This is a genomic window from Vibrio sp. AK197 (genome assembly GCF_053903115.1).
Map to the genome: position 1 here is coordinate 863672 of NZ_CP096430.1, position 57671 is coordinate 921342.

Sequence of the window (57671 nt, forward strand, 5' to 3'; positions counted from 1 at the left end):
GCCCGGCGGGGGTGTCCCAGTGCCAAGACATGCTAATCCCTCCAAACACCGCAAGAACCCCAATCAGAGAGGCAAACAGCGCCATAGTTTCTGGGCTGGATGCAAAGCGTCTAGCGGTTGCTGCAGGAATGATTAAAAGTGAAGTCATGATCAATGCGCCCACAAACTTCATTCCTATGGCGATAACCAACCCCATGAGTAGCATGAGAATCAGCCGCATCAGATCAATGTTGTGACCTTCTATTGCTGCCAACTCCTCGTTAACGGTTGTAGAAAGTAACGGGCGCCAAAAGGCAAACAGGATGGCGCCAACCACAGCCACGCCAAGATAGATAAAGCTTAAGTCATGGCTTGTCACGGCAAGGAGATCACCAAATAAGTAACTCATTAAATCGATACGGACATCATCTAAGAAGCTAACAGCCACTAATCCAAGAGATAATGCACTGTGGGCGAGTATGCCGAGCAAGGTATCCGTCGCGACGACTAATTGCTTTTGCAGGCCAACCAAAATGAGCGCTAAACCTAAGCAGCAAACAATTAACGCTAGGTAGAGATTCACATCAAGGAGAAAGCCGAGGGAAATGCCAAGTAGTGAGGCATGCGCTAATGTATCGCCAAAATAAGCCATTTTTCGCCACACAACAAAAGATCCAAGTGGCCCAGCAATCAACGCGATGCCGATGCCAGCAAAAATGGCAGGAAGTAAAAATTCAATCATGATGATGGCCGTGTAAATGATGAGAGCATTGTTGGGCGTCACCTTTCACTGGTTGACCCGCTAAGTCATGGTGATGGTGATCGTGCTGATGGTGATAAAACGCTAACGTCTCATGACGAGCTTGCCCAAATAGTGCGATGTATTGAGGGTGCTTAGTAATATCATCTGGTGCTCCAGAGCAGCAAATATGATGATGTAAACACACCACATGATCGGTTTTGGCCATAACAAGATGTAGGTCATGAGAGACCATAAAAACGCCACAATTAAAGCGATAACGAAGGGTGTTAATTAAATCATAGAGATCCATCTGCCCTTGAATATCCACACCTTGAGCAGGTTCATCAAGGACTAACAGATCAGGGCGACGAAGTAAGGCACGCGCGAGTAGCACCCGTTGGTTTTCGCCGCCTGACAGTGAATGCATATTGGCATTATGAAGATGTTCAGCCCCAACCAACTTTAACGCAGACGTCAGCTCCTGGTCGCTATATTTTCCAGCAAGGCGCAAAAAACGGCTGACGTTGAGCGGCAGAGTTTCGTTTAACTTTAGCTTCTGGGGCACATAACCAATGCGCAGACCTTTACTGCGGACGACTTGACCTTGAAAACGGGTTTGTAACCCAAGAAGAACTTTTACTAACGTTGATTTACCAGCCCCATTGGGGCCGATTAGCGTCGTGATCTTTCCGCGTTCAAGTTCTAGGCTGACATTATCTAAAACCGTTTTATCAGCGAAACGGACTTGAATATTCTTTAGCTCGACTAATGTCGACATGGTGATAACTCACTTGCTAATTGATGATGTTATAATATAACATTTAGACTTTGCTATCGCTATATTACCGTAATGAGATTTTTATGAGACGGATATTTTTATTGATCGTCACGAGCCTACTGGGCACACAGGTGGCTTATGCCCAACAGGTATTAACCAGTTTTAAACCGATTCAAATGATCACTCAGGAACTCACAAAGAATGTGACTGAACCCGATGTATTGCTGGCGGCGAATACCTCACCCCATGATTATGCATTACGTCCGTCGGATGTGAAAAGAATAAATCACGCGGATTTAGTGATTTGGTTTGGGCCAGCCCTTGAGCCATTCTTGAGTAAAACGCTAGAAAATCGAGGAAATACGTTTACCATCAGTGAGGTTCCTCATCTCGATTTGCTTGAATTCGAGCATCATGATGAACACGAACACGAACACGAACACGAACACGAACACGAACATGGAGATGGGCATGATCATGGTCGCTTTAACCCGCATTTTTGGTTAGGCCATGAACAAACGCTCACGATGGCTCGTGCATTAACGGCTAAACTTATCAGCATAGATTCAACGCATAGCGAGCAGTATCAGAAAAACTTGGCTGAGTTTGAAGACAACCTAAATCAGACATTTGCTGAGATTGACCTTAAGCTAGAGCCTGTGCGTGAAAAAGGGTATTACGTTTTCCATGATGCTTATGAATATTTTGAGAAAGATCATCAGTTAAATAATCTAGGTCACTTTACTGTTTCGCCTGAGCGTAAGCCCGGCGCAAAAACGCTCATTTCCATTCGTAATGCATTAAGCAGCAGTAATGCGCAGTGTGTCTTTGCAGAACCTCAGTTCACGCCTGCGATTGTTGAGTCTGTTGTGCGTGGCACTCAGGCGAGAATCGGCACGCTCGACCCGATAGGCACAGAGATAAACATTGCAGATGGCAGTTACTTTGTATTTCTTGATTCTCTTGCCAATCACTTTAATGACTGTTTAAGCCAGTAAGTTAGGAGGCTTAGTTGCGATAAAAAGCACTAAGCCTTTTCTATGTGACCAACGCTAAAAAAGCCAGTATTTAAGCTGACAACCTACCACGAATAAAGTACAAAAGAAGATAATTATCAGTGCAAAAAAATACCATTCGGTAATGAGTGCACGTTATTTTGTGGGTGAGGGCATCGAGCTTGTTGCGAGTTTTTGGTTTGCTGTGCGGATTTTTATTATGCTTCGCGAGTCAAGCAGCGCAGCATGTTTTTTATCCGTTGCCTTCTCAGCACCGAGGGAAAGTTGTGGTTGCCAACCAATTGTTCCTCGGCCCTTCTGGCGGTATTTGGTTACATGATGCCAAGTATCGTATCAAAGTTTTTGATGGCGTTGGCGTGCTTCCTGAGAATGGTTCTGTGTTCGATGTCGCTACCGCTCACCTCACTTATCAAAACCACGCTTTTTGGACCTTCGTCGGTAATGAGGTCTATCGTCTTCTTCCCGGACGAGAGCGTCAGCCAGAGTTCAATCTTACCCCAGGCAGTGAAATTACGCAGATCGGTGCCTCGCAAGGGTATTTGTGGCTGACCGATCAGTCACAGTTTTACGCTTACCACATCGAGACTCAAGTACTTGATGTCTATCCACTCTCGAGAATATATCAATACAATCAAGCGTTGAATGTTGTCATCAATGATGCCCAACATATCGATGGAGAATGGGTGTTAGCGACCAATGCTGGTGTATATATCTCACGGTCGAATGGGTTTCGTTATGTAAGCGCATCGAATAAGCGGCCGGTATCACAATTGTTTTTCTCTAAAACGCGTCGTGAGTTATTGGTTGGGAGTGATAACGGCGCTTTAGTGATTGATGTTGATTCGGGTAGTGATGAACCCGTAGAACGTATTGGTCATGGGCAAGTCACTGCCATGATCGAATCTGATGGCGCGTATTGGATAGGAAGCGATAAAGGGCTCTATCTTTATTCCGTGTTCACTGAGCAAACCGATTATTTAAAGGGGGACACGCACCAAGGGCACCAATTACGCGGTGAACATATCTATGCGTTACTCAATGATCATCAGGGTGGTATCTGGGTATCGACAGAATTTGGTGTGCAATACCACTCATTGTTTGGCGATCAATTCAAACGCTACTCTCAGCCAGTGTTTGATGAAGCTCAGCATCAGCTTACCCCTGAAATGATATCGCTAGCGCAGACCAAAGGTCACTACTGGTTTTTGTCGGATAGTGGTTTACATCAACTCAAACATAGCGGGCAACAGGCTAAAACGTTCTACTCTGGGAAAGTGTTCGATTATGCTGAAGATGAACAATGGTTATGGTTAGCGACATCACAAGGTGTCAAAGTCGTTGATGCCGACAGTGGCGTGTTGAACACACAGCGAAACCTACCGTCCCTGCTGAGAGATAAGCCGACTCACTTGATCGAAATAACGTCTACGGGCGATGTCCTTGGTGTGACAGAAAGTGTGTTATGGCGTTATCAGCTTGAGACAGGGGCACTTAAACAATGGCATCTTTCTCAGCTCAACCCTCAATCTTTACAGGCAGGGCGGTGGCAATTGTTTGCGGCGCAAGATGGCACGGTGGTGTTAAGTGGCGATAGCGCTATTTCTGTTATTCGTGGAGAGACGGTGCATACCATCAAGGGTTCTCAAAAAATTGGTCGTATTAGCCAGTGGGTCAATATTAGTGAGCATCAACTCTGGGCTGTTGGCCATTATGGTATTTATCAGCTGGATACACAGCAGCTTTCTTTGTCTGACGTGATGATGCCAGCAGAAGGGGTGATGCCCCAATGTGTCGTGCGTAACCAAGATGGTTTATGGCTGAGCTCTTCGTTTGGGCTTAGTCGTTATGATATGTCTGGGCAGCTGCTTGCCCATTACTCGGCACCTTTTGGTGTTATTCATAACGAGTTTTTACCGAGTGCTTGTGTGAATGCGGTCGATGACCAGCGTGATATTTTATTCGCTACTCAGACCGGTGTTATGCGAGTGAGTACTTATCCATTGGTCACGCAAAGCGTACCTCAGCCAAAGCTCATCATTAGCCAAATGACGATCAACCAAAACCAAGATTATTTTGGTGGATTAATTGATAGTCCTGTTCGTCTCCGGCTGGGGGATTCGGTCAGCCTACGAGTTGGTGGATTACCTCAGTTAAACAGCGCGAACTTGGAGTACCGTTTAACCGACCAACAAGCGTGGCAACCGCTCAATAGCAACTTGCTAACGCTTAGTCACTTAACGCCAGCTAATTATCAACTGAGTGTGCGCTATTTATTACCTAATGGCGTTGTATCTGATGAGGTTAGTGTCAGTTTGTTTGTGGTGGAGCCATGGTATTTCAAACGTGTTGTCATTATCGGCGCGGTTACTTTAGGGCTCGCACTACTCGCGGTTGGTTTCTACTGGCGTAGCCGAGTCGCCGCCGCTAACCATCGGCGGATGCAGGCCGAGGTGGCACGTAAAACTCAGCATTTAATGCACAAAGATAGAGAGCTGTTAGCGCAAAATCAGCAGTTAAAAAAGCAGCTTCAGGTGAGGAAGGTGCTGTTGTCAGAATTACTGGCGCGCATGAAGCTACGGTTGTCCAAACAAGTGTGGCGCGCGACCAGTAGTGACGATATTGAGCATATTATTAAACGCATGACGCTCGAGTTGGAATTGCTTGAAAATACGCGTAGTGACGTACAAGGCGAAAAAGCGGCGTTTGACTTAGTGACGATTGTTAAAACTGCCTTGAGTGTATGGCACGAAGAAATACAGCGCCATGCTATTGCCATTACCCTTGAGCATTCAGAGAATGAGCCAGTATGGATTATGCTCAAGGCCTTTACGTTAGACCAAGTTTTAAGTGGGCTCATCAATAATCTACTGCGTCGATGTTATCAAAAGCAATCTGTGACTGTAAAAATTGAGCAGGATATCGAGGCTCAGTGTGTGCGGTTAAGTTTCTATGACCAAGGCAGAGGCATTGATGAATTAGACTCGACTCCGACGGATTGGGAGGGACTACGTGACCAAGTTATGGTTAGTGGTGGAAGCCTGAAGATATACAGTTCCGATGAACGTAATATCATTGAGTTAAGCTGGGGGCTCGCGACTATTTTTGACGAAATTGACGTTGCTGATGACGTGAATTCCAATTTTGACGTTGCGACTGAGCAAGACTCCCCTTGGCTGGAACAAGTACAATATCTTATTGCCCAGCATTACTCCGATCCTGAGTTTACTACCGTGATGGCGGCGAAGCTGCTGTATGTTTCTGAGCGAAGCCTTCAGCGTCGATTCAAGCAACTGAGCGGCAGAACGTTCAAAGATGTGTTAAATGAAACTCGGCTTAACCACGCTTGTCAATTACTCCTCGATGGCGAACGGGTTTCTGAAGTTGCGTTCGCGTGCGGTTACAACGACCCTTCCTATTTCAGTCAGCGCTTTAAGGCACAGTTTGGTGTCTCTCCTTCCCAATTTGTCGAAAACCAAGAAGTGCTATAAACCTTTCTAGTACTTGCTGGATATCCCTTCACTCCAACACATCTTTCTTATGGCCATATGGATGACACGATGTTTTATCTATATCAAGGTCGGGCTCTATTTAGTAACAAGAGAGAATGGTGGTATCAGTTCGTAGTGCAATAAAGGCTTTCTGAAAGGGAAATAGGAAAGGGAAAAAATGTCGTGGTATAGCCGGGGGACTATACCACGGGTACCAAGGATACCTTCGCTTGCTGCCGGAGTGATGTGGATACATCACCTCTGGAATTAAATAGGAAACCACTTGGCCTCCACGAGAATGACTATAAGAAGTTGTAAGGAATGAACGTATAAATTTAACGCCAGCGTGACATAAGAAAAACGACATATTCATAATGCATTGTTTTTGTTTGTCTTTTTTGATGTTTGGTAATTTTGTTTTGTGATTTTGGTTTACCAACCAGTAACACAGGATAAGATTTGACGAATTTAACGTTAGTCATTTTGACGTAAATAACGGTCTAATTTTGCAAAGTTTGATTTTGGACAAGACCCTGCTGTTTAAATGGTCATATTCTTAATAAGAATCCTTCTCATTAGCTATTGGAAATCCGTTTATGAAGCTATCCCAACTGTCACCGGGCGAATCGGCCGTCATTTGTGGTTTTGCTCAGATGACAAGCGATGTGCGCAAAAAATTGATGATTATGGGCATGCTGCCCGATACCAACGTGACCGTTCTGCGTAAAGCGCCGTTTGGTGATCCGCTTCAGGTACAGGTTCGCGGTGTGTCATTAGCGCTACGCAATGCGATAGCGGAACAAATCGATGTTGAGGTGGTGTAATGGATTATCAATTACTGACCGTCGGTAACCCGAACTGTGGTAAAACCACGTTGTTTAATGGATTGACCGGAGCCAAACAGCAAGTTGGAAACTGGGCAGGGGTGACGGTCGAGAAAAAAACCGGGCGCTTTCATCAAGGCGGGGATGATTTTCAAATTACGGACTTGCCGGGGATTTACGCGTTGGATAGCGGTAATGATGCCAATAGTATCGATGAGTCCATCGCGTCTAGAGCGGTGTTAACTCATCCTGCTAACTTGATTGTGAACGTTGTTGACGCTACCTGTCTAGAGCGCAGTTTATATATGACATTGCAGCTACGCGAGTTGGGACGTCCCATGATTGTCGTGCTCAATAAAATGGACGCCTTAAAGCGCGAGCGCCAAGTACTGGATGTTTCCGGTCTTGAACAAGCATTAGGGTGTCCGGTGCTTTCCCTTTCAGCTAATGATCGCGCGCAGGTCCAACGCTTTAAGAGCAAGCTACATAAAATCATCGTTCAAGGTGTGACTCTCAGTGAGTTGGCGCTCGACTATCATGATGATTTTGAATACGCGGCGAATAACTTAAAGTCTCTGTTTGTTGGCCAGATCTCCAGTGCGCGTGCGCTTGCTATTCGTGCCCTTGAAAATGACAGCTTAGTTCTCAACGGGTTACTTCAACCACAGCGAGATATTGTCCAATCTCAGCGTAAGCAACTTCAATTGGATGTCGATCTCCATGTAGCGGATGTCAAATTTAGCTACATACATCAGGTGCTGAAAGTGGTTCGTCGAGAGCAAGGTAAAGCCAGCTATAACTTGACTGAGCGTGTTGATAGTGTGGTACTCAATAAGTGGGTTGGCGTGCCGTTCTTCTTTTTGGTTATGTACCTCATGTTTATGTTTGCTATTAATATCGGCAGCGCTTTTATCGACTTTTTCGACATTGGTGTCGGGGCTCTCCTAGTCGATGGTGGACATTATTTGCTCGATGAGCACCTTCCTGTATGGCTAGTGACGCTATTGGCCGACGGTATCGGTGGAGGGATCCAAACCGTAGCAACGTTTGTTCCGGTTATTGCTTGTTTGTATCTGTTCTTAGCCGTTATCGAAAGTTCAGGCTATATGTCTCGAGCAGCGTTTGTACTCGATAAAGTAATGCAAAAAATTGGTCTTCCCGGTAAAGCGTTTGTTCCACTGGTTTTGGGATTTGGTTGTAACGTCCCTGCGATTATGGCAACGCGGACTTTGGACCAAGAGCGCGAACGTAAATTGGCGGCATCAATGGCACCATTTATGTCTTGTGGTGCTCGCTTACCGGTGTATGCGCTTTTTGCCGCTGCGTTTTTCCCCAGCAGTGGTCAAAATGTTGTGTTTGCCTTGTATTTACTTGGTATTTTGGCTGCAGTATTTACCGGTCTTGTTCTCAAGAAAACACTGTACCCAGGCTCGAGTGACAGCTTGATAATGGAAATGCCAAATTATGAGTTTCCAACATTACAAAATGTATTAATCAAAACGTGGCAAAAGCTTAAACGCTTTATGCTGGGCGCGGGTAAGACCATCGTTATCGTGGTGACCATTCTGAGCTTCTTAAATTCACTGGGAGTTGATGGCAGTTTTGGTAATGAGGATACGAATAAATCCGTTTTGTCACGTGCCGCTCAAGTCGTCACGCCGGTACTTTCACCGATTGGTGTTGAGTCTGATAACTGGCCTGCAACTGTCGGTGTGATTACGGGAATATTTGCGAAAGAAGCCGTTGTTGGGACGCTAAACAACTTATACGCACCAGATGATGCTGCGGATGATGGCGAGTTCGATTTAGCGGCGAGCTTAAGCGAAGCGGTCATGTCTATACCGGATAATTTGGTTGCGTTGAGTTTTTCTGACCCTCTAGGGATTGAAGTGGGAGATTTGAGTAACACCGATTCAGTGGCAGAGGATCAGCAAGTTAACGCTTCTATTTTTGGTAACTTGCAGCACTATTTTAGCGGCGGACATGCAGCGTTTTCTTATTTAGTCTTTATTTTGCTCTACACGCCATGCGTTGCGGCAATGGGCGCATATGTGCGTGAATTTGGCGCTAAATTTGCGCGCTTTATTGCAGTGTGGACTATGGGGCTTGCCTATGCAGGGGCGACACTGTACTACCAGCTATCGCAGTTGACTACCCACCCGCTATCAAGTGGCCTTTGGGTGATTGGAATCGTTGCAGCGAGCGGTGCAATTTTCTGGTGGATGAAGCGCCAAGGGCTCCGTGCTGCTCAACACTTTGAGGCACAAACAGTATGATTCTGAGTGAGTTAAAGCAATATATCCTTGAGCATCACGGCGCAAGTAGCAAACAATTAGCGAAGCGGTTCGGTCTGTCAGAAGATGGCGTGGATGCCATGCTGAGTGTTTGGATTCGTAAAGGTCAAATATCTAAAATGGTGGATACTAACCGCGATCAGCGAGTGACTAACGTTCGATATGTGGTTAACCCAAGTCATGGGTTGTCATTAACGGTAACGATGTAAGTTTACTCAAAAAAAGCAGCATGTTAATGCTGCTTTTTTATCATCAAGGCACCGAGAATTGTCACGCTGTTTGGAAAGTTTCATTCTGAGCCAAAGCGCGCTGCATTGTTAACGTCAACTCGGTTTGCTTTTCATCGCTGCGAAATACACCTGAAGTATTTCCCCACACAGGACCAGGCCAAGCGATGTCTGTTTTGAAGCGTGCAATATGGTGGATGTGCAACTGAGGCACCATATTTCCAAGTGCGCCAAAGTTGAGCTTATCTGGCGAAAACTGCGTTTCTAGCGCTTCAAATACGGATTGTGACTCAAGCAGGAATTGCTGCTGATCGCAGATGGGCAGATGATGCAACTCTTTTAAATCACTGCGCTGAGGAACTAAAATGATCCAAGGCACAGATTGGTCTTTGTGCAGTAAAACCATACAAAGCGGAAAGTGACCAACAACAGTGGTGTCTTTGACCAATTGAGGATGAAGTTCAAAACTCATGGTTATTTCTCACAATGTCGAATAGAAAAAGGTTGGCGATGAGCCAACCTTTAACTGAGTGTTACATGCGCTCTAGCGTATTAATGCCAAGCAGCGATAGCCCTTTTTGGATGGTTTTGGCTGTCAAGGCTGCGAGCTTCATACGGCTTTGCTTTGTTTCTTCGTCATTGGCAGCTAGAATTGGGCAGGCTTCATAGAAGCTTGAGAACTGGCCAGCCAACTCAAATAGGTAAGCACACATGATGTGTGGTTGACCTTCACGAGCAACGGATTGAACCGCTTCTTCAAACTGCAGCAATTTGGCAACCAAGGCTTTTTCTTTGTCTTCACTGATGTGAATTGAGCCTTGTAAGTTATCCATTGCAACGCCCGCTTTGGCGAAGATAGATGAAACACGTGTAAATGCATACTGCATGTAAGGCGCAGTATTGCCTTCAAATGCCAACATGTTATCCCAATCAAACACGTAGTCCGTTGTACGGTTTTTCGATAGGTCGGCATATTTTACTGCAGCCATTGCCACTGTTTTGGCGATGTTCTCTTTCTCGTTCGCATCAAGATCAGAGTTTTTCGATTCGATTAGCTGAGCGGCGCGTTCTTCGGCTTCATCCAACAAATCAACCAAACGAACGGTACCACCTGCGCGTGTCTTGAAAGGGCGGCCATCTTTACCCAACATCATTCCAAACGCGTGGTGTTCCAATGCCACATCTTCTGGCACATAGCCCGCTTTACGGACGATGGTCCATGCTTGCATCAAGTGCTGATGTTGGCGAGAGTCAATAAAGTAAAGCACACGGTCAGCGCCAAGTGTTTCATAGCGATACTTGGCACAGGCAATATCGGTGGTGGTATAAAGGAAAGCGCCGTCGCGTTTTTGCACGATAACACCCATTGGGTCGCCATCTTTGTTTTTGTATTCATCAAGGAATACAACTTGTGCACCGTCATCTTCTACGGCTAAACCTTTCTGCTTCAGGTCTGCAACGATGCCAGGTAGCATGTCGTTATACATGCTCTCACCCATTACGTTATCACGAGTAAGAGAAACGTTGAGACGGTCGTAGTTACGCTGGTTTTGCATCATTGTGATGTCGACCAGTTTCTTCCACATTTGACCACAATATGCATCGCCGCCTTGCAGTTTAACTACATAGCTGCGAGCTTTTTCTGCGAATGCTTCATCTTCGTCATAAAGTTTTTTCGATTCACGATAGAAAGCTTCAAGATCAGACAGCTCCATAGAAACTTCATTGCCTGACTCTTGCTCGATTCGCTCTAAATTCGCAATCAACATACCGAACTGAGTGCCCCAGTCGCCAATGTGGTTGGCGCGAATCACATTATGTCCAAGGAATTCTAAAGTACGGACGACGGCATCACCAATGATGGTCGAGCGTAAATGTCCGACGTGCATTTCTTTGGCTACATTCGGTGCAGAGTAATCGGCAACGATCGTCTTAGGCGCGTCTAGTGCTACCCCAAGTCGTTCATCGTTTAATGCCGTTTCAGCTTGCTGAGCGAGGAACTCTGTGCTCAGGAAAATATTAATAAAGCCGGGCCCAGCAATTTCAGTTTTGCTTGCAATGCCGTCAAGATCTAAAACATCCAAGACTTTTTGCGCAAACTCTCGCGGATTGGTACCTAGTTTTTTCGCGACGCCCATGATGCCGTTAGCCTGGTAATCACCAAACTGAGGTTTTGCTGATTGGCGAACAGCAGCAGGACTGCCTTCTGGCGCGCCAGCGGCTACAAGAGCCTGAGATACTTTATCGTTAATAAGTGCTTGGATATTCACACGTGCATCCTTCAATTCTTGGGAATTGTTTCTATTATACATTGGACATTAATTTTATTCAGATCGCAGAATATTCATCTGTTTAATGTGCATGTATATTTTGTTTATGTTCGAAAAAATGGCGCTCATAATATCAATATTTTTGCGCGGTATACAGGGCGTAAAAACGGATTTTTTCTACTTTTCCTGATTAACTTGCTAGTATTGCGCCCAAATCAGTGGATTGGAAACACAATGATGACAATGACGCTTCACCAGCAACAGCTTACGCCTTCGCAGATGAACGCAAATCTAGCGCCATTTATAAGCAAAATTAACACGCTGTGCGACTTGCTTGGACTCGACTTAACCTGCTACCAAGCTGACCATATCGCGTTGAGAATTAATGATTCAAGTTTAGCCCGTCAGGCGCACGAAGCATGGGCGAGTCAAGGGCAAGTCATTTCCCAAGCGGTGATCAATGGCCGACCGATCATCGTGATGAAATTTGATAGCCCACTGTCCGCCGATTCTTGGTCGATTGAGTGTTTGGAATTGCCTTACCCTGCGACTGGAAAAATCTACCCCCAGCAAGGTTGGGAGCACATTGAGTTTGTGGTGCCTTCCAAGGCTCAGAGTGTTGACGACTATTTGCAGGAGATATTGACCCTTTTCCCTGTACTCGCTGAGCGTTGGGCTCAGCTTGAAGAGCTTAATGTGAAAGTCAAATTATCAAGTCCGCAAGGGGAAGGGGAACGATTGGCTAACCCAACGATAGCATTCAAACATCAAGGCGTATGCATCAAACTTCATCCATACGCCTTGAGTGAGATAGTCGCTTCTGAACAAAGCTAACCAAGTTCGGTATCTTTGGGACGCAGTTGGAACTCTTCAATCGAGCCGATTTCATGGCCCAAAGAGAGTTTTTCTGCGTCTTGATGGGCTTTTCCTTGGGTATGCATAATTAAGCGATTTGCTGTTCTAGGCTTTAATATATTGACGACAAAGCGAATCATATCACTGCGTGTTAAAGATTTTAGCTCCTCTAACACGCGCTCTCGTTGATCGAAATTGATATCTTTATTGCCAATGGCAACCCAAAAGCGCTGCGCTCGACCTCTGAGTGTGGTGTCCGGTGTAGCAATTTGATTCCATAGCCCCCGTTTACTGCTGTGCCATTGATACTCATTAAGTTCCAATAGAACCAAATAAAAGGCATTGAGATATTCGTCTATCGAGCGAATTAAGTCAGTCGGCGCGGCATTGGGGGACTGAACATAGAGCACCAAGCCTGGGTGACGGTTTAATGGCAAGTTACCCGTTCCAACCATGTAGCCTAGTTGCTGCTTGGTTCGAATCTCGTGAAAGAAGGTGGCCGACATCAAATGATTGGCCAGAGAATAGAGCGCAATATCCCTAGGTTCACTGGTTGGGCATTGATAATAGACCACGATGGCGGAATCTTCTTGAGCGCATTCCACTTCTTTTTGGAACGTGCCGCTGTCACCAAGCATGATCAGTGGTCGTAAAGATTCCTCATAAGTTTGGTTCTCTACTCGTAATGCATCTTTTAAGGTATCACCCAGTGCTTTCGCATCATTTTTGGTCCAATCGCCATACACAAACATCTCAACATGCAGTTCACTAAGAATATGCGAGACAAAGTCAGGAAGCTCCTCAACGTCTATGGCTTCCAGTGCGGTGACCAAATCGGCGTAAGGGGGATTATTAGGCTGTAAAATACCCGTCATGGCATTAAAAAGTTGTGAAATTGGGCGGTCTTGTGCTGAATTTCGCCAATTTCGCAAGAGTTGTGTTTTGATGCTGTCAAAGCGTTCTTGACTGAACTCGCGCCGTGCGAAGCGGGCAAGAATCATTTTCATCAACTCCGATTGTTTAGCACTAAACCCCGAGAGAGTAAGGGTCACTCCGCCTTGATGTGCATACATGTTGTAGCCCATCCCCGCAATTTCAGCTTGGTAAGTTTCCTTGGCTAATGAGTCTAAAAACATTTCCACACATAGCCGAGTTTTGACGATGTTCTTAACGTTCGCTACCGCGTGTGGACTATCAATGGCCACAAACACCACGCCTTTGGGGACGCGAAATTCATCATCTTGCATGTGCCAAAGGGTGAAGCCGGGAAGTTGTTCGACAATCTCTGGTGTCTGCTGCTCGCGTTCAACAGGATTGGGATCAAGTTGATAGCTGATAAATGGATTTTGTGGCGGCAGCTCAAAATCAAACGGGAGGTTTGGAGCCAGAAAACGTGACTTTTGTTCGTCACTAAAAGGTGTAATCGAGTAGGGGGTAAAGTACCAATCCGCTTGTTTGTCGTGTTCAAAGCCTTTTGCAACTAAGGTGGCACGCAAATTACTCGGAGTGAAATACCCTAGCAATTCTTTAAGTAATGCTTCTTGGTAGCCAGCCATCATATAATCGCCGTATATAATATCTTGTGGCGCGTAGTGCTGCATGTTGATCACGAGGTGGCTGACTAAATCGAGCGGGCGTGTCGGTTCTTGAAAGCGAAATGCTGATTCAAGTACCGCTTGTTTTTCGGTATATCGCCACTCATCGAAGCCTTGCTCTTCAATTAAATTCAGATACTGAAATACCGCTTGAATAATCTCTTCGACATGCTCAAGGCCTTGAGTTGTCAGCGTGCAGCTAATGGTAAATTCTCGATAGTTACTTCCGCTCACGCCACCGCCAGCGGATAATGACACTATCCAACCCTGCTTTTTGAGCTCAAGCATTAAACTGTGTTCACCTTCATAACCCAGTAAGTGAGCGAAATAAGACAGCGGTTTGGTTTGATAGTACTTATCCATACCGGGAAAAGTAAACGTTAAGATAAGCTTACGAATTTCTTTGCTCGGTTCGACATAAACGAACTCACCACATGCATCACCGCGTTTATAGTTGGTGATAACCTCTTTACCTGCGTGGTGTTGGTTTACGATTAAGCTAAACCTATCTTCGACCCAATGCTCAAGCTCATCTAACGATTGAGGCCCAATGACAGTGAGAGTCATGATATCGGCGGAGTAGTGGGTTTCATGGAAATCCACAATTTCATCGCGAATGCTTTGGCCATCGCGATCGCCTAGGGTATCTAAATTACCGACTGAAAACTTCGCAAACGGGTGCTCAGGATTCACGGTTTCTTTATGAACTTGATAGAGGCGTCTCGAGTCATCTTTGAGCTTGAGTTTGTATTCTGATTCTACGGCTTGCCGCTCTTTATCGAGCGCTTCTTCGTTAAACAAAGGCGCGATGAAAAACTGACTAAAGCGATCGAGGGCTTTTTCAAATGCTGATGGACTGACATCGAAGAAGAAGCAGGTGTGCTCGGTCCCGGTCCACGCATTGTTCGTCCCGCCATGTTGAGAAATAAAATTTTGGAAGTCGCCCACTTTTGGGTATTTCTCGGTGCCCAGAAACAGCATGTGTTCAAGATAGTGGGCTAAACCTTGGCGTTCTATAGGATCGTCAAAGTGACCGACATTGACGGCAAGCGCTGCCGCACTTTTTTGTGCGTCTTCGTTTTGAATGATTAATGCGCGTAACCCATTGGGTAGGGTTAAATAGCGATAATGATTGGAATCATTAGGACTTAGATGCACTGTGGCTCTCCGCTTGGATGTAATCTTCTAAGTATGAGCTTGGAACGTCATGACTGCAAAGACAGTTTGGTCGCAAAAGTGACTCGTTTGCGGTTTTGGCTTATTTCTTTTAGTTATCCGTAGAAAGGAATCGTTCTCAGAAGATTTCTTTTACTATCAGTAGATTGTTAAGAAAGTCGACGTCTTTAGCAAGGTTCTTGATATAATTATTGTTAGTTTCTGCTTTTTTTTTCGTATCAAACTGGCATGATGGCGCGCTGTCATAAGCTGTAGATAGACAAACTTAGGAAATGTTATGAAGATCTTTATTATGCGTCATGGAGAGGCGGTGCAATTTGCTCTGAGCGACGCAGAAAGAGCGTTGACTGAGCGGGGCCAAAGTGCATCCATCGCCGTGGCAAGAGCGAGTAATGAGCAAGGCGTTAAACAGTTTGATTTGGTGCTAGTGAGTCCTTACGTTCGCGCCCAACAAACATGGAATGCGATCGCTCAATATTTTGAGGCCGATAAGGTTGAAACCAGCGAAGACATTACGCCTTATGGTGACTCTGAGCAGGTGTTTGACTATCTGCAGGCTCGAATCGACGTTGATAGCCTTGAATCGGTATTAATCGTCTCTCATCTCCCTTTAGTCGGGTATCTTACTGCCGAATTCGTCACCGATATTACCCCTCCTATGTTTTCGACATCCGGGTTAACCTGCATCGATTACGATCACAGTACCCAACGCGGAGAGATCGTTTGGAGCCTGAACCCTTAAGATTGGCTGGGGAGTTAGGCTCCCCTTAGCCAGTTTTTTGACATTATTGCTGGACTAAAAATTGCATACGTACACTAAGTCTTTCATTACTCTGAAATAACCAGTAACACGTATGAAGTTCTCTTTGCCTTTTATCGACAAGCTTCCTCCGATCCCTCAGCGCGCGATGCCTGCGGTCGGTGCGCCAGTGATGGTGCTAGCCACGTTGGCGATGGTGGTTTTGCCCATCCCTGCTTTTTTGCTCGATTTATTCTTCACGTTCAACATTGCATTGGCAATGGTTGTGTTACTGGTGACAGTCTATACGCGCCGTCCCCTCGATTTTGCTGCGTTTCCTACCGTCCTGCTGATCGCCACTCTACTTCGACTTGCACTGAACGTTGCATCAACTCGTGTTGTGTTGCTGTACGGGCATGAAGGTGAAGGGGCTGCGGGTAACGTTATCGAAGCGTTCGGTAACGTGGTGATTGGCGGTAACTATGCGGTTGGTTTGGTCGTATTCTTGATTCTTATGATCATCAACTTCATGGTCGTGACTAAAGGTGCTGGACGGATTTCAGAGGTCAGTGCTCGCTTCACGCTTGACGCCTTGCCGGGTAAACAAATGGCAATCGATGCCGATTTAAACGCCGGACTTATCGATCAAGAGCAAGCGCGTACACGGCGACAAGAAGTCACCAAAGAAGCAGACTTCTATGGTTCTATGGACGGTGCGTCAAAATTTGTTAAAGGGGATGCCATTGCCGGTATCCTGATTTTGTTCATCAATATCATCGGCGGTTTGTCCATTGGTATGGGGCAATATGACCTTGGTTTTGGCGAAGCTATTGAAATCTATACTTTACTGACCATCGGTGATGGTTTGGTCGCACAAATCCCGTCACTCCTGCTTTCCATTGGCGCTGCGATTATGGTCACGCGTCAAAATACTGATGAGGACATGGGGCAGCAGGTGGTTTTCCAACTGTTTGACAACCCTAAAGCCTTGATGATCACCGCAAGCATTCTGACAGTTATGGGCTTGGTTCCGGGTATGCCTCATTTCGCGTTCTTACTGCTCGCGTTTCTTGCTGGTGGCGGCGCTTATCTTATGCGTCGTAAGCAGCAAAAAGCAGCAGAGGAGGCGAAACTACCATCGGCGCCAGAAGGCGAGGTGGCAGCACCCAAAGAACTCTCTTGGGATGATGTTCAGCCGGTGGACATTATTGGACTTGAAGTCGGGTATCGTTTGATTCCACTCGTGGATCGCGACCAAGGCGGCGAACTTCTGGAGCGAGTAAAAGGGGTACGTAAAAAGCTGTCACAAGATTTCGGTTTCTTGATTCCGGCAGTGCATATTCGCGATAACCTCGAGCTAACGCCAAATAGCTATCGAATTACTTTGATGGGAGTGGCCGTCGGTGAGGCCGAGATTCGACCAGACCAAGAATTGGCGATTAATCCCGGCCAAGTTTACGGCATGATTGAAGGTGAACAAACTATCGATCCAGCATTTGGTCTAGAAGCGATTTGGATTCGTGAAGATCAACGTGAACACGCCCAAGCGCTTGGCTATACCGTAGTTGACTCCGCAACGGTTCTCGCCACTCATCTTAGCCAATTATTGACGAATAACGCATCGCAACTCATTGGTCATGAAGAAGTGCAGAATCTGCTCGAAATGCTCAGTCGTTCAGCACCGAAATTGGTGGAAGGCTTTGTTCCTGATCAGTTGGCCCTCGGCGCGGTGGTGAAAGTATTACAAAACCTACTCAATGAAAGCGTACCGATCCGCGATATTCGAACCATCATCCAAACGTTGGCCGAGTACTCGAGTAAGAGTCAAGAACCTGACATCTTGACCGCTGCAGTTCGTATTTCGCTTAAGCGATTAATTGTTCAGGAAATCAATGGGATAGAGCCAGAGTTACCAGTGATTACTTTGATTCCTGAGCTGGAACAGATATTGCATCAAACCATGCAAGCGTCAGGCGGTGAATCTGCGGGGATTGAACCAGGTCTTGCTGAGCGACTTCAGATGTCTCTCAGCCAAGCCACTCAGGAACAAGAACTGAAAGGTGAGCCTGCGGTATTATTAACTTCTGGAGTGTTGCGGTCGACATTGGCGAAATTTGTGAAAAACACCATTCCGTCATTGCGAGTGCTTTCTTATCAAGAAATTCCAGACGAAAAGCAGATAAGAATAGTTCAAGCTGTGGGCAACTGATTCTGACCACTTTTTATTAACGGATACCGAATTTGAAGATTAAACGATTTTTTGCCAAAGACATGCGTGGAGCCTTACTTCAAGTTAAAGAAGAACTTGGAGCGGATGCGGTGATCATGTCTAATAAAAAAGTGGCGGGTGGCGTTGAAATCGTGGCGGCGGTTGATGGCGAACCAGCGCCTGCACGCAGTTCTAATCAAGGCTACAGTTCAAAGCCGCGTCATAATCCTGACTACCAAGCTGCGAACGCGTCTTCACCACGTCAGTTAGCTGAAGATCGCGTGAGTTTGCAGTCATCTTCAGGGGCGGGAGAAAGCAATGGCTCGATGACCAAACGCTTTGCGAACATGCTAAAGCAGTACAGCCAAACTGCTGCCGAGCCAGAAACCAGTGCGAGTGAAGAGCAGGACTCTTTGACGGCGTTTTTGCGCCGCCAGTCAGAAGCGCGAACCCAGCGTTCAAGCCAAATTCAACTGAAAGAAGATTCACCTCTCGCCAAACTTATTGCTGAAGATCGCCGAGTAGAAAAACAGCCACCGCGTCTTGACCCTAGTCGCTATGAGCGTCAGCGACATGAACAGCCAGAGTACAACCATCAAGATCTTGACGAAATGAAAGAAGAAATGACTTCAATTCGTCGCTTACTTGAACATCAAGTCTCTGGGTTAATGTGGCAAGAAGTTGAACGCCGCGAACCTCTGCGAGCAATGCTGATTAAGCGTTTGCAGCGCATGGGCGTTTCTGAAGACTTAGCAGACCAATTAGCGTGCTATATCCCTGAAGACACTGCGCCTGCGAAAGCGTGGAAAGCTCTGCTTGGTTTGGTGTCTGATCAAATTCCCATTACTCGCCAAGATATTCTAAAAAGAGGCGGCGTCGTGGCGTTACTCGGCCCGACGGGTGTAGGAAAAACGACGACGATCGCCAAACTCGCCGCGCGTGCGGCGATGGAGTTTGGCTCTGACAATGTTGCGTTGGTTACCACGGATACCTACCGTATCGGTGCCCATGAGCAATTGGCGATTTATGGAAAAATTATGGGGTGTCCAGTCCGAGTTGCTAAAGATTCCAATGAGTTAGCCGATGTAATATATCAATTACGTCATCGACGCTTGGTTTTAGTCGACACGGCGGGTATGGGGCAGCGTGATGTTAGGCTGTCTGAACAGCTCGATACCCTAATGCAAGAGAGTGGTGAAGTGATTCACAGCTATCTTGTACTTCCTGCAACGGCGCAGCGACAAGTGCTGCAGGAAACTATTGATCACTTTAAACGGATTCCACTTTCAGGCTGCATTATGACTAAGCTGGACGAGTCACTTAGCCTTGGTGAATTTTTGAGTGTTGTTGTCCAAAACGCACTGCCGGTAGCCTACATAGCAAACGGGCAACGAGTGCCTGAAGATATCGTGATTGCTCAGCCAAAATACATGGTAGCAAAAGCTAATGAACTGCTGGAGAAATCGACTGAAAACGAACCTCACTACTGGAGTAGTGAGTCGGAAGGGTTCTAGGCGGTAAACAATTATGACAGAGAATATGATACAAGACCAAGCAAGTGGCCTACGCCGCTTAACACAGCCTTCATTGACTAAAGTGATTGCAGTTACTGGTGGCAAAGGTGGTGTCGGTAAATCTAATGTTGCATTAGGTCTCGCCATTTGTATGGCCCGTCAGGGTAAAAAAGTCATGGTTTTGGATGCCGACTTAGGGCTTGCCAATGTTGACGTAATGCTGGGTATTCGTCCTAAGCGCAATTTAGGTCACGTTTTGGCTGGTGAGTGTGAACTCAAAGATGCCATTGTTGAAGGCCCTCATGGCATTCGCATTATTCCTGCGACATCAGGGACTCAATCAATGACTGAGCTCAGTCATGCTCAGCATGTGGGGTTGATTCGAGCGTTCGGCAGCCTGGAAGAAGAGATGGACGTACTGATCGTAGATACCGCTGCCGGTATCTCAGACATGGTCATCAGTTTCTCACGTGCAGCTCAAGATGTCATGGTTGTGGTCTGCGATGAGCCGACGTCAATTACCGATGCGTATGCATTAATTAAACTTTTGAGTAAAGAACATCAGGTACAAAGGTTTAAAATTGTTGCTAACATGGTAAGAAGCTACCGTGAAGGCCGAGAATTGTTTGCGAAGTTGACCTTAGTCACAGAACGCTTTTTGAATGTGAGCTTAGAGCTCGTCGCCTGTATACCTTTAGATGATAAAGTTAGGCAAGCCGTTAAAAAACAGAAAATCGTTGTCGATGCTTTTCCTCGCTCTCCTGCTGCTTTAGCATTGAGCTCGTTAGCAAATAAAGCACTCACTTGGCCAATTCCTAAGACACCGAGTGGACATTTAGAGTTTTTTGTTGAACGTTTATTAAATCGATCCGTGACTGTAGAGGAACCGTTTGGTGAATAAGGCACTGACCTACGACCAATATGCCAACCAGAATAGCCAGAGAGCTTTTCTCGAAAAGTACTCGACTCTGGTAAAACGAATTGCTCACCATTTACTTGGTCGGCTTCCGCCGAGTGTTCAGGTAGAAGACCTTATACAAGCGGGAATGATCGGCCTTTTAGAAGCGCAGAAGAACTATGATGGCAGTAAAGGCGCCAGCTTTGAAACTTATGCGGGCATTCGAATTCGTGGTGCCATGTTGGACGATATTCGTAAGGGGGACTGGGTCCCTCGTTCTGTTCATCGTCATAATCGAGAAATTAGCCAAGCGATCGCTAATTTAGAAAATGAGCTCAATCGTGACCCGACTGACGCCGAAGTGGCGAAGCATTTGGGTATGGATTTGAGCGAGTATCATACGGTGCTTTCGGACATTAACTGTTCACGTTTGGTCGGTATCGAAGATCTTGGTGTGTCTGATGATGTGATCTCCTCCCCAGATGATGAAGATGAAAATACGCCTTTTAGTGGTGTAGCCGATGAATATTTCCGCAAAGCTTTGATAAATTCGATAAAATCCTTGCCAGAACGTGAAGCTTTGGTACTTTCGCTCTATTATGATGAAGAGTTAAACTTAAAAGAAATCGGTGAAGTCATTGGTGTGAGCGAATCTCGCGTGAGCCAAATACTTAGCCAATCAATGCAGCGTCTACGCACAAAGTTAAGTGCATGGACAAATAATGACTAGTGCACTGATATCCCGTACTCAGTGGAGGCAATTTTGAATACAAATATGAAGATCCTTATTGTTGATGATTTTTCAACAATGCGTCGTATCGTTAAAAATCTACTGCGTGATTTAGGATTCAATAATACCCAAGAAGCAGACGATGGTCTTACCGCGTTGCCAATGCTTAAAAAAGGCGATTTTGACTTTGTTGTCACTGACTGGAACATGCCTGGCATGCAGGGTATTGACCTACTAAAACACATTCGTGCGGATGAAGAACTGAAACATCTTCCTGTTCTTATGATCACGGCAGAAGCCAAACGTGAGCAAATTATTGAAGCAGCTCAAGCTGGCGTGAACGGATATATTGTTAAGCCTTTTACAGCGGCTACGCTTAAAGAAAAACTAGACAAAATATTTGAACGTTTATAGTTCGTTAGTTTTACTTTAATTATTAGACGTTAAAGGGCTGAATCAGGATGATTTCATTAGAACAAGCAAGGCAACTTGTTGAGCTGCTCGAAAACGAAAAGCAGCAAGAGGCAAACATTCTCTTCAACACCATCCATGAGCAGACTTCTGAAATGATGCTCCAGGAAATCGGTGAGCTGACTCGCGATCTTCACGAGTCGATTAAACAATTCAGTCTCGATGACCGAATGAGTGTGATTGCCAATGACGAGATTCCTGATGCTAAGGACCGTCTTCAATACGTGATTGATAAGACCGAAGTCGCGGCAAGTAAGACCATGGACGCTGTTGATCGTTGTATGCCAATGGCGGATAACCTTCACGAGAGCTTGTTACAAGTTCGTCCCCAGTGGAACGAACTGATGCGTGGCAAGATAGAATTAGCTGAATTTAAAGCGCTCTGCCATCGAATTGACGACTTGCTTGGTCAGGTTGAAGGCAACAGCTCTGAGTTACGCGGTCAGCTTACTGAAATATTGATGGCACAGGATTTTCAAGACCTTACGGGGCAGATCATTCAACGAGTGATCACGCTGGTCAATGAGGTTGAAACAAGACTGGTCGAGATATTAACGGTATTTACAGCTGATAAGCGAGAAGGTGCAAATAATAACAAAGCATCCATCGACCCTGAGGGACCAATTCTAAACCCTCACGAAAGAGAAGATGCGGTTTCATCACAAGACGAAGTCGATGACTTACTTTCTAGTCTTGGGTTTTAGGGGTAACGTATGAGCTACGATTTAGACGAAGACATTCTACAGGATTTTTTAGTTGAAGCGGGGGAGATCCTCGATCTGCTATCAGAACAGTTGGTTGAACTTGAAAATAACCCAGAAGATAGAGATTTACTCAACGCAATTTTCCGAGGCTTCCACACCGTTAAGGGTGGTGCAGGCTTCTTGGCTCTAAGTGAACTGGTTGATACTTGCCACGGCGCAGAAAACGTTTTCGACACTTTACGTAATGGTCAGCGAGCGGTAACGGCCGATTTGATGGATACCATGCTAAGGGCCCTCGATACGGTCAATTCACAGTTCGCAGCGGTACAAGAACGTGATCCCATTGAAGCAGCTGATCCAGCATTGTTAGAAGAACTTCATCAGCTTAGCCGTCCTCAATCAGAGGATGAGAGTGCACCTGAAGCAGCTGCGCCGCCACCTCCTGAACCTGTTATTGAAGAGCCTGTCGTTGAGGTTCCTGAGCCAACAAAACCCGAAGCATCAACGAATATTTCCGCAGAGTCTGTCGACGATATCACAGAAGATGAATTCGAAAAGCTATTGGATGAATTACATGGTGCTGGTGGCGCACCTGGTAAAGTAGATGGTAAGCCAGAGCCAAGTCAACCAACGAGTAGCACTGCGTCCTCATCTGATGACATTACCGACGATGAATTTGAAAAGCTGCTTGATGAGTTACATGGCGCAGGAGGCGCACCAGGGAAGAACGTAGAACAACCCTCTGCGCCGGAAACGCCGCCAGCAAGCTCTGCGAAAACCAGTGATCAACCCGCGTCTGCTGGGGCGGGTGACAGCGATTTAATGACCGATGAGGAATTTGAAAAGCTACTTGATGAGTTACATGGCTCTGGTAAAGGTCCTTCTATAGAAGAGCTTGAAATGGCAACGCGTCCGGCAACAGCTCCGGCTGCGGCATCTTCAGCCGCGCCTGAAGTGAAGCCTCAACCTCAGATGACACCGCAAGTGGAGCCGGAAGAGCAAACGCCAGTACCAGCGAAAAAAGAAGCCGCGACACCAGCCGCTAAAAAGCCTCAAGCTGAAGCGACTGTCCGTGTCGATACCTCCACTTTAGATACCATTATGAATATGGTCGGTGAGTTGGTATTGGTCCGTAACCGCCTATTAAGCCTTGGGCTCAATAGCAATGACGAGGAAATGTCGAAAGCAGTCTCCAACCTCGATGTCGTCACGGCCGACTTGCAAGGCGCGGTGATGAAAACGCGTATGCAACCAATCAAAAAAGTGTTTGGACGTTTTCCTCGAGTTGTACGAGATTTGGCGCGCAGCCTCAAGAAAGATATTGCTTTAGAAATGCGCGGCGAAGACACAGACCTTGATAAAAATTTAGTCGAAGCACTGGCCGACCCATTGATTCACTTGGTTCGTAACTCGGTTGATCACGGCATAGAGATGCCCGATGACCGAGCGGCGGCGGGTAAACCACGTCAAGGTAAAGTGATTTTGTCTGCGGCGCAAGAAGGTGACCATATTCAGTTAGCTATCGTTGACGATGGTGGTGGTATGGATCCGGATAAGTTGCGTGGTATTGCGGTTAAACGTGGAATGATGGACGAAGACGCAGCCTCAAGGCTGACCGACAAAGAGTGCTTCAACCTGATCTTTATGCCTGGGTTCTCGAGTAAAGAGAAAATTTCAGATATCTCTGGCCGTGGTGTTGGTATGGACGTGGTAAAAACGGCCATTAATACACTCAATGGCTCGATTGATATTGACTCAGAGCTGGGTAAAGGAACCAAGATTACGATTAAAGTTCCATTAACGTTGGCTATTCTCCCAACCTTAATGGTTGGTGTGGCTAAGAACCCATTCGCCTTACCACTTGCAAGTGTTAATGAAATCTTTCACCTCGATTTGAGTAAGACCAATGTCGTTGATGGACAATTGACGATTATTGTTCGTAATAAGTCGATTCCGCTTTTCTATCTCCAAGATTGGTTAGCGCCTAAAGCGACGAAAGGTGAGAGACGCTCAGGACATGGTCATGTAGTGATTGTGCAGTTGGGCAGTCAACGCGTCGGTTTTGTTGTGGATACATTGATCGGTCAAGAAGAAGTTGTGATTAAGCCGCTTGATAACCTATTACAAGGTACGCCGGGCATGGCTGGTGCAACGATCACCAGTGACGGCCATATTGCTCTGATTCTTGATGTTCCAGACTTACTTAAACGTTATGCTGCGGCATCACGTATTTAACTCCCGTGGAGATAAACAAGGACACCTATGGCGATCAGAGTATTAGTTGTAGACGATTCTAGCTTTTTCCGTAGAAGGGTAAGTGAAATTATTAATTCGGAAACACGTCTAGAAGTCATTGATGTGGCGACGAATGGTAAAGAAGCGGTAGAGAAGGCTGCGACACTAAAGCCTGATGTCATTACGATGGATATCGAAATGCCGGTTATGGATGGGATTACAGCTGTGCGTGAAATCATGGCAAAAAATCCGATCCCTATTTTGATGTTTTCGTCACTGACTCACGATGGCGCGAAAGCGACCCTTGATGCACTTGATGCGGGGGCACTTGATTTCCTGCCGAAGAAGTTTGAAGACATTGCTCGTAACCGCGATGAGGCAGTGACTTTGCTTCAGCAGCGCGTGCTTCAAATTGCGGCGAAACGCGGCATGCTACGCCGTACAGTAGTGGCAAAAAATGAAGCGCCGGCGACATCAGCGCGTCGCTCGACGTCACCTATTGGCCGCGCCTCTCGCTCGGTGGCATCACCCGTTGCCGCTGCACGATTTAAATCCACAGGGAAAAAGTATCAATTAACCGCTATCGGCACTTCAACGGGAGGGCCGGTTGCGCTTCAAAAAATATTAACCAAACTTCCTGCGAATTACCCATTGCCTATCGTGCTGATTCAGCACATGCCTGCGACCTTTACTGCGGCTTTTGCAAGCCGATTAAACAGCTTATGCAAAATTGAAGTAAAGGAAGCTCAAGATGGCGATATTTTGCGACCAGGGGTCGCTTATCTAGCGCCAGGTGGTAAACAAATGATGATTGACGGTCGCCCCGGATCTGCAAAGCTACGGATTATCGATGGGGGAGAGCGCATGAATTATAAGCCATGTGTGGATGTGACTTTTGGCAGTGCCGCCAAAGTTTATGCAGATAAAGTATTGTCTATGGTACTGACCGGAATGGGAGCTGATGGGCGTGAAGGCGCTCGTATGCTTAAGAATGCCGGCGCGACCATTTGGGCCCAGGATGAAGAGAGTTGTGTTGTGTATGGCATGCCTCAAGCTGTCGCCAAAGCGGGCATTTCTAGTGAAGATTTACCTCTAGACCGAATCGCAGAGCGAATCTTAGTCGAAGTCGGTTTGGCGTAGAGGGGCGGCAATGATTGTTTGGAGTGTTGCGAATCAAAAAGGTGGTGTCGGTAAAACCACAACGACGATTACCTTGGCTGGACTGCTAAGCCAGCAAGGAAAGCGAGTGTTATTGGTGGACACCGACCCTCACGGCTCATTAACCACGTATCTTGGCTATGACTCTGATGGCGTACCATCCAGTTTGTTTGACCTTTTTCAGCTTAAAGAGTTTGATGCCACGACAGTGAGCCCTTTAGTCATGGAAACGGACGTTGAAGGTATTGATCTCATTCCTGCTCATATGTCGCTGGCGACTCTGGACCGCGTTATGGGGAATCGCAGTGGTATGGGCCTGATTTTAAAACGTGCCCTGCTGGCGATTCGCGAGCGCTATGATTATGTGCTGATTGACTGCCCGCCCATTCTAGGGGTGATGATGGTCAATGCTTTAGCGGCCAGTGATAGAATTCTGATTCCCGTTCAAACCGAATTTTTGGCGATGAAAGGTTTAGAACGTATGGTCCGAACCTTGTCCATTATGCAGAAATCTCGGAATAAATCGTTCAAAGTGACCATTGTTCCAACGATGTATGACAAGCGTACTCGGGCCTCGTTACAGACTTTGCAGCAGCTTAAAAAGGACTATCCAAATAAAGTGTGGACATCCGCAGTGCCTATTGACACCAAGTTCCGTGATGCCAGTTTGAAACACTTGCCAGTTTCACATTTTGCTCCGGGCAGTCGTGGGGTTTTTGCTTATAAACAATTACTTCTGTATCTCGAGAGGTTAGCGTTAGATGAGTCGTAGCCTGCTATCGAGCGAACAAGCTCTGGATGATTATTTTTCAGCATTGCTTGACGATGAATTTGAACTTGCAGAGGAGGCGACCGAACCTCAACTGCAGCCCAAGCCTTTGTTGCAGCCGATAGACAACAAAAGTTATTACTCTGTTGCTGAGCCTGAGAGTGATTTACCGAATCTCAATGACGTAGAACGTTTACTCAAGCAATTAGAAACGGTTAATCCGGTTGAAGAGTTACAACTGGAAGAGGTTTTGGAGAGTAATACAGATCAAATTGCGACGGAGCAAGCGACGGTTGAAAATCTTGACACTCATGAAGTGATTGATGAAATTCAAGATTGGGATATATCAGAGCTCGAACCAGAATCGATTCAAACTGATATTGAGCCAGCGGTAGCGATAGAAACCACCACTGAGTTAGAGGTCGAGAGTGTCGAAGAGGATATACCAGCAATAGAGGTAGAGGAAGAGCCTCTTACTCAGCCTGAATACACCGTACCCGACATTGACTTTGAAACCCAGCGCTTTGTCGAACCAGAACCCAGTATAGAACCAGAAGTTGCAGTTGAAGTTGAGTTGGAGACGCAAGTTGACGACCCATTACAAGCGTGGAATTCCACGGAGCGAGTGAATGACTTTCAAGTGCTATATTTTGAGGTAAACGCTGTGACATTTGCTGTTCCATTGGATGAGCTTGGTGGCATTCACCAAATGGCGGAGTTAAGTCATTTGATTGGTCGTCCGAAATGGTATCTTGGCTTACAAAGCAGCCGTGAGTCTCAAATTGACGTTGTCGATACCGCTCGCTGGGTGATGGCAGAAAAACTCACAGACGAAGAGTACAAAGAAAATTACCAGTATATCGTAATGCTAGGTGATAGCTCTTGGGGGCTAGCTAGCTCTCAATTGATGGGGACTGAAACGTTGGACCCTGATAAAGTTCGCTGGCGTAAAACAGCAGGTAAACGCCCTTGGCTTGCCGGTATGGTCAAAGAAAAAATGTGCGCTTTGATACATGTTGAAGCATTGGTAGCTATGCTTAAAGCTGGGCTTGATGTAAAAGCATTAGATAAATAATACATTTATGCCGAAATCGGCTTAGAGAGGAATAGGTATGTCTCAAGCGAGTGAAGTAGAAGTAAGAAAAGACACGTCAAATGACGAAGTGCTTCAGTGGGTGACGTTCCAACTAGAAGAAGAAACTTACGGTATTAACGTGATGCAAGTACGTGAAGTACTGCGTTACACTGAAATTGCACCAGTACCAGGTGCTCCTGATTATGTTCTCGGCATTATCAATCTACGTGGTAACGTGGTTACGGTGATTGATACACGTGCACGCTTCGGATTGATGGAAGGCGAAATTACTGATAATACACGCATTATCGTCATTGAGTCAGAGCATCAAGTGATCGGTATTTTGGTTGATAGCGTTGCTGAAGTCGTATACCTTCGTTCATCTGAAATTGACACAACACCAAGTGTTGGTACTGATGAAAGTGCTAAATTTATTCAAGGCGTGAGTAATCGTGATGGACAGCTATTGATTCTTGTTGATCTCAATAAGCTGTTAACTGATGAAGAATGGGATGAAATGGCTCATCTGTAATGAGTATTGATGTATTGATGTCGCCTCCAGTATTGACTGGAGCGTTACTACTGGTTTGGTTATTGTTAACCGTATGGATTTTGCGAATCAAGCGCGCTCAACGTCTATCGAGCGACCACTTTCGTCAGCAAAATCGCACGCTAGAAAAAGAGCTTCAGAAATCCACTAAACAGTTACTAGAGCTTCGTTCGGTGATGGTGGGCTTGGGGCAGCAAATCAGTGAGCAACAAGATATCATTCAACATCTCAACGATCGTTTAACCGAGTTAGAAAACGCCGATGGTGATGGACGCTTATACTCGCGAGCAACCAAAATGGTTCAGCTTGGCGCAGACATTGATGAACTGATTCAAGAGTGTGAATTGCCAAAAGCTGAGGCTGAACTCATGTTGTCTTTGCAAAAGAAATTAGCGGGCAAGGAAAAAATTCCTCCGTTATCTGGGCAAGATGATATGCCTCGTCGGCGACAACCGGCTAAACGGCGATCGTAACTCATCAAAAAAAGGATGCTTTGGCATCCTTTTTTGTTAGTTAAAAAACCTACTCACAAAGGGGTAAATTGCCAGTGCAAAGCGTCAAATTAACAGTTTCTTACGTAGTTTCGTGACTTTTCAGTCACTAATTTTGTTTCGTCAAAAGTCGGCTGTGGTAGTATTACTCTACAGTTTTTTCTAGAAGATTTACGATGTTAGAAGTTAGAAACCTTACAGCGATTCGAGATGAACGGGAACTCTTCACCGATTTATCCTTTACGGTTTCTCGCGGTGAGTTAGTTCAAATTGAAGGTCGTAATGGGACAGGAAAAACTACCTTACTCAGAATGATTACGGGGCTGGGTGAGCAAGATGAAGGGGACATCTTGTGGAATCAAGAGAAAATTCAGCAACAGCGTGAAGAGTTCCATCAAGAATTGCTGTTTCTTGGTCATCATACTGGGGTCAAACGAGAGTTAACCGCCTATGAGAATTTGCGCTTTTATTTAGTCATGCATCGCCAACAACCGCAACAATCGGCCATCTACGACGCGTTAATGAAGGTCGGGCTGGCAGGTCGCGAAGATGTTCCTGTGGGGCAGTTATCTGCTGGGCAGCAGCGCCGCGTAGCATTGGCAAGGTTATGGTTAAGCCATCAAACACTTTGGATTCTGGATGAACCTTTGACGGCTATCGATAAACAAGGCGTCAAAGTTTTAGAAGCATTGTTTTTGCAGCATGTTGAACAAGGCGGTATGGTGATCTTAACGACTCACCAAGATCTGTTTATCGATAATCCCATTCTCCGTAGAATTAAGTTAGGTGTTTAATCATGATCAATATGATGAGCGTAATTCGACGTGAGTTATTAATCGCCTTTCGGCGCCAAGCGGATGTCTTTAATCCATTGTGGTTTTTTATTATCGTCATCACTTTGTTCCCACTCAGTATTGGCCCTGATCCTAACCTTTTGACTCGTATTTCCGCTGGTATTGTTTGGGTTGCCGCATTATTAGCTGCACTTTTATCGCTTGAGCGATTATTTCGCGATGATTTTCAAGACGGTTCCTTGGAACAAATGATGCTCATGCCTGTCCCATTACCCGTTGTCGTCATTGCAAAAGTGTTTGCTCACTGGCTCTTGACTGGTTTGCCATTGATTCTCATCAGCCCGCTCCTTGCGGTCTTGCTGTCCCTAGATTTCAATACCTGGTTAGCGGTTGTACTTACCCTGTTGTTAGGGACCCCTACACTAAGTTTTATTGGGGCGATAGGTGTTGCCCTGACAGTCGGATTGCAAAAAGGCGGGGTGTTATTGAGCCTTTTAGTGCTGCCTTTATACATCCCTGTGTTGATATTCGCGACCTCGACAATTGATGCGGCATCATTGTCGATGGCATACAGCGGTCAGTTGGCGATTCTTGGCGCAATGTTAGTAGCTGCCATTACTTTGACGCCTTTCGCGATTTCAGCTGCGCTGAGGGTTAGTGTTAACTGAATGAGTCGGGTGTGTGTTTTACTCGATAGCGCGGCAATGCCCAAACTATAAGTTGCGAAGCAACAAAGAATAATGATTACTGAAAGTAAATGAGAGAATAACAATGTGGAAATGGCTTCACCCTTATGCCAAGCCAGAAAATACGTACCATCTCTGTGGGCGTCTTTTACCCTGGTTTTCAATTTTGGCTTTAGGGCTACTCGTCGTTGGAACCGGGTGGGGGTTAGCATTTGCTCCATCCGATTACCAACAAGGTGACAGTTTTCGAATCATCTATATTCATGTTCCCGCTGCAATTTGGTCAATGGGGATATACCTTTCTATGGCGATCGCCGCGTTTATCGGTTTAGTGTGGCAGCTTAAGTTGTCGAATATGGCGGCACTAGCCATGGCTCCGATTGGTGCGGTCTACACGTTTGTTGCGTTGGTTACTGGCGCGGTGTGGGGAAAACCGATGTGGGGAACTTGGTGGGTGTGGGATGCACGTTTAACCTCGGAACTGATCCTTCTATTCCTTTATCTTGGTGTTATTGCGCTTTATCACGCTTTTGATGACGCAAAAACGGCAGAGAAAGCCGCAGGTATTCTCGCGATAGTTGGCGTCGTCAACTTACCCATTATCCATTTCTCCGTTGAATGGTGGAATACCCTGCACCAAGGTGCCACCATTACCAAATTTGAAAAACCATCAATTTCCGGCGATATGTTGTGGCCTTTACTGATTGAAATTTTGGGCTTTGCCTTCTTTTTTGCCGCACTCACCATGATACGGCTACGTAATGAAATAGTGCGTAAAGAGAGTCATCGGCCTTGGGTACTGGCGTTGGCGACAGGCAACTACACCACTCACAAAGAGGGATAAAAGATGCACTTTGATTCTTTCCAACAATTCCTACAAATGGGTGGCTACGCAGCGTATGTCTGGAGCGCGTTTGGTATTACCTTTGCTTCGATGCTGATCTTGCTATGGAGCAGTCTGCGACAGAGTCAAAAGCTGATGCAAGACGTGAGAAATCGTGTTGAGCGTCAAGCTCGAATTGATGCAGCAAAACAGATGGAGAATACCCTATGAATCCAAGACGTAAAAAAAGGCTCGGTATTGTTGTTGCCGTGCTGCTGGGGATTTCACTGACTGTCGGGTTGATGCTCTACGCATTAAGCCAGAATATGGATCTATTTTACACACCTACCGAACTGGTTAACGGTAAGCCTGATGGAACCAAACCTGAAGTTGGGCAGCGGTTACGTATCGGCGGTATGGTGGTCGATGGCTCAGTGAAGCGTGACCCCAACTCGTTACGTGTCAGCTTTTTACTCGAGGACCGAGGCCCTCAAGTAACCGTTGTCTATGATGGCATTCTTCCCGATTTGTTCCGCGAAGGGCAGGGTATTGTCGCTCAAGGCGTGTTAAAAAACGCGACGACGGTGGAAGCATTCGAAGTGTTGGCAAAACATGATGAGGAATATATGCCACCAGAGGTTGCAGAAGCGATGCAGAAAAATCATCAACCTATGGATTATAGCCAACAGCAGTTGCAAGGGAGTGAACAATGATTGTCGAGATAGGTCATTTTGCGTTAATTCTTTCCCTCTCTCTCGCAATCTTATTGAGTATTCTCCCTTTGTGGGGCGCAAGCCGAGACAACACAATGCTGATGAATAGCGCTCGTCCGCTGTCGTGGGGAATGTTCTCGCTATTGGCGTTCTCATTTGCGGTTTTGCTCTGGGCGTTCTATACCAATGATTTTACCGTTCAATACGTAGCCGCTAACTCGACGAGCGCGCTGCCATGGTATTACCGGCTAACCGCCGTTTGGGGCGCTCACGAAGGCTCGCTTTTATTGTGGGTGCTGATTCAAGCTGGCTGGACGGTCGCGGTTGCCTCCTTTAGCCGAGGAATGCCTCAAGAGTCTGTTGCCCGTGTACTCAGTGTTATGGGGATGATAAGCGTTGGCTTTTTGTTGTTTATCATCGTTACTTCCAACCCATTTACTCGCACTCTACCGTACTTTCCTGTTGATGGTCGCGATCTCAATCCGTTACTGCAAGATCCAGGGTTAATTATTCATCCGCCAATGCTATATATGGGTTACGTTGGCTTCTCAGTTGCTTTTGCTTTTGCTATTGCTTCTTTGATGACGGGACGACTTGACACTGCATGGGCTCGTTGGTCTCGTCCATGGACGACAGCAGCCTGGATGTTCCTAACTGTTGGTATTGCACTTGGTTCTTGGTGGGCGTACTACGAACTCGGCTGGGGGGGATGGTGGTTCTGGGATCCGGTGGAAAACGCGTCCTTTATGCCCTGGTTAGCAGGTACCGCACTGATGCATTCGTTAGCCGTTACTGAGAAACGCGGAACGTTTAAAGCTTGGACAGTACTTCTCGCGATTTCAGCCTTTTCGCTGAGTTTATTGGGGACATTTTTAGTCCGTTCCGGCATTTTGGTTTCTGTGCATGCTTTTGCCTCTGATCCATCCCGAGGCATGTTTATTTTAGCGTTCTTAGTGTTGGTGATTGGTGGCTCGCTGCTACTGTTTGCCTTAAAAGGTGCTCAAGTCAGAGTTCGAGGTAATTTCGAATTACTCTCCCGAGAAAATGGCCTACTGGCCAACAATATCTTACTGATTGCGGCGCTGGTTGTTGTTCTGGTCGGTACGTTACTGCCGCTCGTACACAAACAGTTAGGGCTTGGCTCAGTATCCATTGGTGCGCCATTTTTTAATACCTTGTTTGCTTGGTTAATGATTCCATTTGCATTTTTACTGGGTATTGGCCCTTTGATTCGTTGGAAGCGAGAACAGTTGTCGACTTTGGTAAAACCCATGTTGGTCTCGGGAATCTTGTCGTTAGCCATCGCTGCGGGTTGCATTGCCCTTTTTGCTGACCGCTTTCAGTTTATGGCGTATCTAGGTTGGGTGATGTCACTATGGATCATCACTTTGCTGAGCTATGAAATCTGGCAGCGTGCGACTCATCGTCATCCGTTCGCTGTAGGAATTAAGAAGCTTCAACGTAGCCATTGGTCAATGGTATTGGGGCACCTTGGACTTGCTGTTACTGTGATAGGTATTGCGATGGTGCAAAACTACAGCATTGAACGCGATGTGCGCTTAGCGCCTGGAGAACACTTTCAATTGCAGGGCTACGATTTATATTTTTCAGGATTACGTGACAAAGACGGCCCGAACTACGACGGTTATATCGCCGATTTTGAGTTGACGCGCAATGGCCAGTTTGTCAATACGCTGCATGCGGAAAAACGCTTTTATCGTACCGCGCGTTCGATGATGACAGAAGCCGCGATTGACCGCTCTATTACCCGTGATTTTTACATTGCCATGGGTGAGCAGTTGGATGATAACCAGTCGTGGGCTGTGCGTGTCTATTACAAACCATTCGTTCGATGGATTTGGGTTGGTGGTCTGTTCATGGCCATCGGCGGCGCATTAGCCATTAGCGATAAACGCTATCGCTTTAGAAAGAGCGCAAAGGAGGCGTTATGAACAAAAAAATTCTTTTTATTCCTCTTGTTGCGTTTTTAGCTTTGGTCATTGTTTTTGTTACTCAGTTAGCGCGTAACTCAGAGGGGGATGATCCAACCAAACTCGAGTCTGTGTTGGTAGGAAAAGCGGTCCCGAGTTTTGAACTCGAGGATTTGGCGGAACCCGGCAAGCAGTACGACCAAGCTATTTTCAAGGGGGAGCCTCTGCTGCTTAATGTCTGGGCAACGTGGTGTCCAACATGTTATGCCGAGCATCAATATTTGAACAAGCTTTCTGATCAAGGCGTGAAAATTATAGGGTTAAACTATAAAGATCAGCGTGATAAGGCAGTGACTTGGCTCAATAATTTGGGTAATCCTTATTTGATTAGCCTGTTTGATGGGGATGGCATGCTAGGGCTGGATCTTGGTGTTTATGGCGCTCCTGAAACCTTCTTAATTGATGCTGAAGGCGTCATTCGTTATCGTCATGTTGGCGATGTTAATCCCAGTAATTGGCAAAAAACGCTTGAGCCGATTTACCAGCAAATGGTCAAGGAGGCGAAACAATGATCCATAAGTTACTTGTGGTGCTTGCTGTCGTTTGCTTACCCATGGCTGCGCAGGCTGCAATTGAAGTTTATGATTTTGATACTCCACAGCAAGAAACTCAGTTTCAGGAGCTCAGTAATACACTACGCTGCCCTAAGTGCCAAAATAACAGCATTGCCGATTCAAATGCAGAACTTGCACAAGACTTAAGGCAAAAAGTGTTTGAAATGACGAAGCAAGGTAAGTCAAAGCAGGAAATTATTGACTATATGACGGCACGTTACGGCAATTTTGTTACCTATAACCCTCCTTTTACTATCGCGACATCGATCTTATGGCTTGGGCCATTGTGTGTCGTGTTGTTTGGTTTTGGTTTTATTATTGTGCGTAGCCGTAAACGTTCGTTGAAAAATTCGCCATCACCATCATGGGATAGCGAAAAAGAAGCACGTCTGAAAGCGCTTCTTGAACAAGAAAAACCAAGCAAGACCAGTAAGCAGGACGAGGAGTCGACGTCATGATGTATTTTTGGGTTGCTTCACTGGTTCTGATTGTAATCTGTGCGGTGTTTATTTTTCTTCCTGCCTTAAAGCGTCGAGAGAATAACGATCAAGTATTACGTGATGAACTTAATAAAGCGTTTTACAAAGATAGGCTTAGCGAGCTTAAAGAAGAATCAAATGAAGGGCTTGTTGAAGACCAACAAGACTTAATTAACGATTTAAAGCAATCACTGCTTGATGATATTCCTAGTGATAAACTCCAGCAGCGACAACAAGCATTATCACCTTGGTTGATTTTAGTCCCTTCTGTGCTTTTGATGGGGGTACTCTCTTATGCGCTTTATGCGCATTTTGGCTCCGCCCAACAGGTGAAAGCGTGGCAAGACGTGACCAATAACCTGCCTGAACTTTCAAAGAAACTCATGCAGCAAGATGGCGCAGTACTCACTGATCAAGAGATGCAAGACTTGACGTTAGGATTACGCACTCGTCTTCACTATAACCCTGAAGACGCAACGGGTTGGATGTTACTGGGGCGAATCGGGCTCGCGAATCGAGATACAGGGACATCTGTCGGGGCGATGAAAAAAGCCTATGATTTGAAACCGGATGATCAGGATATCCAACTTGGTTATGCGCAAGCACTGATGCTGTCTCAAGATGAGGCTGACCAAGACGTGGCGCGCAACCTGTTACTACAGCTGACTAAGCAAGATTATGTCGATATTCGAGTCTTTTCGCTACTGGCTTTTGACGCCTACGAGCGACAAGATTTTGCTTCTGCCATCAAATACTGGGGCGTGATGCAGCAAATGATTGGCCCGAATGACCAACGTTACGAGATGCTGACTCGCAGTATTGACAATGCGAAGCAGCAAATGTCTGGTCCAACGGCTAACCAGGCTTCAGTGAAAGTGACGATCAATCTCGATGATGCTGTGGTGTTAGATCCCAATGCGGTGTTAATTGTTTCTGTACACCATGCGAATGGTTCGCCGATGCCTGTGGCCGCTGCTCGTTATCCGGTATCTTCGTTCCCGTTAACCGTAGAGCTTGATGACCGCAATAGCATGCTTGAAAGTAGTAAGCTATCAGACCTTGATTCACTCATGGTTCGTGTGCGTCTTGACAGCGATGGAAACGTGGCAACGAAGCAAGGGGACTGGTTTGGCGAGAGTAAAGTCGTTAAAATTGACGAGCCTGTTAATATCACGATAAATCAGCAATATCCTTAATCTATACTTTGGGATAGATAAAGGCTGGTGTCGACCAGCCTTTTTTATGGACATGATCAAATGAAGAAAAACTTAATGACATGGTTGTCATTGTGCTTGAGCTTACTTTTAGCTGGGTGTGCATCAAATCCGAACGAGTCGGATGTGTCTGAAAATGACCCTTTTGAAGGCTTTAATCGCACAATGTGGACGTTAAACTACGATTATCTGGACCCGTACTTTGTTCGCCCAGTATCGTTGGCGTATGTTGATTACACGCCTAGCCCTGTACGCACTGGTATTTCAAATTTTCTAAGTAACTTAGATGAGCCAGCCAGTATCATTAATAACCTGATTATGGGTAATGGTCGTAAAGCTCTGGATCATTTCAACCGATTTTGGATCAACTCGACTTTTGGCTTGTTAGGTTTGATTGATATTGCCTCGGAAGCAGGCATAAACAAGCATGATGAAAAAAGCTTTGGAGATGCGGTTGGTCACTATGGAGTAGGGAATGGTCCTTACGTAATGGTGCCTGGCTATGGTCCGTGGACGGTGCGTGAAACGGCAGACTTTGCGGATGAAATGTACGCGCCACTTTCTTACCTTAATATTTGGGCCAGCATCGGTAAGTGGGCATTTGAAGGAATGGAAACGCGAGCCCAGTTAGTAAATCAAGAATCGATGCTGGATGATTCCCCGGATCCGTACTCTTTAACACGCGATGTCTATATTCAGCGCCGAGATTATCAAGCAGAGGTTGAGCGAGACACCTATAATCCGCAAGAAGAAGCGGAGTTAGATTCCTACCTTGATGAATATTAAACAAAAGGCCTGATTTCTCAATCAGGCCTTTTTAATGCAGTTAGCGAACGTTAGAACACATAATTGGCTTGCAGGCCAAAGATGATGATATTGCCCGAAACACCGCCCACGAATTGACCACCAATGGCTTCTGCTGCGTCATCGGATGCATACCCGCGAGACTCAACAATATGGGCTTCTTTGGTATAGACGAAAGTCGCACCAGCGTCCACGGTCAATTGTTTATTGACGGCGTAACTGGCTCCAAAGCTAAACCAAGTACGATCGATCTCCGGAATGGTAATTGTACGGTTTTTATCGTTGACGGCAGAGGTGTCGTAAGCTAAACCAGAACGTAATGTCAGTGCTTTGCTCACGGTATAGGTGGTGCCGACAGCAAAGCGATAGCTATCACGCCAATTTTCTACTTTGACGGTTTGATTTCCTAGAGTATCCAAATCAGCGACTAATTGATCGAAAGAGCTCCAATCTGTCCAATTAAAACTCGTGTGCACGGCCCAGCGCTCTGTTAACTGGTGAAATGTCGCGAATTCAGCAGTGGCTGGTAATGTAATGTCCATCGCGCCTGAATCACGAAGAGGTGAAGGCAGTCCAAATGCTGCGCCTTCCGCATAGCCCGCAAGCGTTAAGTCTACTGCGGACTTATACGCGATACCGATACGATGGTTTGGGTTAATTTTCCATGCTGCACCTATTTGCCATCCTAGGGCAGTGTCATCACCTTCCATGTATTTTAATGTGGTGCCACCCAACGAGCCGCCAAAGTGGCCTTCGCCAGTAATGTAACGTAAGCCACCGCCTAAGCTGATATCTGGTGTTAGTTGATAACCTAGGTTTAGGTTGGCTTCCATAGTTTCCACTTTGGCTTTATTACCAAAATGTGAGGCGGCGAAGTCGTTGCCTAAATCAGTGATCATCCCGTAGTTAGTGCCAAATGCTAAACCAACGTACAACTGGTCATTGTACTGATGGGAGAGATATAAATTGGGGACCACAGCATCATTGACGTAATCATCCGATGTCGCCTCAATGCTTCCAGCGACTTCTCCGTCAACATCGACATTGGGGTTGATATAAACGCCCCCAACTGAGATCTGGGTACCTGTTAAGTAGGTGAGCATTGCTGGGTTTCGCCATTGTGCACTGGCGTTATCTGCCATTGCAGCTTCGCCAGCGTACGCTCGACCTAAACCTGTTGCAGAATATTCGGCAAGTTGAAAGCCGGCTGCTTGAGTAAAAGGCGAGACACTAACTAGTCCAAAAGATAGAGAAAGGGTAAGAAAGGATTTGTTTGTTTTCATTAAATGTTCGCTGAAAGAATTAAATAAGAAACGAAAAGTTTAAGGGTTGAGTAATTACTTTAAAAACAAAAAACACGAAAATCGTATTATTTGGGATAAGTATCTATAAATTATAACGATATGGAGATTTAATTCTGCATGTTATAAGAGCGTTTCAAATATTGAGCGAACGTCTGTACGGTGTATCGGAATAAAAATAAACCAGATTAATTTAGCTTGGTAAACTTAAGTGTTAAAAAAGGGAGCTCTGGCTCCCTTTTTATCGTGTTGATTTCAGCTCGAGGTTAGAACGAGCGGCTGTATTGCAAACCAACAAGAACCGCATCAGCGCGCGTGGTTGCGGTTAGAACCGTACCTGCTGAGTCTTCAGTGACGGCGATATCTTCACCAATTAGGTAGGTGAAGCCAAAGTCGATGTTTGACGCGCTATCAACATTGTAGGTAAAACCTGCTGAAAGCCATTGACGATCGGAGTCAGGTACAGAGATTGAGCGAACATTGTCTTGAGCACTGGTGTCATACATATAGCCAGCACGTAATGTCCAATCGCTGTTTAGGTAGTAAGTACCACCGATTGAGTAGTGCCAACCATCTTGCCACTCGTACGCTTTAGTGTACTTGCTAGAACCTTGTAGAGCAGCAAGTTGAGTCGCGATCGGTGATTTCGTTGCATCAAGGTTGTCGATTTCGATATTGTCAAAATCACCCCAACCGATCCACTGAATGCTGTAGTGAACCGCAAATTGGGTATTGTCAATTTTGTGGTAGCCCGAGAATTCTGCAATATCAGGTAATGGCAGAGTAATTTCTTGTCCTTCATCGTCTTTGGCTGTGAACTCTGGGCTGTAGCGGTACGCTAAGCCAAAACGATTGTTCTCATCGAATTCATAAACCGCACCAACGTTAAAGCCAAACGCCCAACCATCAGCGCCATCGACATCGACAAGAGGTGTTCCTTGAGATGTTACAGGGGCGCCACCAAAGTAATTGGTGTTGATCGCGGTAGATAGTGTGGAACTCGCGTAACGCTGGAAGGTTCCTTGACCGTAAATCGCATCAAGGCCTAAGCCAACACTAAGGTGCTCGTTTGCGCGGTATGAACCTGCGAGGCCAAGGTTGAAACTTTTCACATCGGTAGTGCCGCCATATTCAGAAGCGACATAGCTGCTTGAGAATTCGGTTTTAGTACCAAAGTTTGTGTATGCGTTCACACCCCAAGCAAACTTATCGTTAACTGGAACGATTAAGTGAATGTTGGGTGCAATCGAAGTGCCGCCAACATCATCGGTATCACCCACAACACCAGGTACACCGTTGTATGTCGCATCCTTCACTTCAATCATGGTGGTAATGCTTTCAAAACCCAGTGACAGTGACATTTTGTCAAACAGTGCCATTGCAGCTGGGTTACGAGCCATGACCGAGGCGTTATCTGCAATGACAGCGTCACCAGCGAATGCTCGGCCGAGACCTGTTGCAGATTGAGCGTTGAGTTGGAAACCCGCCGCCATTGCTTGTTGCGTGGAGAGCGCGATAGTGGCTGCTAGCAGCGTTTTTTTAAACAGACGCGTCTTGTTCATTGTGCTTATTCCTTTTTTATTGTTCCGTCTCTAATGGACGATATTTTCTGAGTAAAAACTCAGTTGTGGCTGATCCTAGTGTTTAATATAAAAGATAGAAATCCGACCATCGTCTAATTTGTAGTTAAAATTATCGAAATGACGCACAACATACAGGAATATGTCGGAAAAGACTGATTTTTAGAGTTAAAGCTCTATTTAAGGAAGAGCAGCCAGCTCACTCAAAAAAGTGAGCCGGCTTCAATCAATTCATGGGCTGAATGATGGGTAGGACTTTTTTCACAATTTTCGATATGTTTTCTTGTGGTTCGCCGACGATGATTAAGCTGGCATTGTCGAGGGGTTCAACCATGCCTTTCATTCCATCTTTGTCAAAGTGTTCGACTTTGCCACTCGGGATGGACACCAAAAACAAAGTGACTTTGCCTTTTTCTCCGGCAAAGACCATGTGAACCGCATTGGCGCTGCCAAATCCACAATGATTCAAATAGTAAACGTGATAAGGAAACTCGCCATTCAATTGAGTAGAAAATGGCTGCATTTTCGCGTTGATTTGTATTTCACTCGCTTGTTCATCGATATGTTCAACAAAGTTTTGTTCATTGCGAACATGGTGAATCGCCATATCCGAAAGGCTAGCGTAAGCGGGAGCGACGACTACGTTGTGCCACTGTATTTGTCCAAACAATAGGCCGACAACAAAAGCAATCGATGCCGCCATGGCTAACATCTTGCGCGAAAAGCCTCGAGCATCGCTAGTGGGTTGCTCTCGGCTTTGCTGAAATAGAATACGATCAGCCAGATCATCCGCGACATCGACTTTCATCGCTTGCTCTATTGTGGCGTCAAGTTCCAGCAGTTCCTCGGCAAATTGGGCATTGGCCTCATTGTCTTTTATCGCTTGATTCAGTTCGCGGTCACGTGATTTAGGGTCGGACATAATGCGGCGACGAAATTCTAAATCATCCATTATATTGTCCTCTTTGTTGATTCACGGTGTCTAATCGTTCCTTTAACTGATTACGGGCTCGAAATAAGCGAGTCATGACCGTGTTTTTATTGAGTTCGAGTATGTCAGCGATTTCCTCACCGCTAAAGCCGGCGACTACCTGCAAAAATAGAGGTTCCCGATACTCGATGTCTAATTGCATAATTTGCTGCTGAACCCACTGTGATTGATGATGAGCATCGTCACTGATTTTGACCTCGTGACTTACATCATCGATATCAACCAAATCTAATTGCTTACGTTCAAAGCGGCGTGCGTTCTCACGTCGTAAGATAGTGATAAGCCACGCTTTTGCCGATTTCTCGTCGAGTAGGCTATCGAGAGATTTCCAAGCGCGTAAGCAGGTTTCTTGCACCAAATCTTCAGCAACGGTTTTGTCGTGGCACAGCCAGTAGGCGTACCGATAAAGATCGCGGTGATAGGCGCGTACCAGGGCTTCGTATTTTTTTTGCTTTTTCATATCCGAGTTGACCGGATTGATTGGCTTTTTCTTTCGAAAAAAAGAAATCATTGTTAAGACGTCTTTTTGAGGTTATCGATATCACGCAAGTCTATGGCTTAACCTCGGAAATGCTACATAAAATGCGTCAATGTTAGACTTTGGTATAGGTTTGCGGAGCTTTTAACAGCTTGGTTACCTGCAATAGTGCGCATAAGTCGTAAGATGGTCGATAATTCGACGCAAACTTGATCTAATTCAATAATCATCGATTTAGGTCAGTTATAGTAACCCTGTCATCTCGTTGGTTCGTTCCAACATGTTGAGCAAGATGACACTTCCTTTTGAAGGCTGACTTTACTTTCTCCTAATCAGGAAACTGATTTTTTCAATTGGCGTAAGTTAATTGCTTTATACATTCCAACCACACGACTTCGTGTGGTTTTTTTTGCTTTTGATTTACCTATCTCCATTTCAATAATGCGTTTTATCTTCTGATTTCTGAAGCAGGTATGAATCAATCCTGACTTAGTTAGGGTTTGCTTGTGTTATCACGTTTATTTAAACAGGCGTTTGACCGTTTTAACAACTTCGTTACAATGGCTTGAGGTCAGACCTGTTGGTTTAAGGAGATAAAATGGGCAAGCAGGAATTGAAAACCCGGTCAGGGGAGCGCGTTGCTATTGTTGCCGGATTGCGCACGCCTTTTGCTCGTCAAAGTACGGCTTTTCGCGCGGTTCCCGCGGTAGATTTGGGCAAAATGGTGGTCAGTGAGCTGTTAGCTCGTACGGAGATTGATCCCAAATTAATCGAGCAAGTTGTCTTTGGTCAAGTGGTACAAATGCCTGAAGCGCCAAACATTGCTCGTGAAATAGTACTCGGAACGGGAATGAATATCCATACCGATGCCTATAGTGTTACTCGTGCTTGTGCGACAAGTTTTCAATCTGCGGTTAACGTGGCGGAAAGTATCATGGCAGGCACGATTGACATCGGTATTGCTGGTGGTGCCGATTCTTCTTCCGTGCTGCCAATCGGTGTCTCTAAAAAGCTGGCTGCCAACTTATTGGCGCTCAGCAAAACCAAAACGCTTGGTCAAAAGCTCAAAATCATCAAAACATTAAATCTTAAAGACTTGATGCCTGTACCGCCTGCGGTGGCAGAGTATTCTACTGGGCTGTCAATGGGACAGACCGCAGAGCAAATGGCAAAAAGTTATGCCATTAGTCGCCAAGAGCAGGATGCGCTGGCACATCGTTCCCATACGCTAGCCGCTCAGGCTTGGGCTGATGGAGTCATAGATGCCCAAGTAATGACTGCGTTTCCTGAACCTTACAAAGAGTGGATTCATCAAGACAACAATATTCGTAAGGACTCAACCCTTGAAGGGTACGCTAAGTTACGCCCAGCCTTTGACCGTAAATATGGCTCGGTAACAGCGGCAAATAGTACGCCATTAACTGACGGCGCTGGCGCGATACTCATGATGCGTGAGGGACGAGCCAAAGAGCTAGGTCTCGATATCCTTGGTTATCTTCGATCATACGCTTTTTCGGCGATTGGTGTTGAAAAAGACATGTTGATGGGGCCTTCTTACGCAACGCCCGTCGCACTCGAACGTGCAGGAATCGCATTAAACGATTTAGATTTAATAGATATGCATGAAGCGTTTGCGGCTCAGACGCTTGCTAACGTTAAGATGTTCGCCAGCCCAGAGTTTGCTAAACGCGAGCTAGGGCGCAGCCAGGCCATTGGTGAGATCGACATGGATAAATTTAATGTGCTGGGTGGTTCGATTGCTTACGGACACCCATTTGCCGCCACTGGTGCACGTATGATGATGCAAACATTACATGAATTGAAACGCCGCGGAGGTGGGTTGGCACTTAACACGGCATGTGCTGCTGGCGGTTTAGGTGCTGCAATGGTACTGGAGGTAGAATAATGACAACCAATAATGCATTTACTCTCACCATTGATGACGACAATCTGGCTTGGCTAGCGATTGATGTGCCCGGCGAAAAAATGAATACGCTGCAAGCCGCATTTGTTGAGCAGATGTCAGATATTCTTGAGCAGCTGAATCAGCAATCGCAGCTCAAAGGGCTGATTGTACACTCTCTTAAGCCAGATAACTTTGTCGCCGGCGCTGATGTTCGTATGCTTGACGCTTGCAAAAATGCGGCGCAAGCCAGCGAACTTGCAGCGCAAGGACAAACGATGTTTCAAGCGCTGTCTGAACTTCCTTACCCAGTCGTGGCGGCCATTCATGGGCCTTGCCTAGGTGGCGGCCTGGAATTAGCGCTGGCGTGTGATTACCGCGTGTGCACCGATTCAACGATTACGCGCATTGGTTTACCCGAAGTCCAGTTGGGATTACTTCCAGGGTCCGGTGGGACACAGCGTTTACCTCGTTTGATTGGTTTACTGCCAGCAATGGATATGATTTTAACGGGGAAACAACTTCGCGCACCAAGAGCGAAAAAGCTGGGGGTTGTCGATGACTGTGTGCCAGAGAGTATCCTTTTGGATGTTGCCAAGCGTTGGACCGAGAAAGGCAAAAAAGGCGCAAAGCATCGAGTGCCAACCAAAGAGAAGTTAATCTCAAGAACTGGGCTTGGGCGTCGCGTTATTTTTGATCAAGCGGCTAAGAAAACCCATAGTAAAACTCGCGGCAATTACCCTGCAACCGATGCGATATTAGAAGTGATTCGGTACGGCTTAGAGCATGGTATTGAACGAGGTCTTAAACTCGAGTCAGAACGATTTGGCGAGCTTGTGATGACGCCTGAATCAAAAGCCTTGCGGTCGATTTTCTTTGCGACGACAGAAATGAAAAAAGAGCAGGGCAGTGACGCTAAGCCAAAAACGATTCAGCGTGTGGGTGTACTCGGTGGTGGTTTGATGGGGGCTGGGATAAGTCATGTGACAGTGAGCAAAGCCAAGCTTCCGGTACGCGTCAAAGATGTCAGCAATGACGGGGTATTGAACGCGCTGCGTTATAACCATCAACTGTTTGAAAAACAACGTAAGCGCCGAATTTTACGCCGAGCAGAGCAACAAGCCAATATGCTGAAATTGGCGGGTGGCACGGATTTTACTAGCTTTCAACATCTTGATGTGGTGGTTGAAGCGGTATTTGAAGATCTCGCTCTTAAGCAACAAATGGTTGCAGACATTGAGCAATATGGCCGTAAAGATACAGTGTTTGCGACGAATACTTCTTCCTTGCCGATTGGTCAAATTGCTGAGAAAGCACAACGGCCTGAGAACGTCGTTGGCCTGCACTATTTTAGTCCGGTCGAAAAAATGCCGTTGGTTGAAGTGATTCCGCACCAAACTACATCTGAAGAAACCATTTCTACGGTTGTGTCACTGGCGAAAAAGCAAGGAAAAACGCCGATCGTGGTCAAGGATAAAGCGGGCTTTTATGTTAACCGAATTCTTGTGCCTTACATGAATGAAGCGGCGCAAGTATTGATGGCTGGCGAACCGGTAGAACATGTCGACAAGGCACTGCTTGATTTTGGTTTTCCTGTTGGACCAATCAGTTTACTGGATGAAGTCGGTATTGATGTCGGCGCGAAAATTATGCCTATTTTGGTCAAAGAGCTGGGGGCCCGATTCCAAGGCCCAAATGTGTTCGATACGTTGCTCGGGGATAACCGCAAAGGCCGTAAAAGCGGCAAAGGTTTCTATTTATACAAAGGCAAGAAGAAACAAGTCGATAAAAGCGTATATAAATTGCTGAGTTTAACGCCAGAGTCCAATATGAAGGGGCAAGATATCGCGCTACGTTGTGTCTTACCTATGCTCAATGAAGCGGTACGTTGTTTGGATGAAGGTATTATCCGTAGCCCACGTGACGGAGATATCGGCGCTATTTTCGGGATTGGTTTCCCTCCTTTCCTAGGGGGGCCATTCCGTTATATGGATCAACTCGGCATTAAGAACTTGGTAGAAATCATGAATCAGCATGTTCAAAAGTATGGTGACCGTTTCGCGCCATGTGATGGCTTATTGACTCGCGCCGGGCTCGACCAACGTTTCTACGATTAAGTGCTTAGAATGTGATGCAAAAACCGAAAAGGCGAACAGTGGTTCGCCTTTTTTGTACCACGAGTTTATGATAAGACTTCTCATTTATAGCCAACAATAAGGACAAACTCATGGATGCTTTAGAACTATTACTCGGGCGACGTTCTGTGGGAAAACTGTCGGCACCAGCGCCTGAAGGCAAAGTATTAGAAAATATTATTCGCGCCGGTCTGAGAGCCCCAGATCATGGTGGCCTTACACCATGGCGTTTTGTTATAGCCCAAGGGTCTGGCCTCAACAAATTGGCCACTATTTTGTCGCAAGCCGCGATCGCAAATCAAAGCGAGGAAGCGGTGGTAGAAAAGATGCGCCATGCGCCATTTCGTGCGCCTATGGTGATCACCGTGATTGCCAAGGTAACGGAACATCCTAAAGTCCCAGCCATTGAACAACATATCTCAGCGGGTTGCGCTGTACAAGCGATGCAAATGGCGGCGGTTGCGCAAGGTTTCCAAGGCTTCTGGCGTTCAGGCAATATCATGTTTGACGCCAATGTGCATCAAGCATTTGGGCTAAGTGGAGAAGATCAAATAGTAGGTTTTCTTTACCTTGGCACGCCAAATTTTGAACCCATGAAAGCGCCGGAGAGAAAACTGGGTGATTTTGTTGAGTATTTGTAGAAAGGAAGGAATAAAGACAGTTAGCGAAAAAGGGGGCTAACTTCGCCCCTTTTTCTCACAATCCACGATCAGTGGATATGATATTCAATAACAAAATCAATAAATAAACGCACTTTTTCCGGCAAGTGGTCTTTATGATTGTAAAGCATATAAATATCTCTTGGGTTGGCACTCCAATCACCTAAGACTTGGACTAGGCTGCCGTCTTTAATGAATTCCTGAATCATAACATCTGGCATGAGTGTAATGCCTAGGCCGGAAGAACAAGCACGACGAACCACGTTTAGCGTGTTGGCCTGAAAGCGACCTTGGTCATTATTGACCACGGTTTCACCATTACTGTTGGTCAACTGCCATTTGAGTAGGGGACGACCTTTAAGCAAGTTATGGTGATGCAACTCTTCGGCGTGTTTAGGCATTGGGTGCGTCTTGAGATATTCTGGGCTAGCAACCAATATGTCTTTGACTGAATTGATTTTTCTTGCAATAAGGCTGGAGTCACGCTGTGGACCGACTCGAAAAATCACATCCCATTCAGTGGGATCCAGTTGGTCTGCATGGTCACTGGTGGTAAGTTCAATGTTGATGTCAGGGAACTGATGCATGAATTCATTAAACATTGGCATCATCATTCGTTTGGTTAAGTTCGATGGAGCCGAAATGCGAATTTTACCCGCAGCGCCACGACACTCATCTGTAATCTCCTCTGCGGTCATCGACAAGCGTTGTAGCAATGGAGAGCACTCTTTAAAAAATCGTTCGCCAGCTTCTGTTAAAGACAGTTTTCGAGCATGGCGGTTGAGCAATCTGAGGTTAAGCGAATCTTCTAGCGCTTGGATTCGCCGCGTAATTGTAGCGACTGGAATGAGTGTTTTACGAGAAGTAGCAGTGTAACTGCCATTTTCGACAACCAGTCTGAATAAATTGAGATCATCTAATTTCATTAGTTGGGGGTGCATTGTTTTATTAATTCAGAGTAATTTATATGTATATCAAATGTTGAAGCTTGAGTCACATCAACAAGTTCTCTGATTTAGGACATTTCATATATCTAGTGTTTTTGATCAAGCCAAGGTGGAAGATTTGTATAAAGCAACTTTCACGACTAAATTTAGAGAAGTTTATAAAATGTGCCGAAAGCAAATAATAAAAATACCTTCGGAATTTTAGTGAGGCGAAAGTGATGCATAACAAAGTATGCAATTTACCGGCGGATGAGCCCTTTGCACCTGCCGAAGAGCAAAAGCTCATTATGTTAGTGGATGATGACCCGATTTTTCGTAACGTCACCAAAAATTTTCTTACTGCTCAAGGATATAAAGTTGTTGAAGCTGAAGATGGTCTCGATGGGCTCAAGCGGCTGCGCGAATGCGTTCCTGACTTAATCCTTTGTGACTTATCGATGCCAGTACTTGATGGCTTGGAGTTCGTGGAAGAAGTGAGCTTGGAGTATCCGTCCCTGCCAACCATCGTGGTTTCAGCCACAGAAGATATCTCGGATGTCGCTAAAGCGCTGCGCTTTGGCATCAAAGATTTTTTACCAAAGCCAATCAGTGATCATCGCAATTTGGCCAACTCAATTGAAAATACGTTAGATGACTCTTTTGACCGTCTTTCTGAGCAGCGCGATTTTGCCACCCAATGGTTTCGAGTTGATAATGGCGACGTACCAGAAGAGCGGGAGCTGCATTGGCACCTTAAGTACCTAAAAAAGAACCCTAATGCCGCCAAAGAACTACTTCATGCTCTGCTGCCAGAAGCAGATTCATCACAAGGTGTATGGAAGGTTAACTATCGTTTGCTGCAATCAACTGACATGATGCCAATGGTGTTTGATTACGCTTGGTTGATGAACGGCCAGTTGGCGTTTTACTTGGTTGACTCAGGCAGCCATGAGACGGATGGTGCGTCCACCACATTGTTGGTCAGAGCTCTGTTCCATGATTATTTGCGTCAGCTTAAGAACTTCAGCGCCGATTTAAAGGATCTCGCCTATTTGATTGAGAAAGGCCTGACGTGTTCAAGCTCAGTGAATCCCGTTAAAGCGCTGTTTGGATTGGTCGATGTTTCAGCTGGAACCATGTCGATTTTGCCGGCAGGTTTAGAATCTCAGTGGTCAAATGATCAGCTAACTCAACATATTGCCGCTGGCGTTGATTTAGGGGAAAACTGCGTGAAAAACTTTATGACGAAAGATCTACCGGTTGGTCAGCAATGTCGTTTGTCTTTAAGTCGTTTAGGCTCTTCAAGTTTTTCATTGGATATTGTGCAAGATACACAGCCCAAGCAATAATGCTTCGCTTCGCAGAATGGCAATAACCACAAAGATTGTCAGTGTTTGAGCTGAGTGGTTTGCCGTATAGTCTCCGGTTATACAAACTAACAGCATTTGGTTAACGTTAAGTTAACCAAATGCGTCGAGTACAACTTAACCGAGACGAAGATAATGGCGGACAAAGATTTTAAAGAACCTTATAATATTCTCTACTTTTTAGGATTTATCCTTGCCTTGTTAATTCCCACTTTGCCGGCAACACTAACCTGGATTCGAGTGTTCAACGGCTATCAGGGATTTTAAGTATCAACCTGGGAGCTTACCATCACTGTTCGTCGTTATTGTTATAATGTGGTTGGTGGGCTCTGTGTTGGTTTAGGCATTCTTGGTGCTGTGTTGCCCTTGTTGCCGACCACCCCCTTTATCCTCCTTGCCAGTGCTTGTTTCATGCGTGGTAGTCCCCGTTTTCATCACTGGATAATACATCATCCCACGTTTGGCACTTTCATCCGTGACTGGCAAGAAAAACGAGCCTTACGTCGCTCAGCAAAACATAGAGCCATGGCGCTCATTGTTCTTAGTTTTACCGTATCTATTTATTTTTCTCCTTTTTTGTGGTTAAAAATTGCGCTGTTGATTTTCGCAATCGTTTTACTACTTTGGTTTGTGCAATTACCTGTGATTGAGCACCTTGCTGATGACGAAGAAAATCACTAAGATTGCAGGGAAGTGTGCCCACTCTTCGAGTGGGCGTTTGTTTTTCTATCATACCAAAAGCATGTTTGACGGAAGTGAAATATCGATTTAGGTGTGAGTTGACGCTGATGGTCATCGCTAATCAAAGATGACAAGTCGCAAATTGAAGTAATAAAACTATGACAACTGAAACCATCTCTTTGATCAAAGCAAGTATCAAAAGTATCCCTGATTATCCAAAGCCAGGCATCCTATTTCGTGATGTCACTAGCCTAATGGAAGACGCAAAAGCGTACCAAGCCACGATTCAAGTGCTGGTCGACAAATACAAAGATATGGGCTTCACCAAAGTCGTGGGAACTGAAGCTCGCGGTTTCTTATTTGGTGCGCCTTTGGCACTGGAATTAGGTATTGGTTTTGTACCAGTGCGTAAACCCGGTAAATTACCACGTGCGACTATCGCTCAGACTTACGACTTGGAATACGGTACGGATACGCTGGAAATCCATACTGATGCAATCAAAGAGGGCGATAAAGTTCTTATGGTCGATGATTTGCTGGCCACCGGTGGTACCATAGAAGCAACAACCCAATTGATTCGCCAACTAGGCGGAGAAGTTGACCATGCAGCGTTTGTTATTAACCTTCCTGAAATTGGGGGTGACAAGCGTCTGGAAGCTTTAGGCCTGAACGTTTACAGTATCTGTGAATTTGAAGGACATTAATCGGATATTTTAATGAGTTATTTAGCCTTAGCGCGCAAATGGAGACCCACTAAGTTCAATGAAGTGGTGGGTCAAAGTCATGTTTTAACTGCTCTAGAAAATGCTCTGGCACAAAATCGCTTACATCATGCGTATCTGTTTAGTGGGACTCGTGGTGTCGGCAAAACGACGATTGGTCGGTTATTTGCTAAAGGGCTGAACTGTGAGACGGGGATTACCGCAACGCCGTGCGGAGAATGTGACACCTGTAAAGAGATCGACCAAGGTCGTTTTGTCGACCTACTCGAAATTGATGCGGCATCACGCACTAAGGTTGAAGATACTCGCGAACTGCTGGATAACGTCCAATATAAGCCGGCTCGAGGGCGCTTTAAAGTCTACCTGATTGACGAAGTTCACATGCTCTCACGCCACAGTTTTAATGCCTTGCTTAAAACCTTGGAAGAGCCGCCTGAATACGTCAAATTTTTATTGGCGACGACGGATCCACAAAAGTTGCCTGTTACGATCTTGTCTCGTTGTCTGCAGTTCCACCTTAAACCTATCACCGTTGATGCAATTCATCAGCAGTTAGAGCATGTACTGCAGCAAGAACAGCTCTCTGCAGAAAGCCAAGCGCTTGGGATGATTGCTCACGCAGCTGATGGCAGTATGCGTGATGCGTTAAGCCTTGCAGACCAAGCCATTGCCATAGGTAATGGGGCTGTCGGCAAAGACACCGTCAGTCATATGTTAGGAACCCTAGATACTGATCAAGCTATCTATTTACTTGAAGCAATTAGTACTAAACAACCGACGTCCGTAATGACCAGTATTGAAGGACTGGCTCAAAATGGCGTTGAATGGGATGGGTTACTGAAGCAACTGGCCGTGCAGCTACACCGTATTGCTATGTACCAAGCTTTGCCATCGACTCTCGATAAAACCCAACCTGATAGCGAGCGAATTGAGTTGTTAGCTCAAGCGATCGCTCCGGAAAATGTCCAGCTTTACTATCAGATCGCATTGAAAGGCAGAGAAGATTTACCTTTCTCGCCAACAGAACGCGTTGGCCTTGAGATGTGTTTGCTTCGCATGTTGGCGTTTGCTCCGGTGCAAACCAATGCGGCGAATGTGGTCACGACCCAGAAGCAAGACGTTGCGCCTCAGCCCGTTTCTCAAGCTGCGCCACCAGTGTCTAATCCGGTCACTGCAACTCCTGAACGGCAATCTGAGCCATCGACGGAGACCACTGAACGTGATGATCAGCAAGTCATGGATGAGTATTCTCACCAGTCTATTCCGACGCAGGCTTATGAACCGCAATATGACCAGCCTGCGGGGGCGCAAGAGACAGAACCCACTCCATCACAGACACAGCCGTCGTCACAACCTGCGACATCTAATCTAGGTGGGCTGCGCCATCAATTACGCTCGCAACGCAAAGGGTTAGCTCAAAAGCCAGGGACTGATCCAAAAAAGCCTAAAGCGGCATCTGCCAAACCTCAGTCGGTTCTCGAACGTGTCGTACAAAAGCACGGCTCAAGTTCTGCACAGCGGATGTCGCCACAAGAGAGTGAATCGATGACGGCAACGGTTGAAAGTGATGAGCCTTATCGCTGGATGCCAACTCAGCCGCTGGCTGAAAAACAGACGCGTAAAGAGCTGACGCCAACCATGATAAAAAGTGCGTTGGAACATGAAAAGACGCCTGAAATGACGCAAAAGTTAGTGGAAGAGTCGGTCAATCAAGATAGTTGGGCGGCATTAATTCAAACACTGACGATTCCAAAACTGGTTGAGCAATTAGCATTAAACTCTTCGTTTGCTCAGAGCGAATCTTCGGTAGTTCTTACCTTGCGCCCAAATCAGGCCCATTTAAATACAGAACGTGCGCAAAGTGAGTTGTTATCAGCGCTTAATCAAGCTTTGGGGTACGAATGTCACCTTAGTGTCGAAATCGGCGAGGCTGGACAAACCCCACTAGAGTTAAGAGATAAGCTATATCAATCTAAGTTAGAGCAGGCGTTCCAGAGTTTAGAGCAAGACACCATTATTCAATTTATTGAGCAACGTTTTGCGGCTGAATTGGATAAAAATAGCGTAAGACCTGTCTAATCATTTGTGGGGTTGAAATTATCCAATGTCGACCCCATAACCTTTTTCAATAGCGAACAAAACCAGAGAGACAAACATGTTTGGTAAAGGCGGTATGGGTAATTTGATGAAGCAAGCCCAGCAAATGCAAGAGCAAATGCAAAAGCTTCAAGAAGAAATCGCAAATATGGAAGTAACCGGTGAGTCGGGTGCAGGTCTTGTTAAAGTGACTATTACTGGTAGCCACAGTGTTCGTCGCGTTGACATCGATGAAAGCTTGATGGAAGACGACAAAGAAATGCTTGAAGATCTTGTAGCTGCGGCATTCAATGATGCAGCTCGTCGTATTGAAGAGACTCAAAAAGAGAAAATGGCGGGCGTGACTGGCGGAATGCAGCTTCCACCAGGCATGAAAATGCCGTTCTAATTTGACAGCTGAGAACGATTAATGCGTACCAGTCATATGCTGGAGCATTTGATGGAGGCCTTACGTTGCTTGCCTGGGGTTGGACCCAAGTCAGCACAGCGTATGGCCTTTCATTTGTTACAGCGCGACAGAAAAGGCGGTCTTCAACTGGCTGAAGCATTAAGTCAAGCCATGACCGAAGTAGGGCATTGTCAGGAGTGCCGAACTTTCACTGAGCTGGAAGTTTGTCATATCTGTAGTAACCCAAAACGTCAAGAAAATGGGCTTATTTGCGTCGTAGAGAGCCCTGCGGATATTGCGGCGGTAGAAGCTACGGGTCAGTATTCAGGCCGTTATTTTGTATTGATGGGGCACCTTTCGCCACTTGATGGGATTGGGCCGAGCGATATTGGCTTGGATGTTCTGGATTACCGTTTACGTCGTGGTGATATCCAAGAAGTGATTTTGGCCACCAATCCAACGGTAGAAGGTGAAGCAACAGCGCATTATATTGCCGAGTTGTGTAAAGAGCACCATGTGTCAGCGAGTCGCATTGCTCATGGTGTTCCTGTTGGTGGCGAGCTGGAGTTGGTCGATGGCACCACGCTCTCGCATTCCCTGCTTGGTCGTCAGATGCTCAAATAGCCGATGCTGCTATCGAAAAATTAAAAGCCCGCGAATGCGGGCTTTTCTGTATTTAAATCACAGCATGTCTCGGGTTAGGGCTGCCCGCAATAACTCGATACATCACCGCGCCAACGATTCCCCCGATAATCGGTGCCAACCAGAAAATCCAAAGTTGAGAGGTCGCCCAATCACCCACGTAAATCGCCACTGCAGTGCTACGAGCTGGGTTGACGGAGGTATTACTTACTGGAATGCTGATTAAGTGAATTAAAGTTAAGCAGAGGCCAATCGCAATAGGAGCAAAGCCTTGTGGTGCTCGTTCGTCGGTTGCGCCCATGATGACGATCAAAAACATCATTGTCATGACGATTTCTGTGATGACAACGGCAGAGAAAGAGTACTGACCTGGAGAATGCATACCATATCCATTTGCAGCAAAACCCGAGCCTGCGACATCAAACCCGACCTGTCCTGAAGCGATGAGATAAAGTATGCCCCCCGCAATTATCCCACCTATCACTTGGGCAATAACGTAAGGGAGGATCTCACGACCATCAAAGCGTCCACCTGCCCATAGGCCGATAGTGACTGCTGGATTAAGGTGGCACCCTGAAATGTGACCGATTGCAAAAGCCATGGTAAGTACCGTCAAACCGAAAGCGAGTGCAACGCCCAGTAATCCGATACCAACCTCTGGAAATCCTGCCGCTAACACTGCGCTACCACAACCGCCTAGCACTAACCAAAAGGTGCCAAATGCTTCTGCTAAATATTTGTTCATATGCCAATACCCATTCAATTTAATGAAGACTGGCTGAAACATAGAGGATAACCACATTGAATGCATGGTTCAAAACTGCAACACAGTGAACTCACTGGCTCATAACGGTATGCTGTCTTGTTTTTGTGGCGATTTGCGTAAGAAACGTATTACGTTAACTGCTCAAGCTCAGTGATAATCGTAAGGGCTTGTTGGTTGCTAGTGCCACAAATACTGGGACATGGCTTAAAATCAGCACACACTTTTGGTCTATCTGGGTGACCAAACAGTTGGCAAAGATTGTTATCATCAAGCTGGATACAGCGTTGACCTGCAGGTTTGCCGTTTGGCATGCCTGGAATGGCGGATGAAATACTGGGAGCGATGCAGCATGCGCCACAACCAAGGCGACAATCCATAATAATATCCATGATGAAATTGGGCGGCGATGGTATCAAAAAATTGAGTGTGAGACAGCTCAAATTTTATCCTTGAAGTTTTTTAGCGACAGCGGTATAAACGCTTCCCTTCAAGACAAGCAATCATAAAGGCAAGTAGTAATGACGACTCCATTTTGGCAGAGCAAAACATTAGAACAGATGACAGAAGCAGAGTGGGAATCACTGTGTGACGGTTGTGGTAAATGTTGTTTGCATAAGTTGATGGATGAGGACACGGATGAGGTGTATTACACCAACGTGGCTTGTAGTTTACTCGATGACCAAACTTGTTCTTGCAAAGATTATCCGAATCGATTTGAATCGGGTGAAGAGTGCTTAAAACTGACGCGTGATAAGATTGCAGAATTCCACTGGTTACCCGACACGTGTGCTTATCGGCTTTTGGCGGATGGCCAAACTCTCCCCGAGTGGCACCCGCTGATTACAGGCTCTAAGAAAGCGATGCATGAGGCGCAAGAGAGCGTTCGTAATAAGGTCGTGTATGAAATTGATGTGATTGATTGGGAAGACCACTTGATCAATCATCCCCATCGTTAAGAATAAAGGCTGCTTTTTGGTGCCTTTATTCTTGTTTTTCGCTAAAACCTAGCTCAATTTGACGCTTTAGTACCTTTGTTTTGTGTAAGTCTTCCAACTGTTTTAAGACATCAAGGCGCTGCTCAGTGAGGTTTTGGTAGTGTAGCTTTTGAGTCGTATTGCAATGTACCAATGGTGGTAATTGCTTGAGCTCGTTGGATAATAGAAAAAGTTGATTACGTAGCCATTGTTCTTGGTCACAGGGACGAGAAGTAAAATGCGATAACAAAGAGCGTTCTATAGGCAGATTTTCGTCGTTCTTATCTTGCTTGAGGTTGTTAGATTGCTTAGCGGCTTTTGTTTGTATGTGGTATCGGCTGCCAATAGCAAAGCTGAAGACTGATGCAATAGACAATATCAGCGCGGTTGGCATTAAGTTACTTGAAGCGAACTCGTGAGCGTGAAGAAGGAGAGGAACAAGGGTTGCCAATAACAAAACGAGCGCGCCAACATTTGCCAATTTAAAAGAAATAAAGCGGCGTTTCACTGCAGATTCTCATCAAAGGTTTATGCAGCAATGATGCTATCTATCTTTTACTTCGACAAATCACGCTTGCTATCATCAAAACAAAAAATATTAATCAAACCAGAGCGTTTAACTTAGGCGATAGCCAGTATGATGCCACCAATGGTTGCCGCTGCGGAAAAAAATTGCCCCGCAGAGTAGGAACCATCCTCTTCCTCTTTCATTTTATCTGGGTGCTCCATCCCTAAAGCGCCATGAGCAAAAGATTCTACCTTATCACCCACGGTTTCTTCTGCTTGTGCATCATGCTTGCTTTCTTTTTCGATGGCCTGAAGTGCTGCGAGCAGAGCTTTACCTTCATCTGATAGCGTGACCTTATTGTGGTCGACGCGTAGCGGAGTGGTCGCTGGGTCAGAAGAGGGCGTTGCCTTTTGAGCTTTCGCCTGCTGAGGTGGAAGCGCTTGCGTCGACTCTATACCTACAGGATTCATACTCATCTCCTTATAACATCACCAATACTGTATCGGCGTTAGTGAGAGAAACTTGTGCAAAATTTCACAAAATTGTTTAAAAAATGACAAAGCAAAAAGCGCGCCTAAACCTAATGTTGACGGCTTTTAAGGCGCTTTTAATTATAAATTTGCGTTAACTTATTGTTTATTAAAGTGAGTAATTGGGTCGTCTTGGTTTGCAAGGTGAGATGTATCGAGCGTGGTTGGGGGGAAAGGGGATAAATATTGCCGCTGCCACTTATTTGACTAAGCGCAGCGGTGAGAGTTTTAGACTACTTTTTTTCGGTAAACACGCAGCATAAAATCGGCTTCACAATGGAAATCGATAGCCGTCTGCAGCTGCTCGCGGAGTGCATCACTGGCTTTCCAAGCAAAAGGGGTCATTTGTAATAAATCAAAGGCTGCGCCGTTATTGAGTTCCATCGGATAATGAAGGTGCTGCTCCGCTTCAAGCTCAAAACCATCCAGTTTCTCTGGTGTCTCATCATGTAAGCGAACACTCGAATAAATCTGTTCTCTAAGCTGATAGAGGTGCCGCGCCGCAGGGGTTACCGTTATCACCACGCCGTGGGTATTTAAGCACCGACTGAGTTCGGGGGCTTTACAAGGAGCATAAATACGCACAATCGCATCAAGACTCTGATCAGCAAAAGGTAAGCGATGACTTGAGGCGACAGAAAATTCGCACTGAGGGTAGCGTTTCGCCGCTGAGCGTATTGCCGTTTTAGAGATGTCTAAACCAAATGTACGCAGCTGTGGGTGCTTCTCGCTGAGAGTTTGGTGAATTTGAGCGGTGTAGTAGCCTTCACCACACCCGATATCGAGAACAGCTCGTGACTCCGTGGCTAATGATGCTCGAAGTAATTGCGCGACTTGTTCACGCATCGGTTGGTAGTGGTGACCTTCAAGAAATCGACGTCTAGCTTGCATCATCTGTTTATTATCACCCGGGTCTTTTGAACGTTTATGGTGAGCCGGCATGAGATTGACATAGCCTTCCTTAGCGACATCAAATTGATGGTTGTTGTCACAGCGATAGCTGCGATCATCAAGTGTCAGCGGCTGAAGGCATAGAGGGCATTGATACACGAAAAAGCACCGAGTGATAAGTGATAAAAACAGGTCGCGATTCTATCAATATTCACATGGGTTAGCCATCTCAATACCTAAGTCCAGTCAGCTTAATATCGAGATGGCTATGGCAGGCTAGTGGAAGAAACTCACTTGCTGTTTCAGTGCTTTGGCTTGCAACTGCAAACTGGTGGCACTTGTTGATGTTTGTGCGCTAATTTCTCCACTTTCGTGATTTAATTCACTGATTTGCGTCGTGTTTTGAGCAATCTCCTGTGAAACTTGAGCTTGCTCCTCACAGGTTGCTGCGATGGTCTCAGCTTGTGATGCGATAGATTGCACATCATCAGTAATGGATTCTAACGCGCCGCCGGCTTGGTGAGCTTTCTCTAAAACATGGTTAGCCCGCGACTGACTGTGATTCATCATCTCTACCGCTTGGCTGGTTGACCCTTTGAGTTTTTCGATAATACTCACCACGTCTTGAACCGAGGTTTGAGTGCGGTGTGCGAGGGTTCTCACTTCGTCGGCGACGACGGCAAATCCTCGGCCTTGCTCTCCGGCTCGCGCGGCTTCAATGGCCGCGTTCAGCGCCAGTAAGTTGGTTTGTTCTGCGATCTCATTGATCATGTCTGTCACGGTTTGGATACTTTGGCTGTCTTCGCTGACTTGATGAATAACTTGCGCAGATTGATCGAGCTGAGAATTCAGTTCTGCGACATCAATACAGACATCTTCGACAACCTTGAGTCCAGTTTGGGAGTTACCGTTGGCTTGTCGTACATTTTCAGCAATGGTTTCAACTTGCTGCGCGACGGACTGCGCCGAAGTGGCCATTTCCTCAATCGCGGTGACCACTTGATCAACTTGCTCCTGTTGACGGTTCGACTGCGCTAGGTTGCGTTCGGCGTCTTCTGCCATATTGGTCGCATTGGTATCGACATCATCACTGGTACGGCGAATGTCCGTGACTAAATGATTCAATTGGTTTGCCATATGAGCGACCCCATAGGTGAGGTTGGCAATTTCATTTTTAGATGAGGCCTCGCCACCAGCCACAGCAAGGCTGACTTCACCTTCACTCAATCGCTGCATATAGCCACTCAGTGTGGTTAAAGGTTTCAAGGTACGATTCAAAATGACGCT

General features: G+C 46.0%; 55 protein-coding genes (2 of these 55 running past the window's edge). 39 read left to right on the plus strand and 16 right to left on the minus strand.

Annotated elements, in window-relative coordinates:
- Both znuB and znuC read right to left on the minus strand, forming a co-directional pair.
- A protein-coding gene (gene znuB / locus M1D72_RS11270) for a zinc ABC transporter permease subunit ZnuB (RefSeq protein WP_390190961.1) crosses the window boundary here: on the minus strand, nucleotides 1-721 show its 5' portion. The gene continues 65 nt to the left of window position 1, outside the view; 721 of the gene's 786 nt are visible here — the first part of the coding sequence; its start codon is at nucleotides 719-721; its stop codon lies off the left edge, out of view.
- The gene (gene znuC / locus M1D72_RS11275; RefSeq protein ID WP_456296926.1) at nucleotides 714-1499 is read right to left on the minus strand and encodes a zinc ABC transporter ATP-binding protein ZnuC; all 786 of its coding nucleotides are present in this window, start codon (nucleotides 1497-1499) and stop codon (nucleotides 714-716) included. The genes znuB and znuC overlap by 8 nt, the downstream gene beginning before the upstream one ends.
- An 83-nt stretch (nucleotides 1500-1582) precedes the next feature.
- Between znuC and znuA the strand changes: the two genes are divergently transcribed.
- The 5 genes from znuA to M1D72_RS11300 all read left to right on the plus strand — a co-directional run bounded on the left by znuA (nucleotide 1583) and on the right by M1D72_RS11300 (nucleotide 9330).
- Nucleotides 1583-2497, plus strand: a complete 915-nt coding sequence (gene znuA / locus M1D72_RS11280) for a zinc ABC transporter substrate-binding protein ZnuA (RefSeq protein ID WP_456296927.1) — start codon at nucleotides 1583-1585, stop codon at nucleotides 2495-2497.
- A 284-nt stretch (nucleotides 2498-2781) separates the two neighbouring features.
- The gene (locus M1D72_RS11285) at nucleotides 2782-6003 is read left to right on the plus strand and encodes a helix-turn-helix domain-containing protein (RefSeq protein WP_456296928.1); all 3222 of its coding nucleotides are present in this window, start codon (nucleotides 2782-2784) and stop codon (nucleotides 6001-6003) included.
- 596 nt (nucleotides 6004-6599) lie between these two features.
- Nucleotides 6600-6827 carry a FeoA family protein gene (locus M1D72_RS11290; protein WP_390190954.1) on the plus strand — a complete coding sequence of 76 codons (228 nt, stop codon included), beginning with the start codon at nucleotides 6600-6602 and terminating at the stop codon, nucleotides 6825-6827.
- A complete protein-coding gene (gene feoB / locus M1D72_RS11295; RefSeq protein ID WP_456296929.1) occupies nucleotides 6827-9103 on the plus strand; it encodes a Fe(2+) transporter permease subunit FeoB in 2277 nt (758 codons plus the stop codon). The genes M1D72_RS11290 and feoB overlap by 1 nt, the downstream gene beginning before the upstream one ends.
- On the plus strand, nucleotides 9100-9330 hold the full coding sequence (locus M1D72_RS11300) for a FeoC-like transcriptional regulator (protein ID WP_390190951.1): 231 nt from the start codon (nucleotides 9100-9102) through the stop codon (nucleotides 9328-9330). Before feoB ends, M1D72_RS11300 begins: the two co-directional genes overlap by 4 nt.
- A 61-nt stretch (nucleotides 9331-9391) precedes the next feature.
- On the opposite strand, the gene M1D72_RS11305 is transcribed toward M1D72_RS11300, so the two are convergent.
- The gene (locus M1D72_RS11305) at nucleotides 9392-9820 is read right to left on the minus strand and encodes an HIT domain-containing protein (RefSeq protein ID WP_456296930.1); all 429 of its coding nucleotides are present in this window, start codon (nucleotides 9818-9820) and stop codon (nucleotides 9392-9394) included.
- 61 nt (nucleotides 9821-9881) lie between these two features.
- Nucleotides 9882-11618, minus strand: a complete 1737-nt coding sequence (argS, locus tag M1D72_RS11310; RefSeq protein ID WP_390190948.1) for an arginine--tRNA ligase — start codon at nucleotides 11616-11618, stop codon at nucleotides 9882-9884.
- Between the two features lie 237 nt (nucleotides 11619-11855).
- Here argS and M1D72_RS11315 point away from each other — a divergent pair, with 237 nt between their 5' ends.
- The gene (locus M1D72_RS11315; protein ID WP_390191883.1) at nucleotides 11856-12452 is read left to right on the plus strand and encodes a VOC family protein; all 597 of its coding nucleotides are present in this window, start codon (nucleotides 11856-11858) and stop codon (nucleotides 12450-12452) included.
- On the opposite strand, the gene M1D72_RS11320 is transcribed toward M1D72_RS11315, so the two are convergent.
- Nucleotides 12449-15226 carry an insulinase family protein gene (locus M1D72_RS11320; protein WP_456296931.1) on the minus strand — a complete coding sequence of 926 codons (2778 nt, stop codon included), beginning with the start codon at nucleotides 15224-15226 and terminating at the stop codon, nucleotides 12449-12451. The genes M1D72_RS11315 and M1D72_RS11320 overlap by 4 nt on opposite strands.
- A gap of 295 nt (nucleotides 15227-15521) precedes the next feature.
- Here M1D72_RS11320 and sixA point away from each other — a divergent pair, with 295 nt between their 5' ends.
- The 23 genes from sixA (at nucleotide 15522) to M1D72_RS11435 (ending at nucleotide 36827) form a co-directional block, all read left to right on the plus strand.
- Complete coding sequence (gene sixA, locus M1D72_RS11325; protein ID WP_456296932.1) at nucleotides 15522-15986, plus strand: phosphohistidine phosphatase SixA; 465 nt, start codon at nucleotides 15522-15524, stop codon at nucleotides 15984-15986.
- Nucleotides 15987-16098: 112 nt separating this feature from the next.
- Complete coding sequence (gene flhA, locus M1D72_RS11330) at nucleotides 16099-18192, plus strand: flagellar biosynthesis protein FlhA (RefSeq protein WP_390190943.1); 2094 nt, start codon at nucleotides 16099-16101, stop codon at nucleotides 18190-18192.
- Between the two features lie 32 nt (nucleotides 18193-18224).
- Nucleotides 18225-19706 carry a flagellar biosynthesis protein FlhF gene (gene flhF / locus M1D72_RS11335; RefSeq protein ID WP_456296933.1) on the plus strand — a complete coding sequence of 494 codons (1482 nt, stop codon included), beginning with the start codon at nucleotides 18225-18227 and terminating at the stop codon, nucleotides 19704-19706.
- A 13-nt stretch (nucleotides 19707-19719) separates the two neighbouring features.
- Nucleotides 19720-20607, plus strand: coding sequence for a MinD/ParA family protein (locus tag M1D72_RS11340; protein WP_390190941.1), 888 nt, complete (start codon nucleotides 19720-19722; stop codon nucleotides 20605-20607).
- Nucleotides 20600-21334: an RNA polymerase sigma factor FliA gene (locus M1D72_RS11345; RefSeq protein ID WP_390190940.1), complete on the plus strand. Its 735-nt coding sequence runs from the start codon at nucleotides 20600-20602 to the stop codon at nucleotides 21332-21334. Before M1D72_RS11340 ends, M1D72_RS11345 begins: the two co-directional genes overlap by 8 nt.
- Nucleotides 21335-21379: 45 nt before the next feature.
- Nucleotides 21380-21748 (plus strand): chemotaxis response regulator CheY, encoded by a 369-nt coding sequence (cheY, locus tag M1D72_RS11350; RefSeq protein ID WP_390191881.1) that lies wholly within the window; start codon nucleotides 21380-21382, stop codon nucleotides 21746-21748.
- Nucleotides 21749-21795: 47 nt separating this feature from the next.
- Nucleotides 21796-22509 carry a protein phosphatase CheZ gene (locus M1D72_RS11355; protein ID WP_456296934.1) on the plus strand — a complete coding sequence of 238 codons (714 nt, stop codon included), beginning with the start codon at nucleotides 21796-21798 and terminating at the stop codon, nucleotides 22507-22509.
- 9 nt (nucleotides 22510-22518) lie between these two features.
- Nucleotides 22519-24744 carry a chemotaxis protein CheA gene (locus tag M1D72_RS11360; protein WP_456296935.1) on the plus strand — a complete coding sequence of 742 codons (2226 nt, stop codon included), beginning with the start codon at nucleotides 22519-22521 and terminating at the stop codon, nucleotides 24742-24744.
- Between the two features lie 27 nt (nucleotides 24745-24771).
- Nucleotides 24772-25884: a protein-glutamate methylesterase/protein-glutamine glutaminase gene (locus tag M1D72_RS11365; protein WP_390190935.1), complete on the plus strand. Its 1113-nt coding sequence runs from the start codon at nucleotides 24772-24774 to the stop codon at nucleotides 25882-25884.
- A gap of 10 nt (nucleotides 25885-25894) precedes the next feature.
- Nucleotides 25895-26674, plus strand: coding sequence for a ParA family protein (locus tag M1D72_RS11370; RefSeq protein ID WP_390190932.1), 780 nt, complete (start codon nucleotides 25895-25897; stop codon nucleotides 26672-26674).
- Nucleotides 26664-27746, plus strand: a complete 1083-nt coding sequence (locus M1D72_RS11375; protein WP_456296936.1) for a chemotaxis protein CheW — start codon at nucleotides 26664-26666, stop codon at nucleotides 27744-27746. The genes M1D72_RS11370 and M1D72_RS11375 overlap by 11 nt, the downstream gene beginning before the upstream one ends.
- Before the next feature lie 37 nt (nucleotides 27747-27783).
- Nucleotides 27784-28278 (plus strand): chemotaxis protein CheW, encoded by a 495-nt coding sequence (locus M1D72_RS11380; protein WP_390190929.1) that lies wholly within the window; start codon nucleotides 27784-27786, stop codon nucleotides 28276-28278.
- The gene (locus M1D72_RS11385) at nucleotides 28278-28769 is read left to right on the plus strand and encodes a DUF2802 domain-containing protein (protein ID WP_456296937.1); all 492 of its coding nucleotides are present in this window, start codon (nucleotides 28278-28280) and stop codon (nucleotides 28767-28769) included. The genes M1D72_RS11380 and M1D72_RS11385 overlap by 1 nt, the downstream gene beginning before the upstream one ends.
- Nucleotides 28770-28963: 194 nt before the next feature.
- A complete protein-coding gene (gene ccmA / locus M1D72_RS11390; RefSeq protein WP_456296938.1) occupies nucleotides 28964-29581 on the plus strand; it encodes a cytochrome c biogenesis heme-transporting ATPase CcmA in 618 nt (205 codons plus the stop codon).
- Between the two features lie 2 nt (nucleotides 29582-29583).
- Complete coding sequence (gene ccmB / locus M1D72_RS11395; protein WP_456296939.1) at nucleotides 29584-30249, plus strand: heme exporter protein CcmB; 666 nt, start codon at nucleotides 29584-29586, stop codon at nucleotides 30247-30249.
- 103 nt (nucleotides 30250-30352) lie between these two features.
- Complete coding sequence (locus tag M1D72_RS11400) at nucleotides 30353-31111, plus strand: heme ABC transporter permease (RefSeq protein ID WP_456296940.1); 759 nt, start codon at nucleotides 30353-30355, stop codon at nucleotides 31109-31111.
- Between the two features lie 3 nt (nucleotides 31112-31114).
- Complete coding sequence (gene ccmD, locus M1D72_RS11405) at nucleotides 31115-31321, plus strand: heme exporter protein CcmD (RefSeq protein WP_456296941.1); 207 nt, start codon at nucleotides 31115-31117, stop codon at nucleotides 31319-31321.
- Nucleotides 31318-31803 (plus strand): cytochrome c maturation protein CcmE, encoded by a 486-nt coding sequence (ccmE, locus tag M1D72_RS11410; RefSeq protein WP_456296942.1) that lies wholly within the window; start codon nucleotides 31318-31320, stop codon nucleotides 31801-31803. The genes ccmD and ccmE overlap by 4 nt, the downstream gene beginning before the upstream one ends.
- The gene (locus tag M1D72_RS11415) at nucleotides 31800-33755 is read left to right on the plus strand and encodes a heme lyase CcmF/NrfE family subunit (RefSeq protein ID WP_456296943.1); all 1956 of its coding nucleotides are present in this window, start codon (nucleotides 31800-31802) and stop codon (nucleotides 33753-33755) included. The genes ccmE and M1D72_RS11415 overlap by 4 nt, the downstream gene beginning before the upstream one ends.
- Nucleotides 33752-34306 carry a DsbE family thiol:disulfide interchange protein gene (locus tag M1D72_RS11420; protein ID WP_390190916.1) on the plus strand — a complete coding sequence of 185 codons (555 nt, stop codon included), beginning with the start codon at nucleotides 33752-33754 and terminating at the stop codon, nucleotides 34304-34306. Before M1D72_RS11415 ends, M1D72_RS11420 begins: the two co-directional genes overlap by 4 nt.
- Nucleotides 34303-34806: a cytochrome c-type biogenesis protein gene (locus tag M1D72_RS11425; protein ID WP_456296944.1), complete on the plus strand. Its 504-nt coding sequence runs from the start codon at nucleotides 34303-34305 to the stop codon at nucleotides 34804-34806. The genes M1D72_RS11420 and M1D72_RS11425 overlap by 4 nt, the downstream gene beginning before the upstream one ends.
- A complete protein-coding gene (gene ccmI / locus M1D72_RS11430; protein ID WP_456296945.1) occupies nucleotides 34803-36023 on the plus strand; it encodes a c-type cytochrome biogenesis protein CcmI in 1221 nt (406 codons plus the stop codon). The genes M1D72_RS11425 and ccmI overlap by 4 nt, the downstream gene beginning before the upstream one ends.
- 75 nt (nucleotides 36024-36098) lie before the next feature.
- Nucleotides 36099-36827, plus strand: a complete 729-nt coding sequence (locus M1D72_RS11435) for an MlaA family lipoprotein (protein WP_390191879.1) — start codon at nucleotides 36099-36101, stop codon at nucleotides 36825-36827.
- 50 nt (nucleotides 36828-36877) lie between these two features.
- Here M1D72_RS11435 and M1D72_RS11440 read toward each other — a convergent pair whose 3' ends face one another.
- The 4 genes from M1D72_RS11440 to M1D72_RS11455 all read right to left on the minus strand — a co-directional run bounded on the left by M1D72_RS11440 (nucleotide 36878) and on the right by M1D72_RS11455 (nucleotide 41228).
- Nucleotides 36878-38128, minus strand: a complete 1251-nt coding sequence (locus M1D72_RS11440; protein WP_456296946.1) for an outer membrane protein transport protein — start codon at nucleotides 38126-38128, stop codon at nucleotides 36878-36880.
- A gap of 284 nt (nucleotides 38129-38412) precedes the next feature.
- Nucleotides 38413-39708 carry an outer membrane protein transport protein gene (locus M1D72_RS11445; RefSeq protein WP_456296947.1) on the minus strand — a complete coding sequence of 432 codons (1296 nt, stop codon included), beginning with the start codon at nucleotides 39706-39708 and terminating at the stop codon, nucleotides 38413-38415.
- Between the two features lie 244 nt (nucleotides 39709-39952).
- Nucleotides 39953-40678, minus strand: coding sequence for a DUF3379 domain-containing protein (locus tag M1D72_RS11450; RefSeq protein WP_456296948.1), 726 nt, complete (start codon nucleotides 40676-40678; stop codon nucleotides 39953-39955).
- Entirely contained in the window at nucleotides 40671-41228 is a 558-nt protein-coding gene (locus M1D72_RS11455; protein ID WP_390190904.1) for a sigma-70 family RNA polymerase sigma factor, read from the minus strand. The genes M1D72_RS11450 and M1D72_RS11455 overlap by 8 nt, the downstream gene beginning before the upstream one ends.
- Before the next feature lie 565 nt (nucleotides 41229-41793).
- Here M1D72_RS11455 and fadI point away from each other — a divergent pair.
- From fadI to M1D72_RS11470, 3 genes are all read left to right on the plus strand, one after another.
- Nucleotides 41794-43101, plus strand: a complete 1308-nt coding sequence (gene fadI / locus M1D72_RS11460) for an acetyl-CoA C-acyltransferase FadI (protein WP_456296949.1) — start codon at nucleotides 41794-41796, stop codon at nucleotides 43099-43101.
- Nucleotides 43101-45215 (plus strand): fatty acid oxidation complex subunit alpha FadJ, encoded by a 2115-nt coding sequence (fadJ, locus tag M1D72_RS11465; RefSeq protein ID WP_456296950.1) that lies wholly within the window; start codon nucleotides 43101-43103, stop codon nucleotides 45213-45215. Before fadI ends, fadJ begins: the two co-directional genes overlap by 1 nt.
- Nucleotides 45216-45325: 110 nt before the next feature.
- Nucleotides 45326-45874, plus strand: coding sequence for an NAD(P)H nitroreductase (locus M1D72_RS11470; protein WP_456296951.1), 549 nt, complete (start codon nucleotides 45326-45328; stop codon nucleotides 45872-45874).
- Between the two features lie 68 nt (nucleotides 45875-45942).
- Here M1D72_RS11470 and M1D72_RS11475 read toward each other — a convergent pair whose 3' ends face one another.
- The gene (locus tag M1D72_RS11475) at nucleotides 45943-46818 is read right to left on the minus strand and encodes a LysR family transcriptional regulator (RefSeq protein ID WP_390190896.1); all 876 of its coding nucleotides are present in this window, start codon (nucleotides 46816-46818) and stop codon (nucleotides 45943-45945) included.
- A gap of 239 nt (nucleotides 46819-47057) precedes the next feature.
- On the opposite strand from M1D72_RS11475, the gene M1D72_RS11480 reads away from it, so the two are divergent.
- From M1D72_RS11480 to recR, 6 genes are all read left to right on the plus strand, one after another.
- Entirely contained in the window at nucleotides 47058-48167 is a 1110-nt protein-coding gene (locus M1D72_RS11480; protein ID WP_456296952.1) for a response regulator, read from the plus strand.
- A gap of 333 nt (nucleotides 48168-48500) precedes the next feature.
- Nucleotides 48501-48866 carry a YbaN family protein gene (locus tag M1D72_RS11485; RefSeq protein ID WP_390190893.1) on the plus strand — a complete coding sequence of 122 codons (366 nt, stop codon included), beginning with the start codon at nucleotides 48501-48503 and terminating at the stop codon, nucleotides 48864-48866.
- 158 nt (nucleotides 48867-49024) lie between these two features.
- Nucleotides 49025-49570 (plus strand): adenine phosphoribosyltransferase, encoded by a 546-nt coding sequence (apt, locus tag M1D72_RS11490; RefSeq protein WP_456296953.1) that lies wholly within the window; start codon nucleotides 49025-49027, stop codon nucleotides 49568-49570.
- Between the two features lie 12 nt (nucleotides 49571-49582).
- Nucleotides 49583-51667, plus strand: a complete 2085-nt coding sequence (gene dnaX, locus M1D72_RS11495; protein ID WP_456296954.1) for a DNA polymerase III subunit gamma/tau — start codon at nucleotides 49583-49585, stop codon at nucleotides 51665-51667.
- A gap of 76 nt (nucleotides 51668-51743) precedes the next feature.
- Nucleotides 51744-52073, plus strand: a complete 330-nt coding sequence (locus M1D72_RS11500; RefSeq protein WP_390190888.1) for a YbaB/EbfC family nucleoid-associated protein — start codon at nucleotides 51744-51746, stop codon at nucleotides 52071-52073.
- A 21-nt stretch (nucleotides 52074-52094) separates the two neighbouring features.
- Entirely contained in the window at nucleotides 52095-52697 is a 603-nt protein-coding gene (recR, locus tag M1D72_RS11505; RefSeq protein WP_390190887.1) for a recombination mediator RecR, read from the plus strand.
- A 52-nt stretch (nucleotides 52698-52749) separates the two neighbouring features.
- Here the strand turns inward: recR and aqpZ are convergent, their stop codons facing one another.
- Nucleotides 52750-53460 carry an aquaporin Z gene (gene aqpZ / locus M1D72_RS11510; protein WP_390190885.1) on the minus strand — a complete coding sequence of 237 codons (711 nt, stop codon included), beginning with the start codon at nucleotides 53458-53460 and terminating at the stop codon, nucleotides 52750-52752.
- Between the two features lie 149 nt (nucleotides 53461-53609).
- The gene (locus M1D72_RS11515) at nucleotides 53610-53858 is read right to left on the minus strand and encodes a YkgJ family cysteine cluster protein (RefSeq protein ID WP_456296955.1); all 249 of its coding nucleotides are present in this window, start codon (nucleotides 53856-53858) and stop codon (nucleotides 53610-53612) included.
- A gap of 141 nt (nucleotides 53859-53999) precedes the next feature.
- On the opposite strand from M1D72_RS11515, the gene M1D72_RS11520 reads away from it, so the two are divergent.
- Nucleotides 54000-54437, plus strand: coding sequence for a YcgN family cysteine cluster protein (locus M1D72_RS11520; RefSeq protein ID WP_456296956.1), 438 nt, complete (start codon nucleotides 54000-54002; stop codon nucleotides 54435-54437).
- 25 nt (nucleotides 54438-54462) lie between these two features.
- Here M1D72_RS11520 and M1D72_RS11525 read toward each other — a convergent pair whose 3' ends face one another.
- The 4 genes from M1D72_RS11525 to M1D72_RS11540 all read right to left on the minus strand — a co-directional run.
- Nucleotides 54463-54963, minus strand: a complete 501-nt coding sequence (locus M1D72_RS11525) for a hypothetical protein (protein WP_456296957.1) — start codon at nucleotides 54961-54963, stop codon at nucleotides 54463-54465.
- Nucleotides 54964-55076: 113 nt separating this feature from the next.
- A complete protein-coding gene (locus M1D72_RS11530) occupies nucleotides 55077-55433 on the minus strand; it encodes a hypothetical protein (RefSeq protein WP_456296958.1) in 357 nt (118 codons plus the stop codon).
- A gap of 288 nt (nucleotides 55434-55721) precedes the next feature.
- Nucleotides 55722-56543, minus strand: a complete 822-nt coding sequence (gene rlmA / locus M1D72_RS11535; RefSeq protein WP_456296959.1) for a 23S rRNA (guanine(745)-N(1))-methyltransferase — start codon at nucleotides 56541-56543, stop codon at nucleotides 55722-55724.
- Nucleotides 56544-56660: 117 nt separating this feature from the next.
- On the minus strand, nucleotides 56661-57671 hold the 3' end of the coding sequence (locus tag M1D72_RS11540) for a methyl-accepting chemotaxis protein (RefSeq protein WP_456296960.1). It continues 1026 nt past the right edge of the window; only the last 1011 of its 2037 coding nucleotides appear in the window; its start codon lies beyond the right edge, outside the window; the stop codon is at nucleotides 56661-56663.

Excerpts from the sequence above, each read along its gene's own strand:
- znuC (WP_456296926.1), bottom strand. The coding sequence starts at position 1,499 with ATGTCGACATTAGTCGAGCTAAAGAATATTCAAGTCCGTTTCGCTGAT.
- znuA (WP_456296927.1), top strand. The coding sequence starts at position 1,583 with ATGAGACGGATATTTTTATTGATCGTCACGAGCCTACTGGGCACACAG.
- M1D72_RS11290 (WP_390190954.1), top strand. The coding sequence starts at position 6,600 with ATGAAGCTATCCCAACTGTCACCGGGCGAATCGGCCGTCATTTGTGGT.
- feoB (WP_456296929.1), top strand. The coding sequence starts at position 6,827 with ATGGATTATCAATTACTGACCGTCGGTAACCCGAACTGTGGTAAAACC.
- M1D72_RS11300 (WP_390190951.1), top strand. The coding sequence starts at position 9,100 with ATGATTCTGAGTGAGTTAAAGCAATATATCCTTGAGCATCACGGCGCA.
- M1D72_RS11305 (WP_456296930.1), bottom strand. The coding sequence starts at position 9,820 with ATGAGTTTTGAACTTCATCCTCAATTGGTCAAAGACACCACTGTTGTT.
- M1D72_RS11315 (WP_390191883.1), top strand. The coding sequence starts at position 11,856 with ATGACAATGACGCTTCACCAGCAACAGCTTACGCCTTCGCAGATGAAC.
- sixA (WP_456296932.1), top strand. The coding sequence starts at position 15,522 with ATGAAGATCTTTATTATGCGTCATGGAGAGGCGGTGCAATTTGCTCTG.
- flhA (WP_390190943.1), top strand. The coding sequence starts at position 16,099 with ATGAAGTTCTCTTTGCCTTTTATCGACAAGCTTCCTCCGATCCCTCAG.
- M1D72_RS11340 (WP_390190941.1), top strand. The coding sequence starts at position 19,720 with ATGACAGAGAATATGATACAAGACCAAGCAAGTGGCCTACGCCGCTTA.
- cheY (WP_390191881.1), top strand. The coding sequence starts at position 21,380 with ATGAAGATCCTTATTGTTGATGATTTTTCAACAATGCGTCGTATCGTT.
- M1D72_RS11355 (WP_456296934.1), top strand. The coding sequence starts at position 21,796 with ATGATTTCATTAGAACAAGCAAGGCAACTTGTTGAGCTGCTCGAAAAC.
- M1D72_RS11360 (WP_456296935.1), top strand. The coding sequence starts at position 22,519 with ATGAGCTACGATTTAGACGAAGACATTCTACAGGATTTTTTAGTTGAA.
- M1D72_RS11365 (WP_390190935.1), top strand. The coding sequence starts at position 24,772 with ATGGCGATCAGAGTATTAGTTGTAGACGATTCTAGCTTTTTCCGTAGA.
- M1D72_RS11370 (WP_390190932.1), top strand. The coding sequence starts at position 25,895 with ATGATTGTTTGGAGTGTTGCGAATCAAAAAGGTGGTGTCGGTAAAACC.
- M1D72_RS11375 (WP_456296936.1), top strand. The coding sequence starts at position 26,664 with ATGAGTCGTAGCCTGCTATCGAGCGAACAAGCTCTGGATGATTATTTT.
- M1D72_RS11380 (WP_390190929.1), top strand. The coding sequence starts at position 27,784 with ATGTCTCAAGCGAGTGAAGTAGAAGTAAGAAAAGACACGTCAAATGAC.
- M1D72_RS11385 (WP_456296937.1), top strand. The coding sequence starts at position 28,278 with ATGAGTATTGATGTATTGATGTCGCCTCCAGTATTGACTGGAGCGTTA.
- ccmA (WP_456296938.1), top strand. The coding sequence starts at position 28,964 with ATGTTAGAAGTTAGAAACCTTACAGCGATTCGAGATGAACGGGAACTC.
- ccmB (WP_456296939.1), top strand. The coding sequence starts at position 29,584 with ATGATCAATATGATGAGCGTAATTCGACGTGAGTTATTAATCGCCTTT.
- M1D72_RS11400 (WP_456296940.1), top strand. The coding sequence starts at position 30,353 with ATGTGGAAATGGCTTCACCCTTATGCCAAGCCAGAAAATACGTACCAT.
- ccmD (WP_456296941.1), top strand. The coding sequence starts at position 31,115 with ATGCACTTTGATTCTTTCCAACAATTCCTACAAATGGGTGGCTACGCA.
- ccmE (WP_456296942.1), top strand. The coding sequence starts at position 31,318 with ATGAATCCAAGACGTAAAAAAAGGCTCGGTATTGTTGTTGCCGTGCTG.
- M1D72_RS11415 (WP_456296943.1), top strand. The coding sequence starts at position 31,800 with ATGATTGTCGAGATAGGTCATTTTGCGTTAATTCTTTCCCTCTCTCTC.
- M1D72_RS11420 (WP_390190916.1), top strand. The coding sequence starts at position 33,752 with ATGAACAAAAAAATTCTTTTTATTCCTCTTGTTGCGTTTTTAGCTTTG.
- M1D72_RS11425 (WP_456296944.1), top strand. The coding sequence starts at position 34,303 with ATGATCCATAAGTTACTTGTGGTGCTTGCTGTCGTTTGCTTACCCATG.
- ccmI (WP_456296945.1), top strand. The coding sequence starts at position 34,803 with ATGATGTATTTTTGGGTTGCTTCACTGGTTCTGATTGTAATCTGTGCG.
- M1D72_RS11435 (WP_390191879.1), top strand. The coding sequence starts at position 36,099 with ATGACATGGTTGTCATTGTGCTTGAGCTTACTTTTAGCTGGGTGTGCA.
- M1D72_RS11440 (WP_456296946.1), bottom strand. The coding sequence starts at position 38,128 with ATGAAAACAAACAAATCCTTTCTTACCCTTTCTCTATCTTTTGGACTA.
- M1D72_RS11445 (WP_456296947.1), bottom strand. The coding sequence starts at position 39,708 with ATGAACAAGACGCGTCTGTTTAAAAAAACGCTGCTAGCAGCCACTATC.
- M1D72_RS11450 (WP_456296948.1), bottom strand. The coding sequence starts at position 40,678 with ATGGATGATTTAGAATTTCGTCGCCGCATTATGTCCGACCCTAAATCA.
- M1D72_RS11455 (WP_390190904.1), bottom strand. The coding sequence starts at position 41,228 with ATGATTTCTTTTTTTCGAAAGAAAAAGCCAATCAATCCGGTCAACTCG.
- fadI (WP_456296949.1), top strand. The coding sequence starts at position 41,794 with ATGGGCAAGCAGGAATTGAAAACCCGGTCAGGGGAGCGCGTTGCTATT.
- fadJ (WP_456296950.1), top strand. The coding sequence starts at position 43,101 with ATGACAACCAATAATGCATTTACTCTCACCATTGATGACGACAATCTG.
- M1D72_RS11470 (WP_456296951.1), top strand. The coding sequence starts at position 45,326 with ATGGATGCTTTAGAACTATTACTCGGGCGACGTTCTGTGGGAAAACTG.
- M1D72_RS11475 (WP_390190896.1), bottom strand. The coding sequence starts at position 46,818 with ATGAAATTAGATGATCTCAATTTATTCAGACTGGTTGTCGAAAATGGC.
- M1D72_RS11480 (WP_456296952.1), top strand. The coding sequence starts at position 47,058 with ATGCATAACAAAGTATGCAATTTACCGGCGGATGAGCCCTTTGCACCT.
- apt (WP_456296953.1), top strand. The coding sequence starts at position 49,025 with ATGACAACTGAAACCATCTCTTTGATCAAAGCAAGTATCAAAAGTATC.
- dnaX (WP_456296954.1), top strand. The coding sequence starts at position 49,583 with ATGAGTTATTTAGCCTTAGCGCGCAAATGGAGACCCACTAAGTTCAAT.
- M1D72_RS11500 (WP_390190888.1), top strand. The coding sequence starts at position 51,744 with ATGTTTGGTAAAGGCGGTATGGGTAATTTGATGAAGCAAGCCCAGCAA.
- recR (WP_390190887.1), top strand. The coding sequence starts at position 52,095 with ATGCGTACCAGTCATATGCTGGAGCATTTGATGGAGGCCTTACGTTGC.
- aqpZ (WP_390190885.1), bottom strand. The coding sequence starts at position 53,460 with ATGAACAAATATTTAGCAGAAGCATTTGGCACCTTTTGGTTAGTGCTA.
- M1D72_RS11515 (WP_456296955.1), bottom strand. The coding sequence starts at position 53,858 with ATGGATTGTCGCCTTGGTTGTGGCGCATGCTGCATCGCTCCCAGTATT.
- M1D72_RS11520 (WP_456296956.1), top strand. The coding sequence starts at position 54,000 with ATGACGACTCCATTTTGGCAGAGCAAAACATTAGAACAGATGACAGAA.
- M1D72_RS11530 (WP_456296958.1), bottom strand. The coding sequence starts at position 55,433 with ATGAATCCTGTAGGTATAGAGTCGACGCAAGCGCTTCCACCTCAGCAG.